This window comes from Pseudomonas sp. AGC41 (genome assembly GCF_057334555.1).
The window spans coordinates 45,511-101,438 of record NZ_JBHFJB010000153.1 but is presented as its reverse complement, the minus strand read 5'-3'; the positions used below and the strand labels follow the sequence as shown (position 1 = coordinate 101,438).

Here is a 55,928-nt window from a genome sequence, read left to right as displayed (position 1 = left end):
CCTGACAACAGTCGTTTATGCGCCAGGTTGTACGCGCTGCCTGCAATGTGGTTTCTACGCCTGCGGGTCAAGGCTGAGGTCGACACGCTGGTCAACAAGAATCACGGCTGCGTGATCATTGCCAATCATCAGTCCAACTACGATCTTTTCGTGTTCGGTAACGTGGTGCCACGTCGTACCGTGTGCATTGGCAAGAAGAGCCTGAAGTGGGTGCCGTTGTTCGGCCAGCTGTTCTGGCTGGCGGGCAACGTGTTGATTGATCGCGGCAATGCGATCAAGGCGCGCAAATCGATGCTGGCCACCACCCACACGCTGCAGCATGAAAACACGTCCATCTGGGTATTCCCGGAAGGGACGCGCAATTTGGGGGAAGACCTGTTGCCCTTCAAGAAAGGCGCGTTCCAGATGGCGATTGCCGCCGGGGTGCCGATTATCCCGGTGTGCGTCAGCACTTATATCAAGCATATGCGCCTGAATCGCTGGCACGCCGGTGAGATTTCCATTCGTTCGTTGCCAGCCATTCCTACCGCCGGCTTGAGCATGGATGACATGCCCCGCCTCATCGCCCAATGTCGCGAACAGATGCGTGAATGCATCGAGACAATGGACCGGCAACTGCGCGTCGCATAAACAAGAAACCCGCCTTCACGGCGGGTTTTCTTTTGCAGCGAACTCGGCGCATTTTGCTGACTCTCAAAGACCATGGCGCGCTAAGCTGCACGTTGCCTGCCACTGCCAATTTCCAAGAAGAAGCGAACCATCATCATGGGTAGAGTCGTTGCTGCTGCGGTTTACAGCGCCGGTAAGAAAGTCACCAATATCACCCTCGACGAAGGCAGCGCCTGGGCTGCAAAACCCGGACATTTCGTCTGGATCGGCCTCGAAGAGCCCAGCACGCTGGAACTGACCAACCTGCAACGCCAGTTCAACCTGCATGAACTGGCAATTGAAGACGCCATGGAGAAGCATAGCCGTCCCAAACTGGAGACGTTTGGCGATGCGCTGTTCATCGTCACCTATTCGCCGGTACGCGAGAACGGCAAGCTGCAATTCATCGAAACCCATATCTTCGCCGGCAAGGGCTACATCATCACCGCTCGCAACGGCCACTCGGCGTCCTACGCACATGTCCGGCAGCGCTGTGAGGCGCGTCCCATTTTGCTCGAGCATGGGGAGGATTTTGTCCTCTACGCGATCCTCGATTTCGTCATCGAGAACTACCAGCCCGTCGGCGAAGCCATCCACACCGAGATCGATGAACTGGAGCGCAACGTACTGTGCAGCGCCTTGAACGAGCGCGATATTCAGAACCTGCACAGTCTGCGCCGCGACGTGCTACGCCTGCGTCGTTATGCGGCACCTATGGTGGAAATCAGCGAGGAGCTGCAGCGCCTGGATTTTCCGTTCATCGACAAAAACATGAGCCCGTATTTCCGCGATGTGCAGATTCATGTTACCCGGCAGATGGAAGACCTGGCGACGCTGGCGGACATTGCCAGCCAGACCATCGAGATCGGCGTATTGCTGGAAGCCTCGCGCCAGAGCGTGGTGCAACGCAAGTTCGCAGCGTGGGCGGCGATCCTGGCGTTTCCGACCGCGGTGGCCGGGATCTATGGGATGAACTTCGAAAACATGCCGGAGTTGACCTGGCACTACGGGTATTTCCTGGTGCTCGGGTTCATTGGGGTGGGGTGTACGGCGTTGTGGGCGAGTTTCAAGCGATCGGGATGGTTGTAGGGATTTGCCGGTGGGATTTGCGTGGCCTTCTTCGCGAGCAGGCTCGCTCCCACATTCGATCTGCTGATCAAGTGTGGGATGCCCGGATATGTCAGCCTTGGGCGGCTTCTGCTTGGGGTTTGTGGGCGACGAAACGCATCATCCACTCCGCTACCGTCGTGCCGTGATGTTCCTGTTCAAGGCTCGCCACGCCCTGGCTGTAGATCTGCTCGCCGAGGTGTTGCTGGCGAATTTCCAGCAAGGCCCGGGAATAATCATGGATGAATTCCGGGTGGCCCTGGAAGCACAGGACCTGATCATTGATGTGATAGGCCGCGAACGGGCAGAAATCGCTTGAGGCGATGACCGTGGCATTTTCCGGCAGCTCGGTGACCTGGTCCTGATGACTGATCAACAAGGTCAGTTCCTCCATCACCGGGCTCATCCAGGGCGCCTTTGCCGCGAGTTTGTAACGATGGGTGCCAACACCCCATCCCTGGCTGGCGCGCTCGGTCTTGCCGCCCAGCAACAAGGCCAGCAACTGATGACCAAAGCAGACGCCCAGCAGCTTGTCGCCACGCTGGTAGCGGTCCATCAGATAGATCTTGAGCGTCTGGATCCACGGGTCGCTGCCAAAGGAGTCGGCCTTGCTGCCGGTCACCAGGTAGGCGTCGAATTGCTCGTCATCGCTGGGGTATTGCCCTTCTACCACGTTGTACACGACAAATTCGGCCGCAATGGGCTGTTGCGAAAACAGGCGCTGGAACATCTGCCCGTAACCCTGATATTGCTCGACCAGTTCCGGACGCAGGATATCGGTTTCCAGAATGCAGATGCGTAACGACATAAAAAATACCTGACACGATGATGGGAATATTGCACACCCCCAGAGCCTGCCTTGAAACACCGCTCCAAGGCAAGCCCCCTCCTCGTCAGAACGTCGCCCGGCTGGCGGCTTTTTCCAGCAACAGGGCCGGCGGTGAGAAACGTTCGCCATACTGCTCGGCCAGGTACTGGGCGCGAGCAATAAATGCCGGCAAACCGTACTGGTTGATGAACTGCAACGTCCCTCCTGTCCAGGCCGCGAAGCCGATGCCGAATACCGAGCCGACATTGGCATCCGGCGTCGAAGTGACGACGCCTTCTTCTACGCAGCGAACAGTTTCCAGGGCCTGGATGAACAGCAGGCGATCGCGGATATCCTGCGCGGGAATTTGCCCATCGGCTTTCTCGAAACGGCTCTTGAGCTCCGGCCAGAGATGCTTCTGCCCTTGGGCTGGATAGTCATAAAAACCGGCTCCGGCTGCTTTGCCTGGGCGTTTGTACTCATCAAGCAGCAGGTCGATCACGGCGAATGCGGGATGCTCTGTCGGCGCTTTTCCTTCTGCGTGCAGGTCTTTGGCGGTTTGAGCGCGGATATGGCTCATCAAACCTAGGGAAACTTCGTCAGAAACAGCCAGGGGCCCGACCGGCATCCCGGCTTTGCGCGCTTCGGTTTCGATCATCGGCGCACTCACGCCCTCGCCGAGCATCGCGATACCTTCGTTGATGAAGGTGCCAAACACCCGCGAAGTGAAAAAACCACGGCTGTCGTTGACCACGATGGGCGTCTTGTCGATCTGCCGGGCAAAATCGAACGCCCGCGCCAGGGTTTGGTCACTGGTCCCGGCCCCCTTGATGATTTCCACCAGCGGCATTTTTTCCACCGGGCTGAAGAAATGCAGCCCGATGAATTTGCTCGCGTTCGGCACCGCCTCGGCCAGGCTGGTGATGGGCAGGGTCGAAGTGTTGGAAGCGATCACCGCATCAGGCCCCGCTGCCGCTTGGGCTGCTGCCGACACTTTGGCTTTAAGGGAACGGTCTTCGAAGACGGCCTCGATGATCAGGTCGCAACCGGCCAGCTCGGCATCGTTGTCGGCAGGGTGAATCCGCGCCAGCGTGGCGTCGCGTTGTCCCTCCGTGAGTTGGCCGCGCGCGACTTTTTTGTCCAGCAACGCCGCCGAGCGTGCCTTGCCCTTCTGTGCGGCGGCCAGGTCGATGTCCTTGAGCACCACGTCGATGCCGGCCAGCGCGCTGACGCAGGCGATACCGGCGCCCATCATCCCGGCGCCGAGCACGCCGACTTTTTTTGTCAGATAAGGCGCAACACCCTGTGGGCGGGATCGGCCGGCCTTGATCTCGTTGAGTTGAAACCAGAAGGTGCCGATGAGGTTCTTCGCCACTTGTCCCGTGGCGAGTTCGGTGAAATAGCGCGTCTCGATCAGATGCGCCGCGTCAAATCCCACCTGGGCGCCTTCTACTGCGGCGCAGAGAATCTTTTCCGGCGCCGGCAGGCAGCCCTGGGTCTTGTTGCGCAGGATCGAAGGCGCGATCGCCAACATCTGGGCGACTTTCGGGTCGGACGGGGTCCCGCCTGGAAGCCGATAGCCCTTCATATCCCAAGGTTGGAGCGCACCCGGATGGGCGAGAATCCAGGCTCGGGACTTGGCCAGCAACTCGTCACGATCCGCCGCCAGCTCATCGATCAAGCCGGCCTGCAACGCCTGCTGCGGGTCGAGCCGCTTGCCCTCGAGCAGATACGGCAAGGCCTTTTCCAGACCCAGCATCCGCACCATCCGCACCACACCGCCACCGCCCGGCAGCAAGCCGAGGGTGACCTCCGGCAAGCCGATCTGCACCGATGGATGGTCCAGCGCGACGCGATGATGACACGCCAGGCAGATTTCCCAACCGCCGCCCAAGGCCGCACCATTGATCGCCGCGACGACGGGTACACCGAGGGTTTCGAGGGCGCGCAGTTGCGCTTTCAGCCCCAGGACCCTCTGATAGAACGCCTGGGCCTCGGACGGGTCGACCCTGACCAGCTCGTTCAAGTCGCCACCGGCAAAAAAGGTTTTCTTGGCCGAGGTGATGATCACCCCGGCGATCGAATCTTTTTCGGCCAACAGACGCGCCACACAGGCGGCCATCGCCTCGCGATAGGTCGCGTTCATGGTATTGCTGCTCTGCCCCGGCATGTCCAGGGTCAGGAGAACGATCCGGTCCTGGCCGGTTTCGTAACGAATGGCTTCGGTCATCAAAAGTGTTCCTTCATGTCGGGGCTCAGAGGCGTTCGATGATGGTGGCGATGCCCATTCCGCCGCCGACACACAGCGTCGCCAGGCCGTAACGCAGGCGACGCGCCTCCAGCTCATCGAGCAAAGAGCCAAGAATTGCGCACCCGGTGGCACCCAGTGGGTGCCCCATGGCGATGGAACCGCCGTTGACATTCACCTTTGCCGGATCAATGGCCATGTCCTGGATGAATTTGAGCACCACCGAGGCGAAGGCTTCGTTGACCTCGAACAGATCGATGTCTTCCACCCGCAACCCGGCCTTCGCCAAGGCCTTGCGGGTGGCCGGGGCCGGGCCAGTGAGCATGATGGTCGGCTCGGTGCTGGTGACCGCAGTGGCGACGATTCGCGCCCGGGGCTCCAGGCCCAGCTCGCGTCCTTTCGCGTCGGTGCCGATCAGCATCAGCGCCGCGCCGTCGACGATGCCCGAGCTGTTGCCCGGGGTGTGCACATGGTTGATTCGTTCGACATGGCTGTAGACACGCAACGCCGTCGCGTCGAAGCCCATCTGGCCCATCGCCTCGAAACTCGGCCGAAGCTTGCCCAGCCCTTCAAGGGTCGAGTCGCCACGGATGAATTCGTCGTGGTCCAGCAGCACGATGCCATTCTGGTCCCGCACCGCCACCAGGGATTTGGCGAACGATCCGGCGTCCCGGGCCCGTGCGGCCTTGCGCTGGGATTGCAGTGCGAAGGTATCGACATCTTCGCGATTGAAGCCTTCCAGGGTAGCGATCAGGTCCGCGCCAATGCCTTGGGGGACAAAATGCCCCTGCAGGTTCGATTGTGGGTCCAGTGCCCACGCGCCTCCGTCGCTGCCCATCGGTACCCGCGACATGGACTCCACGCCACCGGCCACCACCAGGTCCTCGAAGCCGGAGCGCACTTTCATCGCCGCCAGGTTCACCGCCTCAAGGCCCGAGGCGCAGAAACGGTTGAGTTGCACGCCCGCCACGCTGACGTCCCAGCCGGCCACCAGGGCCGCCGTCTTGGCAATGTCGGCACCTTGGTCGCCTACCGGAGTCACGCAGCCGAGGACAATGTCATCGACATGACGGGTGTCCAGGTCCATGCGCTGGCGCAACGCTTCGAGCAGGCCGGCGACCAGGTTCACCGGCTTGACGGTGTACAGGGCGCCATCGGCCTTGCCCTTGCCGCGGGGCGTGCGTAATGCATCGAAAATCAAAGCTTGGGTCATGACATCCTCGAACCATCATCGACGTAATGCGAACACCTCCAACCTTAAGCCCAGCGGCGCCGAATTCAATGACCCCAGCGCTCAACGGCATTGACAGCCACGCTCAGACGAACGGTAGCGTGCTATCGGGTTAACCGTTTCAGGTAAGCAAGCTGTCTAGCAAAAGGGCCGGCAAGTAGCTGGCAATAGGCCTCATGCTTGTTTAATAGCTATCAGCTTCAAACTCATACGAATTGGATCTAAGCCAACGCGGCTGCGGCCCCTAATGTAAACCCTGTACAAGAGAATCGTCGGGTTTTGCCGAGGCGCTTGTCAGCCAGTTTCAAACAGGAAGTGCAACGCCAGCCGCCACGGAGCTACGCAGGCTGGCCTCAGGAAATAACAAAAAAGGCGGGTCAGCCATGTTCAAACATTCGAAAGTTCGTCAAGCCGGACTCATTCTCTTTGCCACTACGCTGCTGTTGATTTTGCCGAATATCACCAAGGTCATCGGCTGAGTCCGGCGCGTGGTGCCATCGCCAGCAAATGCACGAGGGTCGTTGTTCAAGCGACGGTGGCTGTGCCACCCTTTGCGCTTCCCTCTCGACATGGAAGGCGATTCATTTGAAAGCTCTCATCGTGATCGGGGCGCTGCTGCTCAGCACGCCTTTATTTGCCGCGCAGCTCGTATTGGAATTGGGCACGCAGGCACGCACCTGGCAAACCGAGGAACTGCTCAAGCATCCTGAAGCTCGAACGGTCCGGATCAATGAAGACGTTTCCTACAAGAAACCCATGAGCTATCGCGCCGTACCTCTCACGGCGTTGTTGACCGGCGTCCAGCCGGATGAGCATTTGCAGGCCGTGGCGCTGGATGGCTTTGCCGCCGAAATGCCCGCTGCACCGTTGCTCAACCAGAGTGGCGCCCGTGCGTGGCTGGCGATCGAAGACCCCACCGCCCCCTGGCCGTCGCTGGGTGAGGGCAAGCGCAGTGCCGGGCCCTTTTACTTGGTCTGGACCGATCCCCAGGCGGGACATATCAGCCCCGAACAGTGGCCCTACGCGCTGGCGAGCATCAAGCGCCTGTCTGCGGTGGCCGAGCGCTTCCCTGCCCTGCTGCCCGCCCCAGGCCTGGCCAAGGACGACCCGATCAACCAGGGTTTTGCGCTGTTCCAGAAAAACTGCCTGGCCTGCCACCGCCTCAACGGAGCAGGCGACGCCCAGTTCGGCCCGGACCTGAACATTCCCTTCAATCCAACCGAGTACTTCTCGGGGGATTTTCTCAAGCGTTACATACGGGATCCGCAGAGCCTTCGGCGCTGGCCTCAAGGGAAGATGCCGGGGTTCTCGGCGGCGGTGCTGCCGGATGCGGAGCTTGATTTGCTGGTGGGATACTTGAAGCATATGGCCGGGCGCAAGCAGCAGTTGAGCCATTAAAGCTTGATTGCCAATGACCATCGGGCATGCATGTCAGTCGTGGAACCGCCAGACATGAAAACGGCCGACACAAAGGTCAGCCGTTGCTGTGCTGCAAAGAGTAAGTATCAGGCCTGCAGGCGACGGATCTCCTGCTTGACGCCCCACCCTTCAATGATGCCACCGAGTGGCTCCACCACCGCCTCGAAATTCAGTTCGAAGTCGCCGATATCGTCATAAGTGGCGTACATCACCCGGCTCAGTTCCAGTGACCAGGCGCCATCTTCCCGAGCGCTGATCTGCGCATTCAACGATTCTCCCCGAAATTGGCCTGCCGCCCTGCGCGCCCGTTCCTCGTCGGGAAAAATGGCGTAGAACTCGATGGGATGGAATTGGGAGAAATCGAAACCGCCTTCTTTCATGCGGCGCAATACGCTGGTGCTGATGTCTTCTTGATAGGCTGTGCTCATGAAACGTCCTCCTCAGAACCGATGGATAGACTTTCCGTCTTCCCGTGCATGCAACCTGCTGTTGCAAGCGATACGGCATCAAATGACCGTCGGGACACAAGCATGTAGCTGACAAGACCGGACCTTGGCGATCCTTTCGCTGATCTCGATTGCAGAGTAGCGTCAAGTCAGTGCGACTGCCAAGCGGGACCAGACAATGAATTTCATGAAACCGGTTTAATGCTGATGATTTCGATGCTGTTCTGGGTCTTCAGGCTCTTGACTGTGGGGTCGTCGGTGCGGCCTTCCAGATCGTTGAGGTCCAGCTCTTTCGAGAGAGGCACCAGCTTTTCCCGAATCAGTTGTGCAGCCTGTTCCATCGTGGGCTCCTGGGCGTAATCAAACTGCTCGGCGATCGTTTCGCCGTGATCGTCAACGAAGGTGATTTCCCACTTTTGCATCAGTGTCTCCTTGCTTGATGGAATGGCCTGGCTTACCTCTATCTCGACATTGGCGGCGAAACAATCGTTCCGCTGAGTTCGTTGACGGCACATACGAAAAAACCGCCTCAAGGGCGGTTTTTCTCAGAGTGACCAGGGCTATTTTTCGGCGCGTTCTTTCAACGCTTTCAGGGTATTGAACGGCGCATCCACCACGAACTTGTTAGCCAGCCAGGACGGAACGTCGCCCCCCGGCTCGGTATGGACCTGGTAAATCACCTCGACCTGATCCGCGCCCTTGGGAGTGAACTTCCAGAAGCCCTCGACCTTTGTCACTCGCACGAAGCCTTTTTCTTCAGGAGCGTAAGTGGGCACGCCCTTGAGGTTGCGGGTCAGGCTGCCATCCGCGCCTTCGACGGTAGTGACTTCCAGCACAGAGTCACGGGGCGTGACCGGCCATGGCGTGTTGAACTGACTGTAGGTCCAGCTCTTGTCGGCCTCGTGCTTGAGCAATTTCTGACTCTTGCATTCATGAATCCAGGCACAGGCGCCTGATACGTCCTCCTGCAAGGCGCGCAACTTCGCCATGGTGGTCTTCATGACGGTCACGCCTTGGTAGGCCTTGTACTTGGAGCCAGGGACCTCACTGAGTGAAACCTTGATACCTTCCTTTTCCTTGGCAACCTGCCAATCCTCAGCCTGGGCTGTAGCCGTCGCCAACAAAACGGTCAAACCACACAACACAGCCATACGATGCAGCGAACCCATAATTGTTTTCCTTGTTTTCGAAGTTCCGATCTTGACGCATTACGCTGCCGTGACTTGCTCCCACCAACCGATCAGGCGGATGGCTTCTTCGCTGCTGTCGCCACAGACCTCGATGTCAGCCTCAAAGGCGGAGCACACCGCCGGGCGATCGGCCCGGCCGAATATCTGACACAGGTTGTCGATCGACAACTGCACGCAACGCTCGCCCGCCGGCTTGCCTTGAGGCATCCCTGGGATGGGTGAGCTGATGGAGGGGGCGATGCAGCAGGCGCCACAGCCCTCGCGGCATTTCATGACGACAACGTCCTCACGGCAGGTTAATGGTTGATAACAGGACAGAGAGTAACGGCTAAAACGATCGTTTTAAATTACCGCACGGGAGTTTTTTCGTTCACAAAGCGATGACCGGGTAGTCAGTGACGAGTTGCAGGCGCAATGAATGCCTACTGCTTGAATTCGAACTCCAGCGCTGCGCCTTCCACTTCGTTGCGCTCCTGGTTGCGCAACGGCAGCTGCATTTCGTTGCTCAGCAAACGCCCGTTGAGTTGGAACGGCCCAGGCTTATCGCCGAACATGGGCGGCAACAACGGCTCACGCTTGGGCAGCGGCACAGTCCCCGGGGGCTTCAGCTCCTCGACCATTTCATTAGGCAAGCTTAAATCGAGCTTCGCCGGTGGCAGGCGGGTCTTGGCAATCTCGCGAGCGGATTTGCTTTTGGAGGCGACGGGGGCACGTTTTTTCCTGGTATTCGCGGCTTTCTTCGCGGGGGCTTTTTTCACCGCTGCGGGTGCCTTGCCAGGATTTTTCGTCGCACTGGCCGCGGGTTTTTCCTGCGCCGCAGCCGCCACGACGCCTCCTGAATGGAAGGCAGTCAACAGGCCAAGCAAAACCCAGACGGCAGGGACAATGGCTTTCATTGGACTCGATGGCAGTTACGACACAAGCCCCATGCTCGCCTGTTAATCAAGCGCTGACAAGCTTGTCCATCCAAGCGCTTGAATTTAAAGGAGCCCGCTCGCGGTCTCCTGGCACAGCTGGGTGGCCAACAGCCCCAGCGTCATCAGGGCCCGCTCTGCCTCGCGGTTCCAGGGGGTGCCGCAGTTCAGACGGATGCAATGGTTGAACTGCTCGGTGTTACTGAAGATCAGCCCGGGGGCGATGCTGATGCCCTGCTGCAGCGCCCGCACGTGCAACTCCTGGGTATTGACCCGTCCCGGCAGGCTGACCCAAAGGATGAACCCCCCGGTAGGACGGCTCATTTGCGTGCCTTCGGGAAAATACTGCTGCACGGCCAGTTGAAAGGCGCTGAGGTTCTTGCGGTACTCCTGGCGAATGTAGCGCAGGTGCCGGTCGTAGCCGCCGTTTTCCAGGTACGCCGCGATGCCCATCTGCGTGACGCTGCACGCCGAATGAGTGCTGAACGTTTGCAGCCGCTGGATCTCTTGCTGGAACTTGCCGGCGATCATCCAGCCGATGCGCACACCCGGCGACAAGGTCTTGGAAAAACTCGAGCAGTAGATCACCCGATCCAGGCGGTCGTACGCCTTGAGTGCCTTGGTACGCCCCTGCTCGAACATCAGTTCGCCGTAGATGTCGTCCTCGACAATTTGAATGTCGAAGTCCGACGCCAGGCGCAGCAGTTGCTTTTGCCGCTCCTCGGGCATCGTGCCGCCGAGGGGATTGCTCAGGCGCGTAGTCAGGACCAATGCCTTGATCGACCATTGGTTGGCCGCCAGCTGCAGGGCTTCAAGGCTCATGCCGGTGACCGGATCGCTGGGGATCTCGATTACCTTGAGCCCCAATAGGTCCGCCAGCTGCAGCAAACCGTAATAGGTCGGCGACTCGGCGGCGATCAGGTCGCCCGGCCGAGTCAGCACGCGCAGCGACATCTGTAATGCATCAACGCAGCCGTGGGTAATCACCACTTCGGAGGGATCGACCACGACCCCGGCGTCGCGCATGCGAATCGCCACCTGGCGTCGCAACGGCTCGAAGCCCGGGCTGAACATGTAGCTGAAAGCCCGCGGGCTGTGAAACCGTGTGACCTTGGCTAACTGCTGGTGCAAAGCGCGCACTGGCAGATAATCGACGCTCGGCACCGCCGCCCCCAGCGGAAAGACTCCCTCACGGCGCGACTCGACCAACACCTGCTGGATGATGCTGCTGCGCGTCACCAGGCCGGGGCGCTCGACCCGGGCGATGTCCGGCGTCGGCGCGGTGAGGGCCGGCGTCTGGTGCACGTAATAACCCGACTGCGGCCGCGCCCGGATCAGCCCCTGGTCTTCCAGGTTGGCATAGGCCTGCAACACAGTGGCATGACTGACGTTGAGCTGCGAACTCATCTTGCGCACCGAAGGCACGCGTTCGCCGGGCTGATACACACCACGCCGGATATCTTCAGCCAGCTGTTGAGCAATACGTTGATAGAGCAGGAGGTTGGTCATGACGCAGCACTCGATTTCACGGGCATTTTATTCTTGTGGGAAATATTACCGGAACAGTTTAGAAGTGTACTGGGACAGTTGCCAGATTACTTGACAGCACAGTGCAGTGACACCCCAAACTGTACCCTTTTCTTCACGATCTCCAGGCGCAAAAAAACCCGGCGCCTTGGCAGGGGCCGGGTTTTCCAGTGACGCACCCCTCAGCGGGCGGCGCCGAGCTGGCCTTTCTCGTCGGAAAAGACGATTTCCACACGACGATTCTGGGCCCGGCCACGCTCGGAAGCGTTGACGTCCACCGGGTATTGATCGCCGTAGCCTTCGACCTGGATGCGCTTTTCATCGATCCCCAGGTCCACCAGCACGTCCGCCACCGCCTGCGCGCGGTCACGGGACAGCTTGAGGTTCTCCTGCTTGCCGCCAGTGCTATCGGTATAGCCCTCGATTCGCACCACGCGCTTGGGATTGAGCTGCAGGAACTGCACGATCTTGAGCACCACGCGGTTGGCCGAGTTTTTCAGTTCCGCTTCGCCGGTGTCGAACAGCACGTCACCCAGGGTCATCACCAGGCCGCGATCAGTCTGGGTGGTGGCCATCGCCATAATCTGTTCTTCCAGCCACTTGCCTTGCTGCTGGACGCTCAGCAACTTGGATTCGCGCAAGGCCAATTGCAGGCGCTGGCGTTCCAGCTCAAGCTTCGCGGCGCGCTCTTCGTTGAGCAACTGATTGCTGTGTTCCCGCGCGATCTCGCTGTAGCGTTGGCTCAAATAGGCGTAATGCTGAACATCCTCGCCGCTGCCCCAATAGCTGGACAGGCGATCGGCCCGGGCCAGGGACTCGCCGGCGCGGATGACATCCTTGGGCGCGGCGCGCAACACATTGGCGTCTTCCTTGACCTTCTGGAAGCTGGCGCTGGCCTGTTCCAGTGCCGCCTCGCTACGCTGGCCGGCGCAGCCATACAAACTGGCGAGGCCCGCGAGGACCAGGCTGCCACATACATGGGACGGCTTCATTGGGCATCATCCCTCAACTGTTTGCGCAAGCGCTTGATTCGAGTATCGAGCACGTTCAACTGCTCCTGGCGCTTGAGACTGAGCACCTTCGCTTCGGCCAGGCGCGCGTCCAGCTCGGCCTGCTCGGCGCGCATGCGGGCCTTCTTGTAGGATTCGTCGGCCATGTTGCTTTTGGCGCGGGCGAATTTTTCTTCGGCGAGTTTCAGTTCAGGCACTTCGTCGGCGGTGGCGCCCACCGCACGGGCCTGCTCGATGGCCTGCTCAGTCAGGCGCAGCTGTTCATTCGGCGCCGGATCGGCTGCGCAACCCGCCAGAGCCAGAACGGCCAGGGCAGCGAAAAGAGGTCGAATAGTCACTAATGTTCCCTACTGTTTTGGGGCGCTGACAGGTGGTTGCAACTGTGTTCTCCAACGCTCCAGATTGCGCTGTAACACAGCCTCCGTCAGGCCGGACGCGGCCAATTCTGTCATCTTTTGCGCCAGCTGTCCGCGCAACCATGGGTCGTTACAGGCGGAGTTATGGGAAACCGCGAGGAACAATCCCGGTTTATCCACCGGTTGCGGTGCAGCCTGCAGATCGTTGGCCATCCCTAATGTCTGCGCCATCGCCATGCCGGAGTAGCGCCCAGCCAGAACATATTCCACCTCACCCAGGAGCAATTTCTGAAAGGCCTGGGTCAGGTTGGGTGTCCGGGTCAGGGTTAGATTCTGCTCGGCAAAGACGCTGAATCCCTGGGTCATTCGGGCCTTCTCCGACAAGGCTCCGGGATGTCCGTGAAGATCCTCGGGCCGGGTGATGAGCAACGTCGAATCCTTGCGAGTCCAGACCAGGTAATCATTTTCCAGCAAGGCCGGGTGCACGTAATCGAGGCTTTCCAGCCCGTTCGTGGTCAGCGGAGCATCGGTGAGCAGGTCCATGCGCCCGCTGCGCACCTCGTCCAATGCCTGGGCACGCTTGCCGGCGTAGAGCAGCTCGATCTTGATCCCCAGCGCCTGCGCCACCTGCTCCAGCAGTTCGGCGCCGGCGCCGATCAGGTGCTTGGGGTCCTGAGGATCTTGCCAAAGATAAGGCGGCGCATCGGGGCTGCCGGTGGCGACCAGGCGCTCACATTTGCCAGCGGCGACAGACAGGCCAGGCATGCAAGCCAATGCCCCCAACAACGACCAACCGGCCAAACGGCGAAGATCCATGGCGCTACGCTCCCCGGAAGCAGAAATAAAAAAACCCGGCCAAAGGCCGGGCTCTTTATAAGTGAAGACGCCGGATTAGACCAGCTTCTCCAGCTCGGGGATGGCTTCGAACAGGTCAGCCACCAGGCCATAATCGGCCACCTGGAAGATCGGCGCTTCTTCGTCCTTGTTGATCGCAACGATCACCTTGGAGTCTTTCATGCCGGCCAGGTGCTGGATCGCGCCAGAGATACCGACGGCGATGTACAGCTGTGGCGCAACGATCTTGCCGGTCTGGCCGACCTGCATGTCGTTGGGCACAAAACCTGCGTCGACCGCGGCGCGGGAAGCGCCGACGGCAGCGCCCAGCTTGTCGGCCAGGGCGTACAGGTGCTTGAAGTTGTCACCGTTCTGCATGCCGCGACCGCCGGAAACGACGATCTTGGCAGCGGTCAGCTCAGGACGATCGGATTTCGCCAGTTCTTCGTTGACGAAGCTGGAGATGCCGGCGTCATGAGCAGCGCCTACTGCTTCAACGGCAGCCGAGCCACCTTCGGCGGCAACCGGGTCGAAACCGGTGGCGCGCACGGTGATGACCTTGATCGCAGCGGTCGATTGTACGGTGGCGATGGCGTTGCCGGCGTAGATCGGGCGCTTGAAGGTATCGGCGCTTTCTACCGAGATGATTTCGGATATCTGGTCGACGTCCAGTGCGGCAGCCACGCGCGGCAGGATGTTCTTGCCGTTGGAGGTAGCGGCAGCCAGGATGTGGCTATAGCCCTTGCCCAGCTCGGCGACGAGCGGAGCAACGTTTTCCGGCAGCTGGTTTGCATAGGCGGCGTTGTCGGCCGACAGCACTTTTGCCACGCCGGCAATTTTGGCAGCAGCTTCGGCAACGGCACTTGCGCCCTGCCCGGCCACCAATACGTGCACATCGCCACCGATTTTGGCGGCTGCAGCAACGGTGTTCAGCGTGGCCGGAGCCAGCGCCTTGTTGTCGTGTTCGGCGATTACCAAGATAGTCATAGTCAGATTACCTTCGCTTCGTTTTTCAATTTCTCGACCAGTTCAGCCACCGACTTGACCTTGATGCCCGCGCTGCGTGCAGCCGGCGCTTCGACCTTCAGGGTCTTGTTGGTGGAGGCGGTGGAAACGCCCAAAGCATCCGGAGTCAGCACTTCAAGCGGCTTCTTCTTGGCTTTCATGATGTTTGGCAGGGACGCATAACGCGGCTCGTTCAAACGCAGGTCGGTGGTGACAATGGCCGGCAGTTTCAGGGAAACCGTCTGCGCGCCGCCATCGATTTCGCGAGTCACGGCAACGCTGTCGCCGGACACTTCGACTTTCGAAGCGAAGGTGCCCTGGCCGTAGCCGCTCAACGCAGCAAGCATCTGGCCTGTCTGGTTGTTGTCGCTGTCGATGGCCTGTTTGCCGAGGATCACCAGCTGTGGCTGTTCCTTGTCGACAACGGCTTTCAACAACTTGGCAACGGCCAGGGAAGTCAGGTCTTCGGCGGATTCGACGAGGATGGCGCGATCGGCACCCAGCGCCAGCGCGGTGCGCAGTTGCTCCTGGGCGGTGGTCGGGCCGATGGAGACGACGACGATCTCGGTCGCAACGCCTTTTTCCTTCAGGCGTACGGCTTCTTCTACGGCGATTTCGCAGAATGGGTTCATCGACATCTTGACGTTGGCGAGGTCGACGCCGGAGTTGTCCGCTTTGACGCGAACCTTGACGTTATAGTCGACCACTCGTTTGACAGCTACAAGAACCTTCATGGATTCCTCGTTACTCTCCGGTGAAAAGAAAGTCGCCTGGGCGAACCTGGCGGTTGATGATCATGGGGCGCAAGGGCACCTCTAAAAACGCCGGCATGAATCACACATGACCCTGCTCACGGGAGTGAAGACCATTCGTCAGTGATGACCGATGAGTCATTCATTATCGCGGCGTGTAAACTGCGCGTCCGAACCACGCAACTCGTCACTTTGTGCTGCCTTCGCCCTGTCTTTAGAGGTGCTCTTGGAACCAACAGTCAGCCTACGGCGAGCGCAAAACCGCCCGTATCTTGACCGGAACGCCTATTCCGGTCAATACGGCAAAATGGTCGGTCATAAGCCGTACGTCAGTGATTTATCTGGGCTGCGGCAATTTCAAACGAACGTTTGTATTGGACCCCAAGAGTGGTGTAGATATAATGCGCCGCTCAGAGAGAGAAGCGCGGGTCATCCATTGTCGCTTTCGTCGCTCGGCGAAGGAAATAACGGATGCAACGCCAAACCTCCAATTAGAAAAAACTGTTGAGCCTTGAGTAGGAGATAGCCTGTGGAACGCGAATACATGGAATTCGACGTGGTCATCGTCGGTGCCGGCCCCGCTGGCCTGTCTGCCGCTTGCCGACTGAAACAGAAGGCCGCCGAAGCCGGTAAGGAAATCAGCGTCTGCGTGGTCGAAAAAGGCTCCGAAGTCGGTGCGCACATTCTTTCCGGCGCGGTGTTCGAACCGCGCGCCCTGAACGAACTGTTCCCGGACTGGAAAGAACTCGGCGCGCCGTTGAACACGCCCGTCGCGCGCGATGACATTTATGTCCTGCGAAACGCCGAGGCGGCAAGCAAAATCCCCGACTTCTTTGTGCCCAAGACCATGCACAACGAAGGCAACTATATTATTTCCCTGGGCAACCTGTGCCGCTGGCTGGCCCAGCAGGCCGAGAACCTGGGCGTGGAAATCTACCCCGGCTTCGCTGCCCAGGAAGCACTGTTCGACGAAAACGGCGTGGTTCGCGGCATCATCACCGGCGACCTGGGTGTCGACCGTGAAGGCAACCCGAAGGAAGGCCTCTATACCCCCGGCATGGAACTGCGTGGCAAGTACACGCTGTTCGCCGAAGGCTGCCGTGGTCACATCGGCAAGCAACTGATCAAGCGCTTCAACCTGGACAGCGAGGCCGACACCCAGCACTACGGCATCGGTCTGAAAGAGATCTGGGAAATCGACCCGGCCAAGCATCAGCCTGGCCTGGTGGTGCACACCGCCGGTTGGCCGCTGGACATCATGGGCACCGAAAACACCGGCGGCTCGTTCCTTTATCACCTGGAAAACAACCAGGTGGTGGTCGGTCTGATCGTCGACCTGTCCTACAGCAATACCTTCCTCTCTCCATTCGACGAGTTCCAGCGCCTCAAGCATCATCCGGTGCTCAAGCAGTACCTGGAAGGTGGCAAGCGCGTCAGTTACGGTGCTCGCGCCATTGCCAAGGGCGGCCTGAATTCGTTGCCGAAAATGGTCTTTAAGGGCGGTGCGCTGATCGGTTGCGACCTCGGCACCCTGAACTTCGCCAAGATCAAGGGCAGCCACACCGCGATGAAATCCGGCATGCTCGCCGCCGAAGCAGTGGCCGATCGTCTGTTCGCCGAGTCCGAAGGCGGTGACGAACTGACCGCCTATGTCGATGGCTTCAAGAGCAGCTGGTTGTACGAAGAATTGTTCGCCAGCCGTAACTTCGGCGCAGCGATCCACAAATACGGCGCGATCGTCGGCGGCGGCTTCAACTGGCTCGACCAGAACATCTTCGGCGGCAAGATTCCGTTCACCCTGCGCGATACCAAGCCGGACTATGCCTGCCTGAAGCTGGCCGCCGATTGCAAGAAGATCGACTATCCGAAACCGGACGGCAAGATCAGTTTCGACAAGCTCAGCTCGGTGTTCATCTCCGGTACCAACCATGAAGAAGAACAGCCTTGCCACCTGAAGCTGACCGATCCGAGCATCCCGATCGGCAAGAACCTGCCGCTGTACGACGAACCGGCCCAGCGCTACTGCCCGGCCGGCGTGTACGAAGTGATCACCAAGGAAGACGGTGAGAAGCGCTTCCAGATCAACGCCCAGAACTGCGTTCACTGCAAGACCTGCGACATCAAAGACCCTGCACAGAACATCACCTGGGTCACGCCGGAAGGCGCCGGTGGGCCGACTTACCCGAACATGTAAGCCGATTTGCTGAACATCAAGGCCCCCGAATGGGGGCCTTTTTGTTGCCTGCCGTCAAAAAACACCAGCACCATGCATGACGGCCGTCAGACCTTGGCGCCCAGCTCCGCCGACAGCCGCGCGGTGACGCCTTTGACCAGGGGAATCAGCTCGGCCATCTTTTCCAGCGGCATGTACGGCACGGTGCTGGCGATGCTTATGCCGGCGACGATACGCTTGCCAGCGTCGCGGATCGGCGCTGCCACGCAACGAATCGACGGTTCGTTGTCTTCGAGGTCGAAGGCATAGCCGCCTGCTACGTACTCCACCATTCGTTGCTGGAACTGCTCCCAGGACTGTTCCTGATGCTGCGGCCAGAACTGATTTTTCCCACCCGCCGGAAGGCTGATTTCGTACAGTCTTTTCCACTGTTCCTGAGAATCATCGAGCATCAGCGCCTTGCCGATCCCGGTGCGCGCGAGTGGCATGCGGTGGCCCACCCGGGAGCGCATTTCCGGTCCGTTGCGGCCCGGATTCTTCAACAGGTACAGGACCTCGTCGCCCTCGCGAATCGCCAGGTGGACGGTGTCTCCGGTGAGCGCCGACAGCTCGTCCAGGTACGGCCCCGCCAGGCTCACCAACGGCAGTTCTTCCCGCGCCTGGAAACCCAGCTCGATCAGCTTCGGCCCCAGCAGATAGCCCACTTGCGGCACCACGCGCAGATAACGCTCGTCCACCAGGCAACTGGCGAGGCGATGGGTGGTGCTGCGGGTGGTGCCGATCAGCCGGGCGATTTCCTTCAAGTCACGGGCGCCGCTGGCGACCGCCTGGACCACGCCCAGGCCACGCAGCAATGTCTGGGTGCCGGTAGGCGCGGCGTCCTTGGTGATTTTTGGATCGTCTTGCTGCATATCCGGCCTTTCACAATGAGCGGGGGAACGGGCGGCATTATGGTCGCCCGCCCCTCGGGACTACAACTCGATGCGCTCGACTTTCCCGACCAGCAGGATGTAGGACAGCGCGCCAATCAACGCCAGCACGGCGATGTAGGTAATCGCCGGGGCAAACGAATCGCCGCTGGCGAGAAAACCAATGACGATCGGCGTGGCGATGGCCGCCAGGTTGCCGATGAAATTGAACACCCCACCGGTCAACCCCAACAGCCGTGCCGGCGCCAGAGTCGATACCAGCGACCAGGTGATCGACGCCAGGCCGTTGCCGAAAAAGGCCAGGGCCAGGAATGCAATCACCAACGGCGTCGACTCGACGAAATTGGCGCCGATGATTGCCGTGGAAATCAACAGACCACCGATGATCGGCAGCTTGCGCGCGAACCCCACTGTGGCGCCGCGACGGATCAGCCAGTCGGAGAAGAAACCGGAACACAGCACGCCGACAAATGCCGCGAGGAACGGCAGCGACGCCAGCAAGCCAGACTTGATGAAGTCCATGCCGCGATATTTCACCAGATAGGTCGGAAACCACGTCAGGAAAAACCACAGCGTGGAGTTGAGGCAGAACTGGCCCAGGTAAATTCCCCAGAGCTTGCGTTGGGTCAGGACGATCCCAAGGTCGGTCCAGCTGAATTTTGCCTTGGCCTTGGCCGTCTCGGCCTGGATATCCACCAGCCCGCCGCCTTCGCGGATCAGCTCGATTTCAGCGGCGTTGGCGCCTTTGAAATCCCGCGGCTCGCGATACACCGCGTACCAGATCACCGCCCAGAGAATACCGACAGCACCGGTCACGACGAACACCATATGCCAGCCGAAGGCATGCTGCAGCCAGGCCAGGACCGGCGTCAGGAAAGCCAGGCCGACAAATTGCCCGGACGTATAAAAACCGATCGCCGTGGCCCGTTCACGCTCGGGAAACCAAGTGGTGACTACGCGGCTGTTGATCGGATAAGCCGGCGCTTCCAGGGCGCCGACGGCCATGCGCAGGACAAACAGCGCGATGAAGCTGGCAGCGAAACCGAGCATCACCGTGGCCACCGACCACAGCAACAACGCCACGCTATAAAGGATGCGTGGTGGCACCCGGTCCACCAACCAGCCACCGGGAATCTGCATGGCGGCGTAGGTCCAGCCGAACGCCGAGAAAATCAGCCCGACATGGATCGGATCGATCCCCAGTTCGCTGGTCAGTGCGGGCGCGGCAATCGAGAGGTTGCTGCGGTCCAGGTAATTGATCACCACGGTGATGAACAGCAGGACCATGATGAAAAAACGCTTGCGGCTGGGCGTCACCAACGACGCCTGCGCGCTCAGGGTGTGCGCTTGCATGTGAGGTGCCTCTTTTTATGTTTATTGAGAACGGGCGCATCGAGAAAGATCTCCAGCATAAGGAGATCAAATGTGGGAGCGAGCCTGCTCGCTCCCACAAGAGGCCGGGTGAAATCAGACCTCACTCACCACTCGGCAAAACTGCCATCGGCATGGCGCCAGATCGGGTTGCGCCAGCGGTGGCCGATGGCCGCGCGTTCGATGACGTATTCCTCGTTGATCTCGATGCCCAGGCCCGGGCCGTTGGGGATCTTCACGAAGCCTTTGTCATAGTCGAACACCTGCGGATCCTTGATGTAATCCAGCAAGTCGTTGCTCTCGTTGTAATGGATACCCAGGCTCTGCTCCTGGATAAATGCGTTGTAGCAAGCCGCGTCCAGTTGCAGGCATGCCGCGAGCGCGATCGGGCCCAACGGGCAGTGCAACGCCAGCGCCACGTCATAGGCCTCGGCCATGTTGGCGATCTTGCGGGTTTCGGTGATGCCACCGGCGTGGGACGCATCCGGCTGAATGATGTCCACGTAGCCTTCGCTGAGCACCCGCTTGAAGTCCCAGCGCGAGAACAACCGCTCGCCCAAGGCGATCGGCGTGCTGGTCAGCGGCGCCAGTTCCTTGAGCGCTTCGTAGTTTTCGCTGAGCACCGGCTCCTCGATGAACATCAGTTTGTAGGGATCGAGTTCCTTCATCAGCACCTTGGCCATCGGCTTGTGCACGCGGCCATGGAAGTCCACGCCAATACCGATGTTCGGCCCGACCGCATCGCGCACCGCCGCCACGTTGGCCAGGGCCAGGTCGACTTTTTCAAACGTGTCGAGAAACTGCAGCTCCTCGGTGCCGTTCATCTTCACCGCCGTGAAGCCCCGCGCCACGGCTTCTTTCGCCGCTCGGGCAGTGTCCGCCGGACGGTCGCCGCCGATCCACGAATACACGCGGATCTTGTCGCGAACCTGGCCACCCAGCAGATCGCTGACCGACACGCCCAAGGCCTTGCCCTTGATGTCCCACAATGCCTGGTCGATACCGGCCAGGGCGCTCATGTGAATGGCACCACCGCGGTAGAAACCGCCGCGATAGAGCACGGTCCAGATGTCCTCGATGTTGCGTGGGTCTTTGCCGATCAGGTAGTCGGACAATTCCTCGACGGCGGCCGCCACCGTGTGGGCACGGCCTTCGACCACCGGCTCGCCCCAACCCGTCACGCCCTCGTCGGTCTCGACCTTGAGGAAGCACCAGCGCGGCGGAACGATAAAGGTGGTCAACTTGGTGATTTTCATCTTCTTGTCTCTCTTGTCGGATGCAGCGCGCGGGGCGCTGGGAAAGTCTTCAGTTCAAGGCGTTCCATGCGGCCACGTAGGCCTTGGCGCGCACCGCTACTTCGTCAACGGTCAGGCCCGGCTTGAACAGCCCGGAGCCGAGGCCGAAACCCTTGACGCCAGCCTCGATGAACACCGCCATGTTGTCCGGCGTGATCCCGCCCACCGGCACCAGCACGGTCCCGGCCGGCAGCACCGCGAGCCAGGCCTTGACCACTGCCGGGCCCATCTGCTCGGCCGGGAACATCTTCAATACATGAGCGCCCTCGGCCAGCGCGGCAAAGGCTTCGGTGGGCGTGGCGACGCCAGGCGACAGGTACAAGCCCGCCGCTTTCGCCGCGCGTAGCACCTTCGGATCGCTATGGGGCATGACGATCACTTGGCCGCCAGCCGCTTTCACCTGCTCGACCTGCTCCGGTGTGAGCACGGTGCCGGCACCGATCAGGCAATCGGCGGGCAACGTGCTGCGCAGGATGCGGATACTTTCGTACGGCTCAGGAGAATTGAGCGGTACTTCGATGACGCGAAATCCCGCGCCATAAAGGACTTTGCCGATAGCGGCCGCCTCTTCGGGACGTAGGCCGCGCAAGATCGCGATCAGCCCGTTTTGCGCCAGTGCTTGGGTAAGCATGTCAGGGTCTCCAGTCAGATTTAACGCGATGCGGTGGCGTCGAGCAGGCCGGCTGCCACGGCCAGTTGCCACAGTCCGCGCTCGGTGGCCTGTTCGGCCAGGGTCACGCGGGCAAACCCGCAGGCGTCGAGAGCCCGTTGATAGCGGGCACACAGTTGAGAGTTGCCGATCAGCACCACCGTAGGCAGATGCACGCTGTTGCGTCGCTGCCGCTGCACGGCGGCCAGGGCGGTCAGTTCATGGCCGATGAGCAGGCCGGAAAGATAATCGGCCTGGGCGCTGGCGCCGAGCTCGCCGGTCAAGCCCAGGCTGCGGGCGCTGAATACCGTGGACAGCGGGCCGATCTGACCGTCTACCGACAGCGCAACCTGCACGCCGCGATCGAACGCCGCGCCGTCGAACGCCGCACCGCGTTGCTGGGTGCGGCCGAGAATGCTGTGGTCGCTGAGCACGGCGAAGATCTCGCCGGTCATGAAAGTGTCGAAATGCACGATGCAGCCCTCGGCCACTTCCACCCATTTCGAATGGCTGCCCGGCAGGCCGATCAGCACCGCTTCGTTCGGCAGGCTGGCCAACGCACCGAGCACCTGGGCTTCTTCGCCGCGCATGACATTGGGCAGTCGGGAACGCTGGATTACTCCCGGCACGATGTGCACATCGACGCCGCGAAGACTGCGGATGACCTGTAGGGAATGTCCGAGGTTGGCGACGTTTGCCGGCGTGTCGCAGTAAGGCGCTTCGCGCCAGCCCTGGGCGCTGCCGACCATGCCACAAGCGATGACGGGCAAACCTGGCTGCGCATCGAGCCAGTCGCCGCAGGCTTCATCGAAGGCCAGCTCGAAACCGTCGCTGCACGCCTGGCCGGCGACCGTGCGCGGCCCGGACGGCAACTGCATGATCCCCGACGACAGCGAACGCTGTTCGAGCACCTCGCCCCCAGCGGCAAGTTTGTAAGCCCGTAATGAGGTCGTACCCCAATCGAGCGCTATCAATTGCGCCTGCATCCGCTTCACCTGTTTTGTTTTTTGGCAGTGAGTGAAGCGGACTATAAACCTTGGCGCAAAAAAATCTCAACATATAAAAAAGCATCCCACATAACGGGACAAATAATCATCGTGCAGTCCATGCCCAAGGGCACCGCTACCCGCGATCTGCCCGACGCAACGCGGCAATACCGCTAGGCTGGTCTGTCGCGTAGAAACGCAAGGATTTCAGCGGCCAACTCTTCGGGCGCCTCTTCCGCCATGTGGTGCCCGCAGTCCAAAGCCCGCCCTTGCTGCTTCGTCGTCCACGGCTCCCAAACTGCCAAAACGTCTTCATAAATAAGTTTGAGGTCATCACGCTTTGACCACAGGATCATGGTTGGACACGCTATCCGACGCCCGGCGCGCCGGTCGGCATCGTCGTGATCTCGGTCGATCCCAGGGCCTGCACGGTAATCCTCAACCATGCCATGAACCGTCTCGGGATCATGGATGGCTTCGCTGTAATCCTCATAGGCTTCGGCCCCCATTTTCTCGGGGGAGCCTCCATACCATGCGTCTGGATCGACCAGAATGGCTTGCTCTGGTTTCTCGGGTTGGCTGAAGAAGAACCAATGCCACCACATTGTCGCGAATTGCTCGTCGCAGCGTTCCAACGCTTCAATAATCGGTACACCGTCCAGCACCCCGAGATGAGTTATGGCTTCGGGATGATCCATGGCCATGCGAAAGGCCGTGTAAGCGCCCCGATCATGGCCGATAACCGAAAACCGCTCGTGCCCTAAATGGTGCATCAACGCTATACAATCACGGGCCTTGGCGCGTTTTGAAGAGCCTGCATGGTCTGGAGTGTCCGCAGGTTTGGAGGAGCGGCCAAAACCTCTCAGGTCGGGGCAAACAACCGTGTGATGTTGCGCCAGCAACGGCGCTACACGGTGCCAGGTCGCGTGAGTACGAGGGTGTCCATGAAGCAACAAAACAGGAGGGCCACTGCCTCCGTGCCTGACCCTTAACGTTGCCTCAGGCAAGACAACAGTCTCGAGAGAAAAATCTTCGAACATCAAGTACTCCTTCCGTCCTATTTGTTCCCAGACCCGCAGAAAAAGCGGTCATTATTTACTAACCCGTGCGTAAGCTCACTCAACCCACCTACGTCACAGCCAATAATGAAATACGAATTAGCGAGAAAATATTCCAACCAAATGAACTCCAATATTGCCCTAACAACTAACCGCCCGTAGCCGCCCGCGCATACTGGGCGACACAGTCCATTGCGAAAATTATAGTTAACCACTGCACACCAACAGCTGGCCAACCATGTAACTCTTTGACCTGCAAGTGATTTACGCCCTACTCCACGAAAAAAACTTCCCAGGCGCATCCCGGCGAAAGTTGCCACATCAATCCCAGCGAGTGTGCAGCATCTCGACCATTTCACCCTCCCCAGCGTTAGCGAGACAAGTCGGCCAGCGCATATCGGCATTCGACATCTAACGTTGAGCTTATGATATGTCGAGTGGTCTTGGGTGGATAAGGACGCCCTTCCAGCCCCCTGGCGATAACCTCGTTGGCAGTCACTTCAATGCCGACCTGACGGGATTTCAGTTCGACTTGCGAATAATCGAGCATCAGGCAAGGAACCACTTTCAACGAACTTCGCCGGGCGAACTCGCGCCGATGATGTCCGTCCATGATGACCCATGAGGCCCGTTCGACGAGGATTGGCCGCAGCCAAAAGCCCTTTTGGATGATCTCGTGGGCGACTTGCAGCACCCTCTCTTCAATAAATTGTTCAGTTGGCAAAAGTGCATTCGGCGACAATAGCGCGATGCCGCCACTCTCAGGCCAGGTTTCTAGAGAAAATCTATTGCTCATCAGTTGGCTCACTCTAGTTTGAAGTCCATCCCCACGACACATCTTTAACATGCCGAAGAAGTTGATGAAACAGCCTAGCCGCATCTTTCACCTTGGCAAGATTTCCTTATAAGTTTTTATTTTTACAAAAATCTTTAAAATAAAAAAATCTTCTTTAATAAAATTGAACTTCACGCCGTTACGCTTCCGCAAACAAACGCAGCGCTATGTAACGATGCTCAGCGAACAATAAAACCTTTGGCACCAATGAGTTACTGACAGCAACGATAAAAATCAAAAAAAATTTTGTTTTTTTAAACACTTCTGACTAGTCTCGCTGAGACGTTTAATTTTTGGATCCAATATCATAACAATGGCCATCGTGCCCTGACTAAAATTCACCACGGAGTTTTAGCGTGACCACTTTAATTGAAAATCCAATATGCGATTATTATGACAGCATCAGTAATCAACTGCGTGCAGTTACCGACCATCTAGAGCAATCGGGGGACGGGCTCTTCACGCCTGGGTTCCTTCCCGAGTTAGACCCGCAGGTAACTCAATTTTTTTCCGCTTCGTCCATAAGTTACTCCCTTATTGACTTGGGTCTGGGCATTGAAACCATTCTGCTCAATATGTCCAGGTTCGAACGAACCCGCACAACCAAAACCAATCCTTCTCTGCTCATGGTCGCCCGGGCGATCGAGCACAACCGTCGCAGCGGCGAGGCGGTCACAATCGTCACCCCCTCCTCCGGAAACAAAGCGACCGCGCTGCGTGCGGCGGTGTACCGCGCCTATGAGCTTGGACTCGCGTCTCCCGACACCCTGAATATCGTTTGCGTGGTACCGGCCGATGCAGAGCTTAAACTATGGGATAGCCCCCTATCGTCGGATGAGCGGCTGCGCGTCCTCAATCCACTCGTGACCGTTCAAACCTCTACGCGCGACACGGTCAAGAAGATGGTTTCCAGCGCCGCTCGCAGGCTTCCCTCCCTGGCATCAAAACGGCGATTGTGGTTCACCCTTTCCCTGGACAATTACGTGCTCGCCGATCAACTGCGGGCATTTCTGGAGATTGACCGTTTCGCCCCGGAGGTACGTCGTTGGCACGCACATAGCGTTTCCAGCGCCTTTGGGTTGATTGGGCACAGTCGGGGGTGGGCTCAACGCAGGCCAGACGCACCGCTGCGACCCGGTTACCTGCTTGTTCAACATCTCGACACCCCTGACATGGTCCTGCATCTGACGCGAGGCACCTTTAACAGAGAAAAGATGCCCCAGTACCACCTTAGCGCCAATGGAAGGTTTCAACAGACAGACTCGCTGCACTTTCCCGCTGAAACCAACCGACCTGACGAATGCATCGATACCACGTTCTATACCTCAGCACCTGCTACGCAGCCAGAGATGGAGGGCTACATCACTGAACATGGCGGCACGGGGATAGTCGTCAGCCGTATCGAGTGCGAAAAGGGTTACACCCAGGTCCGAGCCGCTCTATCACGCACCGACGTGCATCTGCCAGACGACCCGAGTCGTCTTCGGGAGCACTCGTTATTGATGGCGGCCACCGGAGCGCGCCTGGCCCATGCGCGCGGATTGCTGGACGGTGTCGGATCGGTAGTGCTTCACAATAGCGGCAGCTATACCGATAGCGATTTTGCTCCGGTACCTCATCAACATCTGACGCGTTTGCACCAGGACCAAGCCCAAGAGCTTGATGACGTAATCGAGCATGCCAGAGGGAGAACATTTGGATGAACTCGCCGATTAGTATCGTCTCAGCCATCGACTTCAACGATGAGCCCCTCCCTCTGGAAAATCTGCATGCCACGGCTCAGTCACTTCTCAAGGAGCACGGCTACGTACAAATCGTCAACGTTCCGGACGGATTTGACTACGTCCGCTTCGGCCGACGATTAGGTAGTTTCGTACCTAACTACGGAGGGGCAGTTGTAGGCAATGTACGCCCCGAACCAGGCATGGACGACGTCTACCATGCCGGCAATCACCAGCCGCTCACGCCCCACACTGAGGGATACGACTTCAAACACCTTCCACCCCGATACATCATGCTTTGGTGCGTGGTACCAGCCGAGGGCGACGGTGGGGAGACCACGCTCGCGCTAACCCAGCCATGGATCGATGCGCTTGATGACACCTCGCGCGAGCATCTGTTCAAGACCGTATTTGCCTGGAAAACCACCGAGGGCATACGACGGCAAGGGCTGGACCTACGCACCGAGCATCCGATCCTCGAGGAGACTGACCTAGGTCGTATCGTGCGGTTCTCCTGCAATAATCTTTTGCATGAGAACGACCCGGTCGCGACGACCTTGCAACACGATTGGCAGTCACGCTACATGACGGATTCGGTGTGGGTTCGTTACGCACAAAACGACATCTTGTTATGGGACAACTGGCGTGTGCTGCACGCGCGCAACGCATTCCAGGATAGCCGACGGCACCTGCGGCGGCTGCAGATCGGTGCGACCGGTGGGCTGCAAGGAAGCGCTCTATGAGCTGGAATGAAAGCGCTGCCCTGAGAGTTCTTATTGTCGGACGTGGACGGTTTGCACGGACGCTGCTTGCACGCCTGTCAGACACGTTCAATGAGCGTCTGAAGATCGTCCAGTGTTACCGCGACGTCCAGCCGCCCGCCTTACCGGACGATGACGTGCCAGTAAAGTCTCAGTCTGTAAGTCGAGCGCCGATGCGCACCCTCCTGGGCGAGGAGGGATTAGAAAACCTGCGTGCATTGATGGTGACCTGTAAGCCGGACGTGATCGTATCTGCGGCGTCTGCTTATTCGCCGTATGGCTCGGGAACAGGGACCGGAGCGCCTTTCGGCTCAACGCTGCCGTTACAACTTCCCATCGCAATAAACGTTGCCAGGGCAGCGCGTTCATGCGGCAACGGCGGGTTGTTGCTCAACGCTTGTTACCCGGAATTGGTCAACCCCGTCGCCCGCTTACTCGGAAGCCCGTTCGACGCGGGTCTGGGAAACGCCCAGACGCTGAATTGGGCTCAAGACTTTGGCGAACAGGGCAACCGTCTTCAGGCCTTGGCCCACCATTCGCATCTGGGGAAAAACTACAGAAAGGCGCCGTTGATGTACGACTTCAGGGACGGGCGCATTCATGAGCCCATGGCCCTGCACACCGAAGCACTGGAACAGCGGCGCGCCTTGACGCGGGAGGAACGCAATGACATCGGGGCCACAGCAGCGGCGTCATTGGTGGCTGAGCTGGCGACCTCGACTTCGGTGACAGCATGCCTGCCCGGAGTCAACGCAGAAACGGGTGCGATGCCGGTGAGCGTAGGGTTGGCCCGCGGAGCGAAGCCTTGTATCAAGCTTTCGGGCGCTGACTTGAATCAGGTCCGTACCAGACATGAACAGGAGTGCATCGCCGAAGGATGGAATATCCATGATGGTGTCCTGGAGCTGTCACCAGAAGCTCGTAATGGCATGGGAGCGCTGGCGCCGCCCGACCTCAGGGTAAACAGCGACGATCTTGAAACATGGGTGAATCTGCTTGGGAGATCGCTATGACGCTGCCAGCAAGACTTGCGACGGCCGTCCGATATGGCTGGAGGAACTCGTCGCATCCAGGGGTTATCCGCATGCACAGGCTGCTGGATTCGTGGGGACCCAAAATAGGCACCGTGACCAGTACAGTACCGGCGTGTCCGCATGCGCCTTCTATTTCGTATGCCGGCATTCCCCAAGGGCTGGCCAATATTCTAAAGCTCACGGATGTCCTGCGATCGCGGGACTTTCCAGGGGCAATCAATTGGGAAAGCAACAATGATGGCGCAGTGGCCGATATCTCGCTGCATGGCACCTCGGTACGCGGGGCGCCCGCCGGCGTTCGGGAGCTGGTCTTGCCCTTTCGCGTCCACCTTGCGATCCCGACTCCAGATCTTGAGTCGGTAAAGCAGGCGGTTTCAAAACGCGAGCGTTCACGCTTCTCGTCATCGTTGAACCAAGAGCAATGGCGCGCGCGAATCACGACAGATGAAAATGAAGTACGTCGCTTTTACTTTCGGATGCACCTGCCAACGATGGCTAAACGACACGCTGACGCAGCGCGAACCGAGTCCTTGGATCTGGCGCTACACATCGTCAGGCAGGGAGGATTATTTTTGTCTGAATCGTCCGCAGGCCCAGTAGCCGGATGCCTGTTTACCCAGGTGGGTAGCGTGTTCACTACACGACTGCTAGGGGTCGACGAGGGGGCTGATGAGCACTACGACAACGGAGCATTCAAGAACCTCTATTACATGATGCTCAAACACTGCGCCAATAACAGCTCAATCCAGACCATGGATCTGTTCGGTACCGAAGCATTCATTTCCAAAGGCATATTCCAGTGGAAACGCAAACTGGGAGCCCAGGTTTGCCAAGCCCCCAACCATTTCCGTCACAAATTCCTGCGACTGAAGGTCCACCGCGATAGTCCGGGAGTACGACGTTTCCTATTACATAACCCGATGCTGATCGACACGCCTAGCGGATTTGCACCGGTGTATTTCATGGAGGGGAATCAAGGCGCGATGCGTGAGTTCAGCGCCCAGATGGGTGGGTTGAACCCGCCACTGCATATTCCCATCGATGAATTCCTCTCCTTGGATGACGCTGTAAATCCTTACGCCCGGAGGGGGGGCAATACCTGAGTCGAGCGTAACGCTCCTTCTGGAAATCGCCGCTGTGAACAACCTCAGCACTTCTACGCAAGAGGCCCTGATATGCCCAATACACCTCGCCCTACCGCGCCCATCGAACTCACCCGCCGCATCTTACAGTCTCATTTGGCCGACACCGGAATCCAATCCCGGGAGTCTTGCCCAATTTCGCCGGTGATCCTTGACCGCCGCGCTCATCGAAAGCTCCAAGAGGCGTCTGTATGTCTATTGGAGCTTTTGAAACGTGCCGCACTTTCTGTGGGCGACTCGACTCGAGCAAGGCTCAATGCTTACGGAGCCACCGAGCAAGACTATCCATTGTTCAGCACCGACCTGCATTTTGAGGAACGGTATTGTGACGTATTTGCCCGCCCTGACTTTGTACTCACCACATCTGGTCCCAAGGTACTTGAGTTCAACGTCAGTGGCGCCGTAGGCGGCGTGCCGGAATTGGCGTGCCTGCAGACCGGCTTACAGGCCGCCTACGGTCGGCGAGATCCGATTCGCTTCAATTGGAGCAGCCCCTATGACGACCGCGCCAGGGCCTTTCGTGAAATAGCTACGCGGGAGGGTCTGGAGGGTCGGGTTCTGGTGGTAGGATCGGTACGCGACCTTGAATATACCAACAACACCAAAGTATTTGACCTCGAAGTCGAAGCGCTGCATCGCCAAGGTCTGGTCGCAGATTTCTGCGAACCCGAAAACCTCGATAGCATTCTTGAAGCTGCCAGCGGTAATAGCCGCGCCGCGTTCCCGCTTAGCCTGCGCATGTTCACCATTCCTGAGTGGGCCGAGCTTGGCATCGACCTATCTACTGTGCGGCGTTGGCTCGAAGGAGGATCCCTGCTCCTCGGCCCGCAAACCTCGGCGTTCCTGGCTAACAAAAAGACCCTTGCCTGGCTTTCCGAAGGCCTGCCTTGGATGACACGCCAGGATTACGCAACGGTGGCGGAGTTTGTGCCCTGGTCGCGTTGTCTCGCTGACCGAAATACGACCCTGCTTGAAGGTGCCGAGGGTGCGCTTTTACCTTTCTGTCTCGCGCATCAGGAGCGCCTGGTACTCAAAGAGGCTATCGGCATGCAGGGGCGCCAAGTCACGATAGGGCGTGACGTATCGCAAGCGCAATGGAACGACCGGGTCACAACCGCGGCCGCATCAAGGAATGCCATCGTCCAGGAATACGTTGAACCGTGCCTGCAGCAGGTGTGGATGAGCCATGGGACCCATGACGCCGAGACTGAGCTGCTGAAGATGCGCCCCATTATCAGCTTCTTCGTGTTCGGCGGTCGCGCGGGCAGCGGTTGGGCACGGTACCGGCCCGATGACAGCTACGGAGTCGTCAGCTGTGAAGGATTTGGAGCATTCGAGACCGCCGTCGCATCCGACTAAGGAGAGAACCATGTCAATGCCAATCCACGTTATCAATCAGAACTCACCCACCAACCGAGCCAGGCATCTGCTCGGCACCTTGACGGAAGCAGGCACCACTTCTCTGACGGGTACTCCGTGCGGAATCCTGGCGCCATTGTGGCGCCAGGCACAGAGCAAAAATGATGGCCTTTCCTTGGTTACAGTGTCACGAGAGGACACAGCGCTCGCTTTCGCTGCCGGTGAAGCACTCGCCGGCGGGTATCCAGCCGTGCTCATGCAGAATTCCGGGTTTGGAAACTGCATAAATGTCATGGCATCGCTCATATGTCCTTACGACATCCACGTCACCTTGATCATCAGTCTCAGAGGGACCGGAAACGACACGACACCCGAGAACACGGCAATGGGTGCGGCAACCGCTTCGATTCTATCCCAGTGGGGCGTTGCAACGACCCTGCTCGCCGCTCCCGACGATTTGCTTGTCACACAGGATCTTGCCCGAAGTGGTCCCTGCGCGGTGTTGATCGCTCCCGAGTATTTTGGATGGTGCCCATGAACAAGACAGAACTTATCACCGAAGTAGTCGCCCGTTTCGAGGAACATCCAATTATCTTCACCACGGGCTACGCGTCACGGATTGCATTCACTTTGCGGCCTGCGGCGGCCAACCATTTCTACATGGTGGGGAGCATGGGTATGGCCTCCGCGGTCGGGCGTGGCGTAGCAAGGAGGTTGGGGGCCGGCTCCCGCCATCCGGTAATTGTCGACGGAGACGGTGCGATGCTGATGGGGCTGCATTGCCTGCTCCTTGAGCACGAAACTGACAGCGCCATCTTGCACATCATCGCCAATGACTCCGGCTACTCCTCCACCGGAGGCCAAGACGTCCCGTCGAGCGTTGACGCTATCTGCGACTTGGCCAGGGCCGCACGCTATGGCTTTGTAACAGAGCTGCAAACGTCAGCGGCAATGTTCGCTGAAACGCTCCCAGCTGCGGTGGCCACTGTTTCGAGTGGGCGCAGTGCTTTACTCAATTGTCATGTGCAGCCCGGTCCGGATCCCTTGGGGCGTATAGGCTTGCCCCTTCCAGACGTCGCCAGGCAGTTCCAAGCCTTCATCAAGAGCTGCCCTCCACGGGATACTTCGCTGGCGCGATGATGAACAGGGAGTTAGAACGTTGATGTCAGCTGGATATCTTTCACTGCTACGCGAGCGTCAATTCGGCAGCCTGTTCGCCACACAAGTTACCAATGTGCTGGCTACGTCCATGTCTGGCCTTTACCTGGGCACCGTCGTCAATGCCGCGACCGGATCAACGTTTCTCACGTCATTTGCGATGTTTGCGCCTTCACTGGCCAATCTTTTGGGCGCCGCGAGCCTGATGTCATTGGCCGACACCTCGTCGCCCCGCGCGCTGATGACCGTCCTGCAACTTCTCAGCGCAATCTGCATGGGTGCCCAGGCTTTGCCGCTTCCCTTGTGGATCCGATTTGTCCTTCTGCTTTTCAGTGGGCTTCTCGCGGCGATCAGCGGTGGCCTGCAGCTGGGGTTGGTCGCGACCAGTGTCGGACGTAATAACTATGCCATGGCTCGCAGCCTTCTGAATTTGACGAACGGGGCCGTCCAGATCTGTGGCTTTGCTTTTGGAGGAGTGCTTATCCAGATTGTGGATCCGCCCCCTATGTTTGTAGCGCTCGCAATACTCATGACCTTGGGAGCATGCATCGTGCTGTGGGGGCTACCATCCACGTCCCGCCCCGGCACACAGATAAACAAAGCACATCGATCAACCGGGTTTGCAACCACTCAGGCAGTTAACAAGTGGGCGCTGCGCCACCCCCACGTCAAGGTCCTGCTGTTGGCACTGTGGGTGCCGAATGGAATCGTGGTGGGTGCCGAAAGCTTGTTTATTCCCTACGCTCAGGACAACGCTGGATATCTTCTGGCGGCGGGGGCGGTCGGCATGCTGTTCGGTGATCTTGTGGTTGGCCGATGGCTGCGCTCCGACACCCGCAGAAGGATCAACTTCTACCAGCGAGTGTTGCTGGCGGCGCCCTACCTGATATTTTTCATCGAATTGCCTTGGACGTTCGCCGCGCTGCTGGTCCTGATCGCCAGCCTCGGATTCTCTGCGTCGTTGGGACTCCAAGAGCGTCTGATGGACCACATTCCCCAGGATCGTATCGGCCAGGTCCAAGGACTCGAGTCCTCTGGCCGACTGGCAGCCCAAGGCATCTTTGCCTTGGCTGCGGGCGGCACCGCCGAACTCCTCGGAGCCGGCTACACCATTACGATATTCGGTGCCCTGTCCCTATTGGTGACGGCAGCTCTGATGTCTCGTTTGGCGCAGCGATCAAACAGCGGAGTCCTGGCCGAGCAAGACCTGTGAAACATTCAGCGGGAGCCGTTACCCACCGGCAATCAGTACCCTGTATGAAGCGTCAGTTGCCTTGGGCAAAATCCCTCAAGACCTTGCCATCCATGCGGTAGCGCACCCACTCTTCCTGGGGTTGCGCGCCGAGGGATTTGTAGAACTCGATGGCCGGAGTGTTCCAGTCCAGCACGCTCCACTCAAAGCGACCGCAGTCGTTGTCGCAGGCGATCTTCGCCAGATGCCGCAACAACGTCTTACCCGCCCCGCCGCCGCGTTGTTCGGGAGTGATATACAGGTCTTCGAGGTACAGGCAGTTGCTGCCTAGCCAGGTGGAGTAACTGAAGAAAAACACCGCGAAACCGATCGGCACGTCATCACGCAGGCAGATCAGCCCATGGGCGGTTGCGCCTTCGCTGAATAGGCTGCGCTCGATATCGGTAACGCTGGCGATGACTTCGTGGCGGGCTTTTTCGTAATCGGCAAGCTCAGTGATGAAGGCCAGGATTTGCGGCGCATCGCTGGGTTGCGCGGGACGGATCTCGATTGACATGAACGGGCCTTATAGCCAATTGAAAGCACTATATTAAGCCGCCGCGCGGCGCTCGTCACATCTTCCGAAGACAACTTTCACAGTGCCGTTCGTCGCCCTCAAGGCACCAACCCCGCTCCCGCGCAGCCAAAAATCAGGCAAGCATTCCTAAAATGGAGGCTACACCATGATCAGTTCCAGGCTGACTGCGCTCACGTTCACCGCTTTGTTGTCCTCGGCGGCTTTCGCGGCCACGACTTCAGGGACCGGCCCAACCGATCCGGTCCAGGCACCGAATTCGCCCGCCACCCAAGGCCTGCCCAAGCTGAATACCGACGGCACCGGCGGCACCTTGAACAATGGCCAGCCGCCCGCCACGGGCACCGATCCACGGGTCCAAGGCAACGACACCGGTCGCCAGGGCGGCATGAACACCCCGGACGACACCACTCCCGATAACGCCGACACCGGCGTAGGTTCGAAAACCACCACCGGCGGTTCCGGTTCGGAAGGTGGCGCCAGCCAATAGCCCGGCTCGTGGTGGCTCTGCTCACACAACAGAAGAGGAACAGTTCATGCCTCGTGGAAGCAAAGACAAGTACACCGACAAACAAAAGCGCAAGGCCGAGCACATCGAAGAGAGTTATGAGCAAAAAGGCGTGCCGGAGGGCAAGGCCGAAGCTCGGGCCTGGGCGACGGTCAACAAGCAGTCCGGGGGTGGCGAACGCTCCGGCGGCTCCGGAAAGAAAAAACCCGCCGAGGCCAAGCAATCCGACCGCAAGGAATCGGCCCGGCGCGCCGTCAAGTCGCGTGAGGGCCAGCCGCGCACCAGCAAAGCCTCCCCTGAGGCCCAGACGGTGGACAGCCTGATGAAGGAAGCCCGGGCGAAAAACATCCCCGGGCGCTCGAAGATGCGCAAGCAGGAGCTGGTCGAGGCGTTGCGCAAGGCTGGGTAATGGTTGGCGTCGGCAAGAACGCCTTCGCGAGCAGGCTCGCTCCCACACTGGTTCTGCGGCGTGCCGAGTTTTCTGCGCCGGATATAAAACCTGTGGAGCGAGCCTGCTCGCGAAAGCGGTGGGTCAGCCAAGGAAGTGTTGGATGTGCTGACGCCTTCGCGAGCAGGCTCGCTCCCACATAGGATCTGCGGTGCGCTGTTGTTTCTGCGCCAGGTACAAACCCTGTGGGAGCGAACCTGCTCGCGATAGCGGCAGATCAGTCGCCACTGATCTTCAGCGCTGCTTCAACCGGTCGATCACCACCGCCAGCAACAGGATCGAACCACGGATGACGTACTGGTAGAACGTGTCTATGTTCTTCAGGTTCATCGCGTTCTCGATGATCGCAAGGATCAGCACACCGGCAATGACGTGGCGAATCATGCCGATCCCGCCACTCAGCGAAACCCCGCCCAATACGCAGGCCGAGATCACCGTCAGCTCGAAACCCTGGCCGATCATTGGTTGGCCCGAGGTCATGCGCGACGCCAGGATCACCCCCGCCAACGCGCCAATGACGCCATGCACGGCGAAGATGATGATCTTGGTGCGATCAACGTTCACCCCCGCCAACAACGCCGCTTCCTGGTTGCCGCCGATGGCCATGGTGTTGCGCCCGTAGGTGGTGTAGTTCAACAACCAGCCGAAGAACAGGAAGCAGACAATCGTGATCAGGATCGGCACCGGCACGCCAAACAGCTGGCCGTTGCCGAACACGAAGAACGATTCCTGGGACACGCCGACCGCTTTACCATTAGCGAAGATATACGCCAGGCCGCGAACGATCTGCATCGTCGCCAGCGTCGTGATCAAAGCGTTGACCCGTAGTTTCGCAATGACGATGCCGTTGATCAGACCGACAATCAGGCCCATCACCAGCGCCGCGCTGACACCGAGGAACACGCTGTTGGTGTCGCGCATTACCACGGCAGCGACCACGCCGGCACAGGCAATGACCGAGCCCACCGACAGGTCGAAGTGACCGGAAGCCAGGCAATAAAGCATGGTGCAGGCGGCAATGCCGGTGGTGGAAATCGCCAGGCCCAGGCCCCGCATGTTCAGCGGCGACAGGAAGTTGTCGATCATCAGGGTGCAGAGCACAAAGATGCCGATAGCCGCCAGCAGCATGACCCAGTCGTCGAGGAAGCGGCGCAGGTCGAGGGGCTTGCGTGCCGTTGGCAGTGCATTGTTTTGAATGGTCATGATTACCTCTCAGTTCGCCGCGTCGGCAACGCGTTGGCGCGGCAGCGCCAGTTGCAGCAGGTTGGATTCGTTGGCCTGGTCACGCGGCAGCTCGCCGCGCATGGCCCCTTCGCACAGCACCAGGATCCGATCGGAAATACCCATCACTTCCATCAGGTCGCTGGACACCACGATCACGGCGATGCCATCGGCCGCCAGGTTGTGGATGATCTGGTAGATCTCGGCCTTGGCACCGATGTCGATGCCCCGTGTCGGCTCGTCCAGCAGCAGCACTTTCATCGGCATCGACAGCCAACGCCCGAGGATCGCTTTCTGCTGGTTGCCACCCGACAGGTACATGATTTTCTGGCTCGCCGCCGGGGTCTTCACCTTCAGCGACTTGATCTGCTTGTCGGCATTGCCCCGCTCCCATTCGCCGCGCAGCAGGCAGCCGAGGGTCGAATGGGACGGACGCGCGCTGATGTTGATGTTCTCGCCGACACTGCCCAACGGAATGATGCCTTCCTTCTTGCGATCCTCCGGGCAGAGCAGCACGCCAGCGGCGATGGCATCCCGTGGCGAACGCAGTTTCAGTTCCTTGCCGTGCAGGACAAGACTGCCCTCGCTCTGGCGCTCCAGGCCACTGAGCAAGCGAAACAGCTCGGTACGACCGGCGCCGACCAGCCCGAAGAGGCCAAGAATTTCACCCTTGTGCACCTCGAAACTCACCGGCTCGCGCAGGCCCGGCCCCAGCAGCCCTTTCACCTGCAGCGCCACATCGCCACGCTCACGCGGACGGTAGTCATAGATGTCCTGGATATCACGACCGACCATGCAGGTGACGAGTTGATCGTGGGTCAATTCGCTCATGTTTTCGAAGGTCCGGACATAACGACCGTCCTTGAACACCGTCACCGCATTACAGATTCGAAAGACTTCTTCCATGCGGTGGCTGACGTACAACACCACTTTGCCCTCGTCCCGCAGGCGGGCGATGATCGCCATCAAACGGTCGATTTCCCGCGCCGAGAGGCTGCTGGTCGGTTCGTCGAAAGCAATGACGTGGGCGCCACGGGATAATGCCTTGGCGATTTCCACCAACTGGCGCTGGCCGAGGGACAGGCGACCGACTTTTTCCTGCGGGTCGATTTCGTCCGCCAGGCCTTTGAGCAGCGCCAACGCCCGCTGGCGCAGCACGCCGCGATTGACCAGGCCGAAACGCGCCGGCAAATGGCCAAGGAACAGATTTTCGGCGACAGTCATTTCCGGCACCAGGTGCAGCTCCTGGTGAATCACCGCCACACCGCTGGCGATACTGTCGGCGGTGCCTTTGAACGCCATCGTCTGCTCACCGATCTGCAAGTCGCCGCTGCTCGGGATATAGGCGCCGCCCAGGATCTTGAGCAACGTGGACTTGCCCGCGCCGTTTTCACCCATCAAGGCATGAACCTGCCCTGGATGGGCGACGAAACTGATATTGGCCAGGGCCTGCACGCCGGGAAAGGTCTTGCCGATCCCGTTGAATCGCAAGCTGCCGCCAGTGTTGTGTTGCCGTGTCGCTGTTTGCGCTTGCATAACCACCTCGAACTCACAGAGATCAAGCGGCCCGGTCACGCCTGTGACCAGGGCCGCTTTTGAATCAACCAGCCGTCAATTCCACAGGCCGATCTTTTCCAGTTCCTGCTTGAAGTTCTCCCGGGTGATCAGCGTCACCTCGTCCATGGCGGTGTACTTCGGCGGCTCCTTGCCGGTGGTGATCCACTCGTACATCATTTCGGCGGTCTTGTAGCCTTCGATGTGCGGGCTTGGCAGCATCGAGCCGAAGAAGCCGCTATCGGGTTTCTTCAGTTCGCCGATGGCGTCGGTGCCGTTGATGCCGATACCGATCACATTGGCCGCCTTGAAGCCGGCTGCTTCGGTAGCGCGCACGCCACCCAGCACGGTGTTGTCGTTCATGCCACCGATGATCAGGTTTTTCGCGGCGCTTGGCAGCTTGACCAACGCCGAGTTGGTGGAGTCCATGCTGCCCGGCACGTCGAGGGTCTTCAGCGCTGTGAACAGGATATGGTCTTCCGGCATCCCGGCCTTCTTCAGGGCATCGACCGAACCGTCGGTGCGTTTCTTGCCGGTGTCCAGCTCGTTGAAGGTGTTGATCACCGCGTAGGTTTCTTTCCAGTCCCAGTTGCGTTTTTTCGCCTCGGCAGCCATCGCGGCGCCCTGCTTCTGGCCAACCTCGAAGGCGGCCATGCCCAGGTACGGCACGTCTTCCATGAATTTGCCGCTGGCGTCGACGAAACGGTCGTCCACGGCGATCACCTTGAGGTCGTTGAGCTTGGCCTTGGCCATGATGGCCGGGCCGAGGGACACATCCGGCGGGCAGATCACAAAGCCCTTGGCACCGTTGGCGGCCAGGCTGTCGATAGCGGAGAGGGTTTTCTCGCCGTCAGGCACGGCGATCTTGATCAACTGGAAGCCTTTGTCCTTGGCCGCCTTCTCGGCGAATGCCCATTCGGTCTGGAACCAGGGCTCCTCGGCCTGCTTGACCAGGAAACCGATTTTTACCGCATCGGCCGCCAGCAGATGGCTGCTGAGACTGAACGCGGTAACCGCCAGGGCGGCGCGACACAGGGAACGGATCCCACGACGATGTTTCATAGCTGACTCCTTGTTTTTTTTATTGAAAGCCAAACGTCCAGGGATCTGCTCCACGTTGGGTGGAAAAGCGCAGGCTGGCCGGTCAATCGTGTTACTGCACAGCATAGGTCTAAATAGTCATATCGTATGATGATTGGATTACAGGCGAAGTTTCACACCGCATTCCAGGAATATTCAGTCGTGGTACATGACCGAACGTCCACCATCAATGGTGATGCATGAAGCGTTGATGAAAGGTGCTTCGTCACTGGCCAGGAACACCGCCGTCATTGCCACTTCGATCGGCTGGCCGATACGCCGCGGCGGGTGCAGATCCAGCGCACGCTGGCGTTCGGCCCGGGGATCGGCGAAGCCATTCCAGTAATCGATATTCAGCTGGGTCTCGATGTAGCCCGGCGCAATGGCATTCACCCGCACGCCTTTGGGGGCGTATTCGATGCCGAGGGCACGGGTCAGCCCGAGCAGGCCATGCTTGGCCACCGGGTAAGGGAAACAGCCGGGAATGATGTGGGACGAATGGGTCGACGCGATGTTGATGATGCTGCCCACGCCCTGCTCGATCATCTGTGGCAACACCGCCTTGCAGCCATACCAGGCACCGTCCAGGTCGATGGCGAAGCAACGGCGCCAGTCTTCCTCGGTCATTTCCAGAGGGTCGCGGAATACATTGACGCCAGCGCAATTCACCAATACGTCGATGCGCCCGTGCAGTTCAACCGCTCGCCGGGCCATGGCGTGCAGATCCTGCTGGCTTGAAACATCGACCTTGAGTGCTTGTACATCCGCACCGCGCCCACGCCAATGGGCGGCGACGGCCTCGACTTTTTCAGCCTGGATGTCGCTGATGACCAGCCGCGCCTGTTGGGAAGCAAACGCAGCAACGATTGCCTCGCCAATGCCCTGGGCAGCACCCGTCAGCAGCACGACCTTGCCTTTCAACCGTTCGCCCTGCGGCGGCTCCGGAACCAGTGGCAAGCAAAGCGCTTCAGCCATGAACCTGGGCTCCCGAGGCAAGGCACGAGAAAAACCGGGCACCCACGGGTGACCGGTCAGGAAACGGCGGAACGGACAGTAGCTGGCGAACGCCGTTGGGGCGTTCGGGGGAAATTCGATGCATCGCTTCACCTGTTTTGTTTTTTTAAGTGTGAGTGCGTATTGCTGATGGAGCCGACTATAAACCCGACCGCCAAATAATCTCAATATATATATTTACATCCCATATTTTGGGATTTAGCCGGCAAACCTGGTACAAGCCACGCCCGGCACGTCCACTCGCATGGATAGCACCGCACCGTCCAGCGGATGCCCAAGCGGACTTTGCGCACTGGTGATGTACAGCGTCCGCAGGTCGTGCCCACCGAATACGCAACTGGTGGGACGGCTGACCGGCAACTCGATCACCCGATCGACATGGCCGTCCGGATGCAGCCGCAGCAGGCAACTGCCATCCCAGCGAGCGTTCCAGATGTAACCTTGCGCATCCATCGCCGAACCGTCCGGCCCGCCACGGGAATGGGGGCCGAACCAGACCTCCGCGGGCGCGAGTCTGCCGTCGGGGTAGATGAAGTGCCGATACAGCGTGCCATCGAGGCTCTCACCGAAATACACCGTCGTGCCATCGGGGCTCCATAGCAGCGTGTTTGGAATGCCCAGCCCGCGCAGCAGGGGCATCACCCGGCCATCGCCGCCGACACGGAACAGGCCGCCGGAACGTCGCTCGATGGGCAGGTCCTCGCCCTCTTCACCGATGTTGTTTTGCATGGTCCCCAGCCAAAGCTGGCCCAGCGCATCACAGCGCGCTTCATTGGCACGATTGCCAGGCTGGGGATCGGCCATGCACAGCAGCTTCAGGCGCGGCTCCAGCCCAGGCGAATCCAGGTCCAGTCGATAGACGCCACTGCTCAATGTCACCAACGCATCGCCGCTCTGGGTCGGGATGAAGGCGGAAACGTGTTCGGGCATCTGCCAGATCTGTACATTGGCGCCGATCAGCCGCAGCGCCTGCTTGCCGGCGATATCAACCCAATACAGCGCCTGGGTCGGCTCGTCCCAGAACGGTCCCTCGCCCAGTTTTGCCCGATGTTCCGTCACAGCCGTCCAGTTCATTGCAACCTCCCGTTCCCGGCTCGCCCGGTATTGTCTGTTCGACCGGCCATGACGTCGGGGTAGAAGCGCTTGATGGCCAGGTCAGCGTTATCGATCAGGGTCATGCAGGCCCAGACGCCGCGCGCCGCGTCGCGCTCGGCGATGGCTTCGGCGATATCCTTGTGTATCGGCAAGGTGCGCCGCAGTTCGTCCGGATCGGCCGCCGACACCTCGAACGAGACCGCCAGCAACGCGCCCAGGGCCGGGACCATCTGTTCGATGAATTGATTGTGGCTGGCGGCGAGAATGCATTCGTGGAAAAACTGGTCGGCGAGGTTGTAATCAGCGCCGCTGTCCACCGCCCGCTCCAGCGCATGATAAGCCAGGCGGATCGCCTGCACCTGATCAGCCGTCGCCCGTTCGCAGGCCCAGCGCACCGCCATCGGTTCGATGGTGCGCCGCAGGTCCAGCAGGTCGTCGACGAAGTTTTCCGGCAGGCCGCTACGTGACAGCCAGCCAACCACCTGCGGGTCGAACAGGTTCCAGCGGCGCACCGGCAGTACCCGCGTGCCGACTTTCGGGCCGACTTCCAACATGCCTTTGGCCACCAGCGTCTTGATTGCCTCACGGATCACCGTGCGGCTGACGCCCAGTTGCTCGCCCAGATCGGCCTCGACCTTGATGGTTTGCCCAGGCTTGACCTGGCCGGCGGCAATCCAGCCACCCAGCCAATCGACGGTCGACGCGTGAAAACTGCTGGACATGACTACCCCGTGGGCTTTTTCTTATCAGGCGCCCACGCTAATCATCATATGATTGGGTGTCAATTTGAATTTTCGCAACTACTGTAGGAGCGAGCTTGCTCGCGATAGCTCCCGCACATCCAACATCGTCTTGGCTGACACACCGCTTTCGCGAGCAGGCTCGCTCCCACAGGCAGGATTCATGGCTCAAGGCCGATGGGGAAAAACACGCCGCCACTCCACACGCCCAACCAGCGCTGGCCCTCAATCTCGCGACTGACCGCCAGCTCCACCAATTGATAGAACACGTTGCGATGAATCAGCGCTTCGAGGTTGCTGCGCACGTGGATGTAGGGCGCGGGCTCCTGGGTCTGGGGGTCGATGACCACCCGCATCGGATGATCGGGGCCGGCTTCGGTGGTTTCCTCGACATTGGTAGTAAAGCGCAACAACTGCCCTTCCCCCTCCCCCTCGACCTCAAGGGTCACGGCCACGAACGGGGCGTCGTCGACTTTGATGCCAACTTTTTCCACAGGGGTAATCAGGAAATAATCATCGCCGTCGCGGCGAATGATGGTGGAGAACAGCTTGACCATCGGCTTGCGCCCTATCGGCGTGCCCAGGTAATACCAGGTGCCATCACGGGCGATGCGCATGTCGATGTCGCCGCAGAAGTCAGGGTTCCACAAGTGGACCGGCGGCAGGCCTTTGGTCTTCGGGATCTGTCCCAGCAGGTCATTGGCTTTTTGCGGTCCGCTCATGGTGACTCCTTGAATTTTACTGGTCGCTTATCCCCAGCAAGGTGCGGGCATATTCACGCAGTGGGGCGGCGATCAAGTCTTCTGGCTGTTTGTCGTGCAACGTCAGTAAACCGCCACGACTTTTGATACGCGCAGTATCAATCAAATACTGGGTGCTGGTCTCGATCAACATGATCTGAATAACACCGGTATCGACACCCAGTCGATCCACGGCTTCTTCGTCCAGCCATTCGTCGGTGTTGCCGATGCGGTTATCCGCCTTGGCGAAGCGGGTATACAGCAAGTAGTGAGCACCGGCGGCACGCGCTTCGCCCATCGCCTGGTCGAGGCCTTCCGGGACCCGGGCGCGACGAACCATGGGGAAATACTCGATGAAACCGTTGAACGCTTCTTCAGCCACGACATTGGGCCGCGGATAAGCGCTGCCTGGCGGAGCAAAAGCACCCTGGGCAATGTAGATGAAGGAATCCGGCTGAATACGCAGGTTGTTCACCCGACGGCTGTCGCTATGGTCCAGCAGGCCGGCGTCGCTCATGTGATAACGAACGCCCTCCCCCATGTCGCTGACATTCATGCAGCCACCCAGCGTCAAAACGGCCAGCAGCAAAAACAGGCTACGCATCCTACCCTCCAAAAACCGGTGACGGAAAACCGGCGAATGGCCATGGGATGCAGCTTTTGCGCCAGCTCTACGAATGTCCGGTTTTTTCAGACTTTGGACATCTGTGGTGGGGGCGCTGGCTCCCTCATCTCAAAAGCCGCTGTTCAGCCGCCGATGATCTTCATGATGGTCGCACCGCCGGAGAACGCCACTTCCTGCTTGTCCCCCAGCGCCTTGACCAACAGCCGCTGGAGCGCTGGCAATGCCTGGTGACGCGGTTTGTCCAACAGATCGCCAACGTAGTGACGGTTACTCGACGACAGGCAGCCATGCAGCCAGCCCGTGGAAGACAGCCGCAGCCGCGAACAGGTGCGGCAGAACGGCACGCTTTCGTTGGCGATCACACCGAAGTGCCCCAACCCCGGAATCTCGTAACGCACAGCCGTGGCATCGACCGACGCATCGGCCTGCAGATATTCGTATTGGTCGCCAATCAGGCCCAGCAGCTGCTGCAGGCTGACGAATTGTTGAAGGAACGCGTTGGAGTCCTTGGCCAGGTGGCCCATGCGCATCAACTCGATGAAACGCAACTCATAACCACGCTCCAGACAGTACTGGAGCAGCGGCATCACCTGGTCCAGGTTCTGCCCGCGCAACGGCACCATGTTGACCTTGATCTTCATTCCCGCCGCCCGGGCCTGCTCCATGCCGTCCAGCACGGTCGCCAGGTCGCCACCACGGGCGATGCTGCGAAACGCCACGGGGTCCAGGGTATCGAGTGAGACGTTGATGCGACGGATACCGGCATTGACCAGCAGCGGCAGCTTCTTTGCCAGCAGCTGACCATTGGTGGTCAGGCTGATGTCCTGCAGCCCCATCTGCCCCACCGCCGTCATGAAGCTTTCCAGCTTGGGGCTGACCAGTGGCTCTCCACCGGTGATGCGCAGCCGCTCGATGCCGGCGGCTTCGATCAGATAGGCCACGCCCCGCGCCATGGCCTCGGCCGACAGTTCGTCCTGCGCAGCCACCAGCCGCTTGCCGTCTGGCACGCAGTAGGTACAGGCATAGTTGCAGGCTGAAGTCAGGCTGATCCGCAAATTGCGAAAACGCCTGCCTTGACGGTCAACGATCATGATGACTCCGGCGAAAGAAGAATCGGGCCTGTAAAACCTGACCTAAAAATCAGATTTCTACAAGACCCAAGCCTGAGTATATTCCTCGGGCAATGCGCCATGTAAGCAGACATGGCGCAATCAGACAGCTGAATGCCTCAACTGCTCGGGACGTCGGTGTCGCGCTTGCGCTTGTTGCCCATGCGCACGCCAATGTCCATCAGGAATTGGAAGAAGCCTTCCTGATCTTCAAGCACATTGCTCCAGAACGGCGAGTGATACAGCGCCACGGCGCCATGCACCAGCGCCCAGGCCGCGCAGTAATGGAAATACGGCGGCACATCTTCGAGCTTGCCTTCGCTGATCCGGCCCTTGATCAGCAGGGTCAGGCGTTCGAAGTTGGAAGCGCGGATCTTGTGCAGCTCCTCGACCATTTCCGGCACCTGGTTGCCCTTGACCACCTTCTCTTCCAGGCGATCGAACAAGCGGTAACGCTGCGGGTCGCGCATGCGGAACTCGAAATAGGCCCGGGATAGCGCTTCCTTGTCCTTGTCCACATCGGCCGAATGCAACAACTCGTTCAAATCGCGCTCGTAATCGAGCATCAGCCGCAGGTAGATCTCGGCCTTGGATTTGAAATGTTTATAAATCGTGCCTTTGCCGATACCCACGGCATCCGCAATCATCTCGACGGTGACACTGTCTTCACCCTGGTCGAGGAACAACTTGAGCGCGGTGTCGAGAATTTCCTGCTCGCGGCGACGAAACTCACGGACCTTACGGGGTTCTTTGTGCATAAGAAAAAGGTCTGAAGGGTCAAAATTCGAAGCCGGGTATTATGCCTAAATTACGCAAAAATGCACGGATCATCCATTTTCGATCAGTGTTTTGCGGAAAACCGTGCAGTCCCGACTCCTCCGTTTACCTGGCACCCTACCGTACTGGCAGGTGAACAGGACAGTGAGAACCTATCCGAAGCGAGCGTATTCCAAATTTGTTTAAAAACCGCCGCAACCACACTGGACGCATCGCCACAGTGATCAATACTTGAACTGTCGGCGTGACATCTCCCCCAAGTGACGCGCCGATAAAGGTACCAACGGACCGAGTGCCTTTGTTTACTCCTAATGGTCTTAACCCGGATTCACCCCCCAGAACCCGGGTTTTTTTTGTCCGTGATTCAGGCCCTCGGCGAACCGACATGCGCCAGGGGGAACAGGCGCTTGAAGTTTTCCGTGGTCTGCTGCGCGAACCGCTCATAGGATTCACCGCGCAACATGGCCAGGAACTCGGCCACCTCGCGTACATACTGGGGAAGGTTCGGCTTGCCGCGATAGGGTATTGGCGCCAGGTAGGGCGAATCGGTCTCCACCAGCAATCGATCGGCCGGCACTTTGCTGGCGACGTCACGCAGGGCATCGGCATTGCGAAACGTGACTATTCCGGACAGGGAGATGTAATAGCCCATGTCCAGCGCAGCCTTGGCCATGTCCCAGTCCTCGGTGAAGCAATGCAGCACGCCCGCCTGGGGCAACGCCGCGTCGCGCAGCAGATCCAGGGTGTCGGCGCGGGCACCGCGGGTGTGGATGATTACCGGCTTGCCCGTCTGACGAGCCGCTTCCAGGTGCAAGCGGAACGAAGCCTGCTGCACCTCGGCGGCCTCCGGCTCGTAGTGATAATCGAGGCCGGTCTCGCCAATGGCCACCACCCGAGGATGGTCGAGCTCGTGCAGCAGCCAGTCCAGGGCCGGCGCGGCATCGGGCTGCACGTCCAGCGGGTGGATGCCGACCGAACAATCGACATCCGCATAACGGTCGGCCAGGACCTTGACGTCGGCGGCGTTGTCGGCGCTGACACCAATGCACAGGAAATGCCCGACGCCTCGTTGGCGTGCGGCATCCAGTGCGGCGTCCAGCGAACCGCCATGGGCGGCGAGGTCGAGGCGATCAAGGTGACAATGGGAATCTACGAGCATATGGGGCCAGGCTACATCGTATGGGTAGGACGGTCGGACTTGAGGGTTCCGGCCAGGTGGGTTTCGATCTGATTGCGGGCCGAGTTGTCGCCTTCGTTGAACTGCACGCCAACCCCGGCCGCCCGGTTGCCCTGGGCGCCTTTGGGGGTGAGCCAGATCACCTTGCCGGCGACCGGGATTTTCTCCGGTTCGTCCATCAGGCTCAACAGCATGAACACCTCGTCGCCCAGGCGATAATTCTTGTTGGTGGGAATGAACAGGCCACCGTTTCTGATGAAGGGCATGTAGGCGGCGTAGAGCACCGACTTGTCCTTGATGGTCAGGGACAGAATGCCATTGCGTGGCCCGGGGCTGACAGGTTCGTTCATGCTGATCTCCGCTGCAATTGAGCTGAGTCTAGTGTGCCTGTCAGTTACGACCAGGCAAACTTGCCCATTGCACCAACAGCGCCTCCAGCAACAGGACGCGATTGAGGTTGGCCTTGCTCAGCACCTTTTGGCGTTGGGCAAGGATCCAGTCCTGAATGTTCAGAATTTTGTCCTGGCTGCTTTTTTGCGCCAGGTACTGGATCACCTTGCGCATGTCCGCCAGTCCCAGCCCTGCCTCGTCCTCGGTGAGCTGATAACGCAGGATCAGGCTCGACCAGTCGCAGAACCAGTCAAACAGCAGCAGCAACGGAATGGCGTTCCAGCCCTCGGCCAGTTGCGTCGGCGACTGCTGTTGCTTGAGCAGCTTCTTGACGCCGTCCACTACCAGTGCCCGCTGCTCACGCACGCCCTGGGCCTGGAGGCTGACGGCCGCCAGTGGCGAACCGGCGGCCAGGGTCAGCAGCTCGACACGCTCCTCATGGCTGCTGTCAGGCAAGGCCTGGCCCAGCCACTGCAGGCTCATGGCCTCGCTGGGCAGCGGGCAAGCCTGCTGCACGCAACGGCTCTTGATGGTCGGCAGCAACCGACTCGGCTGGTGGCTGACCAACAGCAGGACGGTATTCCCGGAAGGCTCTTCGAGACTCTTGAGCAAGGCATTGGCAGCGTTGATGTTCATCGACTCGACCGGTTCGATCAGCACAACCTTGCGCCCGCCCATCTGCGCGGTCTGGACAACGAAACTCACCAGGTCCCGGACTTGGTCGACCTTGATCGCCTTGTCCGCCTCTTCAGGCTCCAGCACGTAGTTGTCTGGATGGCTACCGGCCTTGAGCAGCAGGCAGGACTTGCATCCGTCGCAGGCGCCCGCGGCCGCCGGGGCCTGGCACAACAGGCTCGCCATCAGGCGCTCGGCCAGGGCCCGCTTGCCGATCCCGGCCGGACCGTGCAGCAGGTAGGCATGGGCATGCTGGGCACGCCCGGCCAATTGCTGCCAGAGGCTGTCCTGCCACGGATAGGCTTCAGCCACGGGCACGCTCCAGCAGACGCGGCAGCAGACCATCCAGCGACTGCTGGACCTGCGCCAGCGGCTGGGCGGCGTCGATCAGCAGGTAACGCGCCGGATCAGCCTGGGCACGCTCCAGGAAGGCGTTGCGCACGGCGTTGAAGAAAGCCTGCCCTTCCAGCTCGAAGCGATCGAGCCGCCCCCGGGCGCTGGCGCGGGCCAGGCCGATGTCCACCGGCAAGTCGAACACCAGGGTCAGGTCTGGCCGCAGGTCCGCCTGGACAAAGGTTTCCAACGCGGCGATGCGTTCAAGGGACAAGCCTCGGCCGCCCCCCTGGTAGGCGTAGGTCGAATCGGTGAAGCGATCACACAGCACCACCGCGCCACGGGCCAGCGCCGGGCGGATCACCTCGGCCAGATGTTGCGCCCGGGCGGCGAAAACCAGCAACAGCTCGGTGTCGGGGTTCATGACCTCGTCAAGGGGTGCCAGCAGCACCTCGCGAATCCGCTCGGCCAGCGGCGTGCCGCCCGGCTCACGGGTCAACAGCACCTCGATGCCTTCAGCGCGCAAACGTTCGGCGAGGTATTCGCGGTTGGTGCTCTTGCCGGCGCCTTCGGGGCCTTCCAGGGTTATAAACAAGCCAGTCACGGGCGATCCTTAATCAGAGTCATTGCGGGCTCGGCGGCTCGCTGGCATTCGCTTCGGGGGCAGGTTGCGGCGCGGGCTCCTGAGGCGGCACCTGGGGCACGGCTTCAGGCGCCGTATCAGGTGAAGCGGCGGGAATCGGCGCCACATCGTCCGGCGCAACCGGGGCCGGGCTGGAGCGATAATCGGCGCGGCGCTTGAGCTGGTATTCGCGCACCGCGTTGTTGTGCGTTTCCAGGTCGTCGGAAAACACATGGCTGCCATCGCCGCGGGCCACGAAATAAAGGCTGTTGCCGTCCGCCGGGTTCAACGCCGCATGAATCGCCTCGCGCCCGACCATCGCGATCGGCGTCGGCGGCAGCCCTGGAACCAGATAGGTGTTGTAGGGATTCGGTTCTTTCAGATGGGCGCGGGTGAGCTTGCCGGTGTAGCGCTCCCCCAGGCCATAGATTACGGTGGGATCGGTCTGCAACAACATGCCCAGGCGCAAGCGGCGCACGAACACCCCGGCGATCTGGCCACGCTCCTGGGGCACACCGGTTTCCTTCTCGATCAGGGAAGCCATGATCAGCGCCTGATAGGGCTGTTTGTAAGGAACATCGGCGGCCCGTTGCGCCCACTCCTTGGCGAGTACCTCTTCCAGCCGATCGTAGGCTTTCTTCAGCAGATCGGCATCCGACGTACCGCGCACGAACCGATAGGTATCCGGGAAGAACCGGCCTTCGGGAAATATCCCGGAATGGCCAAGACGGTCCATCACCTGGCTGTCGCTCAGGCCGGCGAGGGTCTGCTGGAGCTTCTCATCCTTGGCCAGCGCTGCGCGAACCTGACGGAAATTCCAGCCCTCCACCAGGGTGACGCTGTACTGCACGACGTCACCACGCTTCCAGACACCGATCAGGCCGTCCATCGTCATACCCGGCACCATCCGGTATTCGCCGGAGTGCAGTGGCTGGCCGGCGAGGTTGAAGCGCCAGTAGACCCGCAGCCAGAACGCATCCTTGATCAGGCCATCGGCTTCCAGGCGATTGAGCGTTCCGGTCGGCGTGGTGCCGCTGGGTACGTCAAGCAGTTCTTCCTGGGTGATGTTCAATGGCTGCTGCAGCGCCGAATGAATTTTCCACGCCGAAGCGCCCAGCAACAGCCCCGCCAGAACCAGTCCGACTTCCAGCAGCAGCAAGAATTTACGTCTCACGAATCAAGCATCCAATAGCGCACGGGCAAGGGTCTGCAGTTTACGGGTGAGCGGGCCAACCGACCAGCGCGCCGAACCGCATCCGCGTACCGGCCACACGCCATAAACGCTGTTGCAGACAAAGACCTCGTCGGCCTGGTGCAGTTGTTCGAGGCGGATATCGGTGACCTGAGTAGCGATGCCATCAGACTCGGCTTGAAACAATAATTGCCCGCGCATCACCCCGGCGACACCACAACGGCTCAAATCCGCCGTGATCAGCGCTCCGTCGCGCACCATGAACAGATTGCTGAACACGCCTTCGATCACCCGCCCGGACATATCCAGCATTAAGCCTTCGGCATGCTCGGTGTCGCTCCACTCGGCGCGGGCCAGCACTTGTTCAAGGCGATTGAGGTGTTTGAGGCCGGCGAGCAACGGTTGCTCGGACAGGCGTGTAGTGCAAGGAAACAGCTGAACGCCTTGCTCGGCATGGGCCAGCGGATAGGCCGCCGGCGGGCTGCCCTGCAAGATGCGGCGGGCCTGGGCTGAAGGATTGGCGGCATAGCCGCGCAGGCTGTCGCCACGGGTCACGATCAGTTTCAGAACGCCATCGCCAAGCTGCTGCGCATAGGCTCGCAGTTCCGCGTTCAATACCAGCTGATCGACACTGATTGCCAACCGTCGGCATCCCGACGCGAGGCGTTGCAGATGCCCCTCAAGCAGAACGAGCTTACCGTCCCGCACGGCGATGGTTTCGAACAACCCATCACCGTAGGCCAGGCCGCGATCTTTCAGCGACAGAGCGTCAGCCGGCTGACCGTCGACCCAGCTTTCCATCAACCGGCGAACCGGCGGAACACCAGCGAGCCGTTGGTCCCGCCGAAGCCGAAGGAATTGGACAACACGACATCGATGTCCATGCTGCGGGCGGTATGCGGCACGAAGTCGAGGTCGCAACCCTCGTCCGGCTCATCGAGGTTGATGGTCGGCGGCGCCACCTGGCTGTTGATCGCCAGTACGCTGAAGATCGCTTCCACCGCACCTGCCGCGCCCAACAGGTGGCCGGTCATCGATTTGGTCGAGCTGACAGCCAGTTTGTAGGCGTGGTCGCCGAACACGGTCTTGATGGCCTGGGCTTCGGCCAGATCGCCGGCCGGGGTCGACGTGCCATGGGCGTTGATGTACTGGACCTGCCCTGGATTGAGCTTGGCGTCGCGCAAGGCATTGGTGATGCAACGAGCCGCACCGGCGCCATCAGCCGGTGGCGAGGTCATGTGGAACGCATCGCCGCTGGTACCGAAGCCGATCAGTTCGGCATAGATGGTCGCGCCACGCGCCTTGGCGTGTTCAAGTTCTTCGAGCACCAGCGCACCGGCGCCGTCCGACAGTACGAAACCATCGCGACCCTTGTCCCACGGGCGGCTGGCCCGGTCCGGCTCATCGTTGCGGGTCGACAGCGCCCGGGACGCGCCGAAACCGCCCATGCCGAGGCCGCAGGCGGCCATTTCGGCACCACCGGCAATCATCACGTCAGCTTCGTCGTACATGATGTTGCGCGCGGCCATGCCGATGCAGTGGGTGCCCGTGGTGCAGGCGGTAGCGATGGCGTAGTTGGGTCCCTGTGCACCGAGGTGGATGGACAGGAAACCGGAAATCATATTGATGATCGAGCCCGGCACGAAGAATGGCGAAATCCGTCGCGGTCCGGAATCATGCAGCGTGCGGCTGGTTTCTTCGATATTGGTCAAGCCGCCAATACCCGAACCCATGGCCACGCCGATGCGCTCACGGTTGGCGTCGGTGACTTCCAACCCGGCATTGCGCACCGCCTGGAAACCGGCTGCCAGGCCGTATTGAATGAACAGGTCAAGCTTGCGGGCTTCCTTGACCGACAGGTATTCCTCGACATTGAAACCCTTTACCGAGCCGCCAAAACGGGTGGAATAGGCAGAAAGGTCGGTGTGTTCGATCAGACCAATGCCACTACGGCCAGCCAGAATGCCCTGCCAGCTGCTCGGCACATCCGTGCCCAGTGGCGACAACATACCCATACCGGTGACTACGACGCGTCTACGCGACACAGCACTCTCCTTTTTCAAATGACGACTTTGCATCAGGCCTAAAGAAAAAACCGCACGCCGAAATGGCAGTGCGGTTTTTCCATGACAGCTAGCGACGACTGAATACGATTACGCCTGGTGGCTGGTAACGTAGTCGATAGCAGCTTGTACAGTAGTGATCTTTTCAGCTTCTTCGTCAGGAATCTCGGTCTCGAATTCCTCTTCCAGAGCCATCACCAGCTCAACGGTGTCAAGGGAGTCGGCACCCAGGTCTTCGACGAAGGAAGCGGTGTTCACAACTTCTTCTTCTTTAACGCCCAGTTGCTCGGCAACGATTTTCTTGACGCGCTCTTCGATGGTGCTCATACCTTGTTTTCACTCCTAATGGACAAATTCAGGCAGCTGGCCGGTGGGTAAGTGTATAGAAAGACTTTTCGGTTTTTCAACCGAAAGCTTCACTCCTCGAACCCTGGGGCCCGCCGCCTATAAATAGATTGCAGCTTTATAACGGATTTTAGACAGCTCGTATGACATTTTTTTGAAGCAATCCGTCACATTTAACTCATGTACATCCCGCCGTTTACCGGGATTGTAGCCCCAGTCACGTATGCCGCACCGTCCGAAGCAAGAAAAGCGACCACGGACGCGATTTCTTGAGCTTGCCCCAGACGGCCCAGCGGAATCTGTGTCAACAAAGCTTCACGCTGTGCTTCCGGCAGTTCGCGGGTCATGTCGGTGTCGATGAAACCCGGTGCAACCGAGTTTACCGTAATCGAGCGCGAACCGACTTCCCGTGCCAGCGCACGGCTGAAACCTTCCAGGCCGGCTTTAGCCGCAGCATAGTTTACTTGGCCAGCGTTGCCCATGGCACCCACAACCGAGCCGATACTGATAATTCGGCCCCAACGGGCCTTGGTCATGCCACGCAGAACGCCCTTGGACAGCCGATACAGGCTGTTCAAGTTGGTATCGACCACATCGAACCATTCGTCATCTTTCATGCGCATCATCAGGTTATCGCGAGTGATGCCGGCATTATTGACCAGGATCGCCGGAGCGCCGAACTGCTCCTGGATGCTTGCCAGAACCGCCGCAACAGATTCGTCGCTGGTGACATTCAGCTCAAGGCCGGTGCCCTGGATACCGTTTTCCTTCAAGGTCGCGGCGATACGCTCGGCGCCTGAAGCGGAAGTCGCGGTGCCGATGACAATGGCGCCTTGGCGACCCAATTCCAGTGCGATAGCCTGGCCGATGCCGCGGCTTGCACCGGTCACCAGTGCAACTTTACCTTGCAGACTCATGCAAGCTTCTCCTGTTCAGGCTTGCGCTGCGCGAGCGGCAGCGAAAGCGTCTGGGGTGTTGAGATTGGAAGTCGACACGCCTTCGGCGCAGCGTTTGTTCAGACCTGCCAGCACCTTGCCAGGGCCGCACTCGACCAGTTCGGTCGCGCCCTTGGCTGCCAGGGTCTGCACCGACTCGACCCAGCGAACCGGCTTGTAGAGTTGTTCCAGCAGATCGCGCTTGAGGGTCTCGAGATCCGGCGCCACGTCGGCGCTGACATTCTGGACCACGGGAATCTGCGGCGCCTGCCAGTCGATGGCGGCGATGGATTCGGCAAAACGCTCGGCGGCCGGGCGCATCAGCTCGCAGTGCGACGGAACGCTGACCGGCAAGGGCATCGCGCGCTTGGCGCCACGGGCCTTGCAACCTTCGATCGCGCGCTCGACAGCCGCCTTGGCGCCGGCAATGACCACCTGGCCCGGCGAGTTGAAATTCACCGCGCTGACCACATCGCCTTGCGCCGCTTCGGCACAGGCTGCCAACACATCGGCGTCTTCCAGGCCGAGGATAGCGGCCATGCCACCCTGCCCGGCCGGAACCGCTTCCTGCATCAACTGGCCACGCCGCTCCACCAGCTTGACCGCGTCGCCAAGGCTCAGGCTGCCAGCCGCCACCAGGGCACTGTATTCGCCCAGGCTGTGGCCGGCGACAAACGCCGGACGCGCGCCACCTTCAGCCAGCCACAGGCGCCACAGCGCAATGGAGGCGGTCAGGATCGCGGGCTGGGTCTTATCGGTTTGATTGAGTTGCTCTTCCGGCCCTTGCTGGGTCAGTGCCCACAAGTCGTAGCCGAGTGCATCGGATGCTTCTTTGAATGTTTCCAGGATCAGCGGGTATTGCGCGCCCAGCTCGGCCAGCATGCCGAGGGACTGCGAGCCCTGTCCTGGAAAGACGAATGCGAGGGAAGCAGACATGAAAACAAAGCCCCTAATGATCTTGTCGTCAAAAATTGACGCCCCTGGGGGCGCTAGGAAACTGACAGTTGGATGGCGGGTTGAACCGACCGGTCACATTTAAGCATTGTCGGACGAAAACGCCTAAGTTAACAAATCTTCAAGACGGCCATGCAGGCGCTCAGGCAGGTTTTCCTCGATTTCGATCACCGCCCGGTTGATTGCACTCTGAAACCCCTGCACCCCAGCCGAACCATGACTCTTGATCACGATGCCCTGCAGCCCGAGAAAACTCGCGCCATTGTGCCGCGCCGGGGCCAGATCCGCCTGCAGACGACGCATCAGCGGCAGTGCCAGCGCACCCACCGCCCTGGAAGCCAGGTTCTGCTTGAACAAGGCCTCGATGCGGCTACCAATCATGGTAGCCAGGCCTTCGCTGGACTTGAGCAGGATATTGCCGACAAAACCGTCGCATACCACCACGTCAGCCTCGCCGCGATATAACCCGTCACCCTCGACAAAACCGATGTAATTGATGCCCCGGGCGCTTTGCAACAATGTGGCCGCAAGCTTGACCTGCTGATTACCCTTGATGTCTTCGGTGCCGATATTCAGCAGTGCCACGCGAGGGCGAGCGATGCCGAGGGTTTCAGCCGCGACCGAGCCCATCACCGCGAACTGCAGCAAATGCTCGGCGCTGCAGTCGACATTGGCGCCCAGGTCCAATAGCTGGCAGAAACCGCGCTGGGTCGGGATCGCCGCGACCATGGCGGGCCGATCGATCCCTGGCAGGGTTTTCAGCACGTAGCGGGACAGCGCCATCAGCGCCCCGGTATTACCCGCACTGACACACGCCTGGACCTTGTCGTCGCGCAGCAGCTCCAAGGCCACGCGCATCGAGGCGTCGGGCTTGCCGCGCAGAGCCTGGGCAGGCTTCTCGTCCATGGCGATGACTTCGGACGCCGGGGTAATCGTCAGGCGCGCGCGATCCGCAGCAGGATAACCACTGAGTAATTCTTCCAGGAGGGAGGGTTGACCGACGAGGGTCAGGTGTAGCGAGGGCGTAGCATTCAGGCAAGCGAGGCTGGCCTGAACAATGCTGCGGGGACCGAAGTCCCCGCCCATTGCGTCAATTGCGATGACTTGAGCGGACAAGTGATTACTCGTCGGCGCCCTTGTCGATCACTTTACGGCCACGGTATACGCCTTCTGGCGATACGTGGTGACGCAGGTGAACTTCACCGGTGGTTTTTTCTACAGACAGGGTGCTAGCCTCGAGAGCGTCGTGCGAACGGCGCATGTCACGGGCAGAGCGGGATTTTTTGTTCTGCTGAACAGCCATAATTGATTAACTCCTAAACGTTTGGGTCACGCTTTAACTGCGCCAATACACTGAACGGGTTGGACCGCGTTACCTCGTCCTCGCTCGGTTCGGGCTCATCTGCTCCCGCCGGCTGCTGGCATTCTTCCGGATGATGAGCAGGCACAATGGGCAAGGCGAGCAGAAGCTCCTCCTCGATCAGTGACTGCAGATCCAATGGATCTTCGCCCAGTTCCAGCACGTCATAACCTTTCGGCAACGACTGGGTATTCGCACCCTCCTTCACCACGGCGTAACTGCATTCGCTGTGGATCGGCAGGGTGACCAGCTCAAGACAACGCTGGCAAACCATTTTGACTTCAGTGTCGATAAAGCTGTGGATCACCACAGATTTACGTTCATCTCGTTCAAAAACGAATTTGGCCTGGACCGTACCGACATCGTCGGAAAGCGGGTCGCAGAGTCTCTTCAAATCGGCCAGCAGCAATTCACCTTGAAGGGTGGTGCCACGGTCAGCCAATTTGCGCGGGTCAACGTGAGGTGGAATCGGGTCATTCAACATAGGCGCAGCATTATAGGGATGCACCCGGCCATGTCAAAGGAAATTCAGCCCTGTCCGTCACTTGCACGCCTCGCTAGAATCCTCTCCTGCCTTCTGGAGACGCCAATGCTGCCTTTATTACTTGCCTCAAGCTCGGTCTACCGTCGGGAACTGCTTGCCCGCCTGGGGCTGCCGTTCGTCTGCAGCTCGCCGGACATCGACGAAAGCCATCGCACCGGCGAAGCCGCGCTCGAACTGGTGAAACGCCTGGCCCGGGAAAAAGCCCTTGCCCTGGCAGACCGTCACCCGGCGCACCTGATCATTGGTTCGGATCAGGTTGCCGTGCTCGGCGAGCGCATCCTGGGCAAGCCCCACACCTTCGAGAACGCCCGCGAGCAACTGCTGGCCGCCAGCGGGACCAAGGTAACCTTCCTGACCGGCCTGGCACTGCTCAACAGCCAGACCGGCGCCTGCCAGGTCGATTGCGTTCCGTTTACCGTAACCATGCGGACATTGGATCAGGCTCGCGTGGAGCGCTATCTGCGCACCGAGCAGCCGTACGACTGCGCCGGCAGCTTCAAGGCCGAAGGCCTGGGCGTGAGCCTGTTCCAGAGCACCGAAGGGCCGGACGCCACCAGCCTGGTCGGCCTGCCGCTGATTCGCCTTGTGGATATGTTGCTGGCGGAGGGTGTGGAGGTTCCCTGAACCGCCTCCGTGGGGGGGGGGGGGGGTGGGCTCGGTTGCGCAGCGACCGCAGAAATTTGGGGCCGCTGCGC

60 protein-coding genes (1 of these 60 running past the window's edge) are annotated in these 55,928 nt (G+C 59.8%); 15 read left to right on the top strand and 45 right to left on the bottom strand.

Annotated features, from left to right (window positions below):
• Window positions 1–630 carry the 3' portion of a lysophospholipid acyltransferase family protein gene (locus ACE04F_RS25650; protein ID WP_486110452.1) on the top strand. The gene continues 93 nt to the left of window position 1, outside the view, so 630 of the gene's 723 nt are visible here — the last part of the coding sequence; the start codon falls outside the window, past its left edge; the stop codon is at window positions 628–630.
• Window positions 631–765: 135 nt separating this feature from the next.
• On the top strand, window positions 766–1,737 hold the full coding sequence (locus ACE04F_RS25645; protein ID WP_486110451.1) for a magnesium and cobalt transport protein CorA: 972 nt from the start codon (window positions 766–768) through the stop codon (window positions 1,735–1,737).
• Between the two features lie 91 nt (window positions 1,738–1,828).
• Here the strand turns inward: ACE04F_RS25645 and ACE04F_RS25640 are convergent, their stop codons facing one another.
• From ACE04F_RS25640 to ACE04F_RS25630, 3 genes are all read right to left on the bottom strand, one after another.
• The gene (locus tag ACE04F_RS25640; protein ID WP_486110450.1) at window positions 1,829–2,563 is read right to left on the bottom strand and encodes an amidotransferase; all 735 of its coding nucleotides are present in this window, start codon (window positions 2,561–2,563) and stop codon (window positions 1,829–1,831) included.
• A gap of 85 nt (window positions 2,564–2,648) precedes the next feature.
• Window positions 2,649–4,793 (bottom strand): 3-hydroxyacyl-CoA dehydrogenase NAD-binding domain-containing protein, encoded by a 2,145-nt coding sequence (locus ACE04F_RS25635; RefSeq protein ID WP_486110449.1) that lies wholly within the window; start codon window positions 4,791–4,793, stop codon window positions 2,649–2,651.
• A 25-nt stretch (window positions 4,794–4,818) separates the two neighbouring features.
• Window positions 4,819–6,024 carry an acetyl-CoA C-acetyltransferase gene (locus tag ACE04F_RS25630; RefSeq protein WP_486110448.1) on the bottom strand — a complete coding sequence of 402 codons (1,206 nt, stop codon included), beginning with the start codon at window positions 6,022–6,024 and terminating at the stop codon, window positions 4,819–4,821.
• 603 nt (window positions 6,025–6,627) lie between these two features.
• Here ACE04F_RS25630 and ACE04F_RS25625 point away from each other — a divergent pair.
• A complete protein-coding gene (locus tag ACE04F_RS25625) occupies window positions 6,628–7,440 on the top strand; it encodes a c-type cytochrome (protein WP_486110447.1) in 813 nt (270 codons plus the stop codon).
• A gap of 107 nt (window positions 7,441–7,547) precedes the next feature.
• Here ACE04F_RS25625 and ACE04F_RS25620 read toward each other — a convergent pair whose 3' ends face one another.
• From ACE04F_RS25620 to ACE04F_RS25570, 11 genes are all read right to left on the bottom strand, one after another.
• A complete protein-coding gene (locus ACE04F_RS25620) occupies window positions 7,548–7,889 on the bottom strand; it encodes a ribonuclease E inhibitor RraB (RefSeq protein WP_249875613.1) in 342 nt (113 codons plus the stop codon).
• A 203-nt stretch (window positions 7,890–8,092) separates the two neighbouring features.
• Complete coding sequence (locus ACE04F_RS25615; protein WP_434653173.1) at window positions 8,093–8,329, bottom strand: hypothetical protein; 237 nt, start codon at window positions 8,327–8,329, stop codon at window positions 8,093–8,095.
• 138 nt (window positions 8,330–8,467) lie between these two features.
• Window positions 8,468–9,076, bottom strand: coding sequence for an START domain-containing protein (locus tag ACE04F_RS25610; RefSeq protein WP_486110446.1), 609 nt, complete (start codon window positions 9,074–9,076; stop codon window positions 8,468–8,470).
• Window positions 9,077–9,115: 39 nt separating this feature from the next.
• The gene (locus ACE04F_RS25605) at window positions 9,116–9,370 is read right to left on the bottom strand and encodes a YkgJ family cysteine cluster protein (RefSeq protein WP_486110445.1); all 255 of its coding nucleotides are present in this window, start codon (window positions 9,368–9,370) and stop codon (window positions 9,116–9,118) included.
• A 149-nt stretch (window positions 9,371–9,519) separates the two neighbouring features.
• Complete coding sequence (locus ACE04F_RS25600; protein WP_434569331.1) at window positions 9,520–9,993, bottom strand: translation initiation factor 2; 474 nt, start codon at window positions 9,991–9,993, stop codon at window positions 9,520–9,522.
• 84 nt (window positions 9,994–10,077) lie between these two features.
• On the bottom strand, window positions 10,078–11,520 hold the full coding sequence (locus tag ACE04F_RS25595) for an aminotransferase-like domain-containing protein (protein WP_305496026.1): 1,443 nt from the start codon (window positions 11,518–11,520) through the stop codon (window positions 10,078–10,080).
• Between the two features lie 200 nt (window positions 11,521–11,720).
• A complete protein-coding gene (locus tag ACE04F_RS25590) occupies window positions 11,721–12,530 on the bottom strand; it encodes an OmpA family protein (protein WP_434569332.1) in 810 nt (269 codons plus the stop codon).
• Window positions 12,527–12,886: a DUF4398 domain-containing protein gene (locus ACE04F_RS25585; RefSeq protein WP_486110444.1), complete on the bottom strand. Its 360-nt coding sequence runs from the start codon at window positions 12,884–12,886 to the stop codon at window positions 12,527–12,529. Before ACE04F_RS25585 ends, ACE04F_RS25590 begins: the two co-directional genes overlap by 4 nt.
• A 9-nt stretch (window positions 12,887–12,895) precedes the next feature.
• Complete coding sequence (locus ACE04F_RS25580) at window positions 12,896–13,720, bottom strand: substrate-binding periplasmic protein (RefSeq protein ID WP_486110443.1); 825 nt, start codon at window positions 13,718–13,720, stop codon at window positions 12,896–12,898.
• 75 nt (window positions 13,721–13,795) lie between these two features.
• Window positions 13,796–14,725 carry an electron transfer flavoprotein subunit alpha/FixB family protein gene (locus tag ACE04F_RS25575; protein WP_486110442.1) on the bottom strand — a complete coding sequence of 310 codons (930 nt, stop codon included), beginning with the start codon at window positions 14,723–14,725 and terminating at the stop codon, window positions 13,796–13,798.
• A 2-nt stretch (window positions 14,726–14,727) separates the two neighbouring features.
• The gene (locus ACE04F_RS25570; RefSeq protein ID WP_007908338.1) at window positions 14,728–15,477 is read right to left on the bottom strand and encodes an electron transfer flavoprotein subunit beta/FixA family protein; all 750 of its coding nucleotides are present in this window, start codon (window positions 15,475–15,477) and stop codon (window positions 14,728–14,730) included.
• Window positions 15,478–16,024: 547 nt separating this feature from the next.
• Here ACE04F_RS25570 and ACE04F_RS25565 point away from each other — a divergent pair.
• Window positions 16,025–17,689 carry an electron transfer flavoprotein-ubiquinone oxidoreductase gene (locus tag ACE04F_RS25565; RefSeq protein ID WP_486110441.1) on the top strand — a complete coding sequence of 555 codons (1,665 nt, stop codon included), beginning with the start codon at window positions 16,025–16,027 and terminating at the stop codon, window positions 17,687–17,689.
• 86 nt (window positions 17,690–17,775) lie between these two features.
• On the opposite strand, the gene ACE04F_RS25560 is transcribed toward ACE04F_RS25565, so the two are convergent.
• From ACE04F_RS25560 to ACE04F_RS25530, 7 genes are all read right to left on the bottom strand, one after another.
• On the bottom strand, window positions 17,776–18,579 hold the full coding sequence (locus ACE04F_RS25560) for an IclR family transcriptional regulator (RefSeq protein ID WP_013693986.1): 804 nt from the start codon (window positions 18,577–18,579) through the stop codon (window positions 17,776–17,778).
• A gap of 60 nt (window positions 18,580–18,639) precedes the next feature.
• A complete protein-coding gene (locus tag ACE04F_RS25555) occupies window positions 18,640–19,950 on the bottom strand; it encodes an MFS transporter (RefSeq protein ID WP_305496032.1) in 1,311 nt (436 codons plus the stop codon).
• Window positions 19,951–20,075: 125 nt separating this feature from the next.
• Entirely contained in the window at window positions 20,076–21,224 is a 1,149-nt protein-coding gene (dgoD, locus tag ACE04F_RS25550) for a galactonate dehydratase (protein ID WP_486110440.1), read from the bottom strand.
• Window positions 21,225–21,273: 49 nt separating this feature from the next.
• Window positions 21,274–21,894 (bottom strand): 2-dehydro-3-deoxy-6-phosphogalactonate aldolase, encoded by a 621-nt coding sequence (locus ACE04F_RS25545; protein ID WP_486110439.1) that lies wholly within the window; start codon window positions 21,892–21,894, stop codon window positions 21,274–21,276.
• Window positions 21,895–21,914: 20 nt separating this feature from the next.
• Entirely contained in the window at window positions 21,915–22,898 is a 984-nt protein-coding gene (locus ACE04F_RS25540) for a 2-dehydro-3-deoxygalactonokinase (RefSeq protein WP_486110438.1), read from the bottom strand.
• A 173-nt stretch (window positions 22,899–23,071) separates the two neighbouring features.
• Window positions 23,072–23,938, bottom strand: coding sequence for an alpha/beta hydrolase (locus ACE04F_RS25535; RefSeq protein WP_486110437.1), 867 nt, complete (start codon window positions 23,936–23,938; stop codon window positions 23,072–23,074).
• Window positions 23,939–24,326: 388 nt separating this feature from the next.
• Complete coding sequence (locus ACE04F_RS25530) at window positions 24,327–24,752, bottom strand: hypothetical protein (protein ID WP_486110436.1); 426 nt, start codon at window positions 24,750–24,752, stop codon at window positions 24,327–24,329.
• A 395-nt stretch (window positions 24,753–25,147) separates the two neighbouring features.
• On the opposite strand from ACE04F_RS25530, the gene ACE04F_RS25525 reads away from it, so the two are divergent.
• From ACE04F_RS25525 to ACE04F_RS25490, 8 genes are all read left to right on the top strand, one after another.
• Window positions 25,148–26,494 carry a DUF6002 family protein gene (locus ACE04F_RS25525; RefSeq protein WP_486110435.1) on the top strand — a complete coding sequence of 449 codons (1,347 nt, stop codon included), beginning with the start codon at window positions 25,148–25,150 and terminating at the stop codon, window positions 26,492–26,494.
• A complete protein-coding gene (locus ACE04F_RS25520) occupies window positions 26,491–27,255 on the top strand; it encodes a TauD/TfdA dioxygenase family protein (protein ID WP_486110434.1) in 765 nt (254 codons plus the stop codon). Before ACE04F_RS25525 ends, ACE04F_RS25520 begins: the two co-directional genes overlap by 4 nt.
• Window positions 27,252–28,286, top strand: coding sequence for a hypothetical protein (locus ACE04F_RS25515; protein WP_486110433.1), 1,035 nt, complete (start codon window positions 27,252–27,254; stop codon window positions 28,284–28,286). The genes ACE04F_RS25520 and ACE04F_RS25515 overlap by 4 nt, the downstream gene beginning before the upstream one ends.
• A gap of 71 nt (window positions 28,287–28,357) precedes the next feature.
• Window positions 28,358–29,410: a hypothetical protein gene (locus ACE04F_RS25510; protein WP_486110432.1), complete on the top strand. Its 1,053-nt coding sequence runs from the start codon at window positions 28,358–28,360 to the stop codon at window positions 29,408–29,410.
• 72 nt (window positions 29,411–29,482) lie between these two features.
• The gene (locus tag ACE04F_RS25505; RefSeq protein WP_486110431.1) at window positions 29,483–30,808 is read left to right on the top strand and encodes a hypothetical protein; all 1,326 of its coding nucleotides are present in this window, start codon (window positions 29,483–29,485) and stop codon (window positions 30,806–30,808) included.
• A 10-nt stretch (window positions 30,809–30,818) separates the two neighbouring features.
• Window positions 30,819–31,346 (top strand): thiamine pyrophosphate-binding protein, encoded by a 528-nt coding sequence (locus tag ACE04F_RS25500; protein ID WP_486110430.1) that lies wholly within the window; start codon window positions 30,819–30,821, stop codon window positions 31,344–31,346.
• A complete protein-coding gene (locus ACE04F_RS25495; protein ID WP_486110429.1) occupies window positions 31,343–31,948 on the top strand; it encodes a thiamine pyrophosphate-dependent enzyme in 606 nt (201 codons plus the stop codon). Before ACE04F_RS25500 ends, ACE04F_RS25495 begins: the two co-directional genes overlap by 4 nt.
• A 22-nt stretch (window positions 31,949–31,970) precedes the next feature.
• The gene (locus tag ACE04F_RS25490; RefSeq protein WP_486110428.1) at window positions 31,971–33,179 is read left to right on the top strand and encodes an MFS transporter; all 1,209 of its coding nucleotides are present in this window, start codon (window positions 31,971–31,973) and stop codon (window positions 33,177–33,179) included.
• Window positions 33,180–33,231: 52 nt separating this feature from the next.
• Here the strand turns inward: ACE04F_RS25490 and ACE04F_RS25485 are convergent, their stop codons facing one another.
• Window positions 33,232–33,714: a GNAT family N-acetyltransferase gene (locus tag ACE04F_RS25485; RefSeq protein WP_486110427.1), complete on the bottom strand. Its 483-nt coding sequence runs from the start codon at window positions 33,712–33,714 to the stop codon at window positions 33,232–33,234.
• Between the two features lie 166 nt (window positions 33,715–33,880).
• On the opposite strand from ACE04F_RS25485, the gene ACE04F_RS25480 reads away from it, so the two are divergent.
• On the top strand, window positions 33,881–34,222 hold the full coding sequence (locus ACE04F_RS25480; RefSeq protein ID WP_486110426.1) for a hypothetical protein: 342 nt from the start codon (window positions 33,881–33,883) through the stop codon (window positions 34,220–34,222).
• Between the two features lie 46 nt (window positions 34,223–34,268).
• Window positions 34,269–34,649 (top strand): Rho termination factor N-terminal domain-containing protein, encoded by a 381-nt coding sequence (locus ACE04F_RS25475; protein ID WP_486110425.1) that lies wholly within the window; start codon window positions 34,269–34,271, stop codon window positions 34,647–34,649.
• Between the two features lie 273 nt (window positions 34,650–34,922).
• Here ACE04F_RS25475 and araH read toward each other — a convergent pair whose 3' ends face one another.
• From araH to ACE04F_RS25360, 23 genes are all read right to left on the bottom strand, one after another.
• Window positions 34,923–35,891, bottom strand: a complete 969-nt coding sequence (gene araH, locus ACE04F_RS25470) for an L-arabinose ABC transporter permease AraH (protein WP_305496039.1) — start codon at window positions 35,889–35,891, stop codon at window positions 34,923–34,925.
• Window positions 35,892–35,900: 9 nt separating this feature from the next.
• Window positions 35,901–37,445, bottom strand: coding sequence for an L-arabinose ABC transporter ATP-binding protein AraG (araG, locus tag ACE04F_RS25465; RefSeq protein WP_486110424.1), 1,545 nt, complete (start codon window positions 37,443–37,445; stop codon window positions 35,901–35,903).
• Between the two features lie 75 nt (window positions 37,446–37,520).
• Complete coding sequence (locus ACE04F_RS25460; protein ID WP_486110423.1) at window positions 37,521–38,525, bottom strand: substrate-binding domain-containing protein; 1,005 nt, start codon at window positions 38,523–38,525, stop codon at window positions 37,521–37,523.
• 174 nt (window positions 38,526–38,699) lie between these two features.
• Window positions 38,700–39,518, bottom strand: coding sequence for an SDR family oxidoreductase (locus ACE04F_RS25455; protein WP_486110422.1), 819 nt, complete (start codon window positions 39,516–39,518; stop codon window positions 38,700–38,702).
• A gap of 237 nt (window positions 39,519–39,755) precedes the next feature.
• Window positions 39,756–40,631, bottom strand: coding sequence for an SMP-30/gluconolactonase/LRE family protein (locus tag ACE04F_RS25450; protein ID WP_486110421.1), 876 nt, complete (start codon window positions 40,629–40,631; stop codon window positions 39,756–39,758).
• On the bottom strand, window positions 40,628–41,374 hold the full coding sequence (locus ACE04F_RS25445; protein WP_305496044.1) for a FadR/GntR family transcriptional regulator: 747 nt from the start codon (window positions 41,372–41,374) through the stop codon (window positions 40,628–40,630). Before ACE04F_RS25445 ends, ACE04F_RS25450 begins: the two co-directional genes overlap by 4 nt.
• Before the next feature lie 179 nt (window positions 41,375–41,553).
• Entirely contained in the window at window positions 41,554–42,114 is a 561-nt protein-coding gene (locus ACE04F_RS25440) for a DUF1285 domain-containing protein (RefSeq protein WP_486110420.1), read from the bottom strand.
• Between the two features lie 16 nt (window positions 42,115–42,130).
• On the bottom strand, window positions 42,131–42,736 hold the full coding sequence (locus tag ACE04F_RS25435) for a DUF4823 domain-containing protein (RefSeq protein ID WP_434569347.1): 606 nt from the start codon (window positions 42,734–42,736) through the stop codon (window positions 42,131–42,133).
• A gap of 143 nt (window positions 42,737–42,879) precedes the next feature.
• The gene (locus tag ACE04F_RS25430; protein WP_486110419.1) at window positions 42,880–43,848 is read right to left on the bottom strand and encodes a GTP 3',8-cyclase MoaA; all 969 of its coding nucleotides are present in this window, start codon (window positions 43,846–43,848) and stop codon (window positions 42,880–42,882) included.
• Window positions 43,849–43,985: 137 nt separating this feature from the next.
• Entirely contained in the window at window positions 43,986–44,624 is a 639-nt protein-coding gene (locus ACE04F_RS25425) for a TetR/AcrR family transcriptional regulator (protein ID WP_003204240.1), read from the bottom strand.
• A 383-nt stretch (window positions 44,625–45,007) separates the two neighbouring features.
• Window positions 45,008–45,802, bottom strand: coding sequence for a TatD family hydrolase (locus ACE04F_RS25420; RefSeq protein ID WP_305496048.1), 795 nt, complete (start codon window positions 45,800–45,802; stop codon window positions 45,008–45,010).
• Between the two features lie 11 nt (window positions 45,803–45,813).
• Window positions 45,814–46,170, bottom strand: a complete 357-nt coding sequence (locus ACE04F_RS25415; RefSeq protein ID WP_305496049.1) for a PilZ domain-containing protein — start codon at window positions 46,168–46,170, stop codon at window positions 45,814–45,816.
• Between the two features lie 40 nt (window positions 46,171–46,210).
• Complete coding sequence (locus ACE04F_RS25410) at window positions 46,211–47,197, bottom strand: DNA polymerase III subunit delta' (protein WP_486110418.1); 987 nt, start codon at window positions 47,195–47,197, stop codon at window positions 46,211–46,213.
• Entirely contained in the window at window positions 47,190–47,822 is a 633-nt protein-coding gene (gene tmk, locus ACE04F_RS25405) for a dTMP kinase (protein ID WP_486110417.1), read from the bottom strand. Before tmk ends, ACE04F_RS25410 begins: the two co-directional genes overlap by 8 nt.
• 19 nt (window positions 47,823–47,841) lie before the next feature.
• Window positions 47,842–49,014 carry an endolytic transglycosylase MltG gene (mltG, locus tag ACE04F_RS25400; protein WP_486110416.1) on the bottom strand — a complete coding sequence of 391 codons (1,173 nt, stop codon included), beginning with the start codon at window positions 49,012–49,014 and terminating at the stop codon, window positions 47,842–47,844.
• A 3-nt stretch (window positions 49,015–49,017) separates the two neighbouring features.
• Window positions 49,018–49,833 (bottom strand): aminodeoxychorismate lyase, encoded by an 816-nt coding sequence (pabC, locus tag ACE04F_RS25395; RefSeq protein ID WP_486110415.1) that lies wholly within the window; start codon window positions 49,831–49,833, stop codon window positions 49,018–49,020.
• Entirely contained in the window at window positions 49,833–51,077 is a 1,245-nt protein-coding gene (gene fabF, locus ACE04F_RS25390) for a beta-ketoacyl-ACP synthase II (protein WP_305496054.1), read from the bottom strand. Before fabF ends, pabC begins: the two co-directional genes overlap by 1 nt.
• A gap of 108 nt (window positions 51,078–51,185) precedes the next feature.
• Window positions 51,186–51,422, bottom strand: a complete 237-nt coding sequence (gene acpP / locus ACE04F_RS25385) for an acyl carrier protein (RefSeq protein WP_003175607.1) — start codon at window positions 51,420–51,422, stop codon at window positions 51,186–51,188.
• A gap of 191 nt (window positions 51,423–51,613) precedes the next feature.
• Window positions 51,614–52,357, bottom strand: a complete 744-nt coding sequence (fabG, locus tag ACE04F_RS25380; RefSeq protein ID WP_018613558.1) for a 3-oxoacyl-ACP reductase FabG — start codon at window positions 52,355–52,357, stop codon at window positions 51,614–51,616.
• A 15-nt stretch (window positions 52,358–52,372) separates the two neighbouring features.
• A complete protein-coding gene (fabD, locus tag ACE04F_RS25375) occupies window positions 52,373–53,311 on the bottom strand; it encodes an ACP S-malonyltransferase (protein ID WP_486110414.1) in 939 nt (312 codons plus the stop codon).
• Window positions 53,312–53,434: 123 nt separating this feature from the next.
• Window positions 53,435–54,445 (bottom strand): phosphate acyltransferase PlsX, encoded by a 1,011-nt coding sequence (gene plsX, locus ACE04F_RS25370; RefSeq protein ID WP_486110413.1) that lies wholly within the window; start codon window positions 54,443–54,445, stop codon window positions 53,435–53,437.
• Between the two features lie 4 nt (window positions 54,446–54,449).
• A complete protein-coding gene (gene rpmF, locus ACE04F_RS25365) occupies window positions 54,450–54,632 on the bottom strand; it encodes a 50S ribosomal protein L32 (RefSeq protein WP_003179396.1) in 183 nt (60 codons plus the stop codon).
• A 13-nt stretch (window positions 54,633–54,645) separates the two neighbouring features.
• Window positions 54,646–55,173 (bottom strand): YceD family protein, encoded by a 528-nt coding sequence (locus ACE04F_RS25360; RefSeq protein WP_003204262.1) that lies wholly within the window; start codon window positions 55,171–55,173, stop codon window positions 54,646–54,648.
• 105 nt (window positions 55,174–55,278) lie between these two features.
• Between ACE04F_RS25360 and ACE04F_RS25355 the strand changes: the two genes are divergently transcribed.
• The gene (locus ACE04F_RS25355; RefSeq protein ID WP_486110412.1) at window positions 55,279–55,857 is read left to right on the top strand and encodes a Maf family protein; all 579 of its coding nucleotides are present in this window, start codon (window positions 55,279–55,281) and stop codon (window positions 55,855–55,857) included.
• The last annotated feature ends 71 nt before the right edge of the window (window positions 55,858–55,928 follow it).

Excerpts from the sequence above, each read along its gene's own strand:
- ACE04F_RS25630 (WP_486110448.1), bottom strand. The coding sequence starts at position 6,024 with ATGACCCAAGCTTTGATTTTCGATGCATTACGCACGCCCCGCGGCAAG.
- ACE04F_RS25415 (WP_305496049.1), bottom strand. The coding sequence starts at position 46,170 with ATGAACGAACCTGTCAGCCCCGGGCCACGCAATGGCATTCTGTCCCTG.
- ACE04F_RS25540 (WP_486110438.1), bottom strand. The coding sequence starts at position 22,898 with ATGCAGGCGCAATTGATAGCGCTCGATTGGGGTACGACCTCATTACGG.
- ACE04F_RS25490 (WP_486110428.1), top strand. The coding sequence starts at position 31,971 with ATGTCAGCTGGATATCTTTCACTGCTACGCGAGCGTCAATTCGGCAGC.
- dgoD (WP_486110440.1), bottom strand. The coding sequence starts at position 21,224 with ATGAAAATCACCAAGTTGACCACCTTTATCGTTCCGCCGCGCTGGTGC.
- ACE04F_RS25535 (WP_486110437.1), bottom strand. The coding sequence starts at position 23,938 with ATGTTCGAAGATTTTTCTCTCGAGACTGTTGTCTTGCCTGAGGCAACG.
- ACE04F_RS25610 (WP_486110446.1), bottom strand. The coding sequence starts at position 9,076 with ATGGGTTCGCTGCATCGTATGGCTGTGTTGTGTGGTTTGACCGTTTTG.
- ACE04F_RS25530 (WP_486110436.1), bottom strand. The coding sequence starts at position 24,752 with ATGAGCAATAGATTTTCTCTAGAAACCTGGCCTGAGAGTGGCGGCATC.
- ACE04F_RS25440 (WP_486110420.1), bottom strand. The coding sequence starts at position 42,114 with ATGAGCGGACCGCAAAAAGCCAATGACCTGCTGGGACAGATCCCGAAG.
- pabC (WP_486110415.1), bottom strand. The coding sequence starts at position 49,833 with ATGGAAAGCTGGGTCGACGGTCAGCCGGCTGACGCTCTGTCGCTGAAA.
- ACE04F_RS25355 (WP_486110412.1), top strand. The coding sequence starts at position 55,279 with ATGCTGCCTTTATTACTTGCCTCAAGCTCGGTCTACCGTCGGGAACTG.
- ACE04F_RS25545 (WP_486110439.1), bottom strand. The coding sequence starts at position 21,894 with ATGCTTACCCAAGCACTGGCGCAAAACGGGCTGATCGCGATCTTGCGC.
- ACE04F_RS25480 (WP_486110426.1), top strand. The coding sequence starts at position 33,881 with ATGATCAGTTCCAGGCTGACTGCGCTCACGTTCACCGCTTTGTTGTCC.
- ACE04F_RS25570 (WP_007908338.1), bottom strand. The coding sequence starts at position 15,477 with ATGAAGGTTCTTGTAGCTGTCAAACGAGTGGTCGACTATAACGTCAAG.
- ACE04F_RS25445 (WP_305496044.1), bottom strand. The coding sequence starts at position 41,374 with ATGTCCAGCAGTTTTCACGCGTCGACCGTCGATTGGCTGGGTGGCTGG.
- ACE04F_RS25425 (WP_003204240.1), bottom strand. The coding sequence starts at position 44,624 with ATGCACAAAGAACCCCGTAAGGTCCGTGAGTTTCGTCGCCGCGAGCAG.
- ACE04F_RS25460 (WP_486110423.1), bottom strand. The coding sequence starts at position 38,525 with ATGAAACATCGTCGTGGGATCCGTTCCCTGTGTCGCGCCGCCCTGGCG.
- ACE04F_RS25510 (WP_486110432.1), top strand. The coding sequence starts at position 28,358 with ATGCACAGGCTGCTGGATTCGTGGGGACCCAAAATAGGCACCGTGACC.
- ACE04F_RS25620 (WP_249875613.1), bottom strand. The coding sequence starts at position 7,889 with ATGAGCACAGCCTATCAAGAAGACATCAGCACCAGCGTATTGCGCCGC.
- ACE04F_RS25435 (WP_434569347.1), bottom strand. The coding sequence starts at position 42,736 with ATGCGTAGCCTGTTTTTGCTGCTGGCCGTTTTGACGCTGGGTGGCTGC.
- ACE04F_RS25600 (WP_434569331.1), bottom strand. The coding sequence starts at position 9,993 with ATGAAAGCCATTGTCCCTGCCGTCTGGGTTTTGCTTGGCCTGTTGACT.
- ACE04F_RS25595 (WP_305496026.1), bottom strand. The coding sequence starts at position 11,520 with ATGACCAACCTCCTGCTCTATCAACGTATTGCTCAACAGCTGGCTGAA.
- ACE04F_RS25485 (WP_486110427.1), bottom strand. The coding sequence starts at position 33,714 with ATGTCAATCGAGATCCGTCCCGCGCAACCCAGCGATGCGCCGCAAATC.
- ACE04F_RS25455 (WP_486110422.1), bottom strand. The coding sequence starts at position 39,518 with ATGGCTGAAGCGCTTTGCTTGCCACTGGTTCCGGAGCCGCCGCAGGGC.
- ACE04F_RS25500 (WP_486110430.1), top strand. The coding sequence starts at position 30,819 with ATGTCAATGCCAATCCACGTTATCAATCAGAACTCACCCACCAACCGA.
- ACE04F_RS25555 (WP_305496032.1), bottom strand. The coding sequence starts at position 19,950 with ATGCAAGCGCACACCCTGAGCGCGCAGGCGTCGTTGGTGACGCCCAGC.
- ACE04F_RS25420 (WP_305496048.1), bottom strand. The coding sequence starts at position 45,802 with ATGCTCGTAGATTCCCATTGTCACCTTGATCGCCTCGACCTCGCCGCC.
- ACE04F_RS25475 (WP_486110425.1), top strand. The coding sequence starts at position 34,269 with ATGCCTCGTGGAAGCAAAGACAAGTACACCGACAAACAAAAGCGCAAG.
- ACE04F_RS25560 (WP_013693986.1), bottom strand. The coding sequence starts at position 18,579 with ATGCAGCAAGACGATCCAAAAATCACCAAGGACGCCGCGCCTACCGGC.
- rpmF (WP_003179396.1), bottom strand. The coding sequence starts at position 54,632 with ATGGCTGTTCAGCAGAACAAAAAATCCCGCTCTGCCCGTGACATGCGC.
- ACE04F_RS25580 (WP_486110443.1), bottom strand. The coding sequence starts at position 13,720 with ATGGATCTTCGCCGTTTGGCCGGTTGGTCGTTGTTGGGGGCATTGGCT.
- ACE04F_RS25590 (WP_434569332.1), bottom strand. The coding sequence starts at position 12,530 with ATGAAGCCGTCCCATGTATGTGGCAGCCTGGTCCTCGCGGGCCTCGCC.
- ACE04F_RS25640 (WP_486110450.1), bottom strand. The coding sequence starts at position 2,563 with ATGTCGTTACGCATCTGCATTCTGGAAACCGATATCCTGCGTCCGGAA.
- ACE04F_RS25615 (WP_434653173.1), bottom strand. The coding sequence starts at position 8,329 with ATGCAAAAGTGGGAAATCACCTTCGTTGACGATCACGGCGAAACGATC.
- ACE04F_RS25635 (WP_486110449.1), bottom strand. The coding sequence starts at position 4,793 with ATGACCGAAGCCATTCGTTACGAAACCGGCCAGGACCGGATCGTTCTC.
- ACE04F_RS25605 (WP_486110445.1), bottom strand. The coding sequence starts at position 9,370 with ATGAAATGCCGCGAGGGCTGTGGCGCCTGCTGCATCGCCCCCTCCATC.
- araG (WP_486110424.1), bottom strand. The coding sequence starts at position 37,445 with ATGCAAGCGCAAACAGCGACACGGCAACACAACACTGGCGGCAGCTTG.
- acpP (WP_003175607.1), bottom strand. The coding sequence starts at position 51,422 with ATGAGCACCATCGAAGAGCGCGTCAAGAAAATCGTTGCCGAGCAACTG.
- araH (WP_305496039.1), bottom strand. The coding sequence starts at position 35,891 with ATGACCATTCAAAACAATGCACTGCCAACGGCACGCAAGCCCCTCGAC.
- ACE04F_RS25495 (WP_486110429.1), top strand. The coding sequence starts at position 31,343 with ATGAACAAGACAGAACTTATCACCGAAGTAGTCGCCCGTTTCGAGGAA.
- ACE04F_RS25520 (WP_486110434.1), top strand. The coding sequence starts at position 26,491 with ATGAACTCGCCGATTAGTATCGTCTCAGCCATCGACTTCAACGATGAG.
- fabG (WP_018613558.1), bottom strand. The coding sequence starts at position 52,357 with ATGAGTCTGCAAGGTAAAGTTGCACTGGTGACCGGTGCAAGCCGCGGC.
- ACE04F_RS25430 (WP_486110419.1), bottom strand. The coding sequence starts at position 43,848 with ATGATCGTTGACCGTCAAGGCAGGCGTTTTCGCAATTTGCGGATCAGC.
- ACE04F_RS25505 (WP_486110431.1), top strand. The coding sequence starts at position 29,483 with ATGCCCAATACACCTCGCCCTACCGCGCCCATCGAACTCACCCGCCGC.
- ACE04F_RS25450 (WP_486110421.1), bottom strand. The coding sequence starts at position 40,631 with ATGAACTGGACGGCTGTGACGGAACATCGGGCAAAACTGGGCGAGGGA.
- ACE04F_RS25360 (WP_003204262.1), bottom strand. The coding sequence starts at position 55,173 with ATGTTGAATGACCCGATTCCACCTCACGTTGACCCGCGCAAATTGGCT.
- ACE04F_RS25575 (WP_486110442.1), bottom strand. The coding sequence starts at position 14,725 with ATGACTATCTTGGTAATCGCCGAACACGACAACAAGGCGCTGGCTCCG.
- fabD (WP_486110414.1), bottom strand. The coding sequence starts at position 53,311 with ATGTCTGCTTCCCTCGCATTCGTCTTTCCAGGACAGGGCTCGCAGTCC.
- ACE04F_RS25515 (WP_486110433.1), top strand. The coding sequence starts at position 27,252 with ATGAGCTGGAATGAAAGCGCTGCCCTGAGAGTTCTTATTGTCGGACGT.
- ACE04F_RS25645 (WP_486110451.1), top strand. The coding sequence starts at position 766 with ATGGGTAGAGTCGTTGCTGCTGCGGTTTACAGCGCCGGTAAGAAAGTC.